General features: G+C 68.9%; 24 protein-coding genes. 5 read left to right on the plus strand and 19 right to left on the minus strand.

From position 1 onward, the window contains the following. Window positions 1–107: 107 nt before the first annotated feature. The 4 genes from VGC56_RS01630 to VGC56_RS01645 all read right to left on the minus strand — a co-directional run bounded on the left by VGC56_RS01630 (window position 108) and on the right by VGC56_RS01645 (window position 4,862). Entirely contained in the window at window positions 108–2,537 is a 2,430-nt protein-coding gene (locus VGC56_RS01630; protein WP_464122813.1) for an ABC transporter permease, read from the minus strand. A 26-nt stretch (window positions 2,538–2,563) separates the two neighbouring features. Then, window positions 2,564–3,244 (minus strand): ABC transporter ATP-binding protein, encoded by a 681-nt coding sequence (locus VGC56_RS01635; protein WP_464122814.1) that lies wholly within the window; start codon window positions 3,242–3,244, stop codon window positions 2,564–2,566. Window positions 3,245–3,263: 19 nt separating this feature from the next. Beyond that, entirely contained in the window at window positions 3,264–4,574 is a 1,311-nt protein-coding gene (locus VGC56_RS01640; RefSeq protein ID WP_464122815.1) for an efflux RND transporter periplasmic adaptor subunit, read from the minus strand. Between the two features lie 120 nt (window positions 4,575–4,694). Then, window positions 4,695–4,862, minus strand: coding sequence for a hypothetical protein (locus VGC56_RS01645; RefSeq protein ID WP_464122816.1), 168 nt, complete (start codon window positions 4,860–4,862; stop codon window positions 4,695–4,697). Between the two features lie 209 nt (window positions 4,863–5,071). On the opposite strand from VGC56_RS01645, the gene VGC56_RS01650 reads away from it, so the two are divergent. After that, window positions 5,072–6,472: a sigma-54-dependent transcriptional regulator gene (locus VGC56_RS01650; protein WP_464122817.1), complete on the plus strand. Its 1,401-nt coding sequence runs from the start codon at window positions 5,072–5,074 to the stop codon at window positions 6,470–6,472. Window positions 6,473–6,706: 234 nt separating this feature from the next. Then, window positions 6,707–8,044 carry a sensor histidine kinase gene (locus VGC56_RS01655; protein WP_464122819.1) on the plus strand — a complete coding sequence of 446 codons (1,338 nt, stop codon included), beginning with the start codon at window positions 6,707–6,709 and terminating at the stop codon, window positions 8,042–8,044. Window positions 8,045–8,050: 6 nt separating this feature from the next. Here the strand turns inward: VGC56_RS01655 and VGC56_RS01660 are convergent, their stop codons facing one another. Continuing rightward, a complete protein-coding gene (locus VGC56_RS01660) occupies window positions 8,051–8,485 on the minus strand; it encodes an RrF2 family transcriptional regulator (protein WP_464122821.1) in 435 nt (144 codons plus the stop codon). Between the two features lie 95 nt (window positions 8,486–8,580). Here VGC56_RS01660 and VGC56_RS01665 point away from each other — a divergent pair, with 95 nt between their 5' ends. Next, entirely contained in the window at window positions 8,581–10,611 is a 2,031-nt protein-coding gene (locus VGC56_RS01665; RefSeq protein ID WP_464122822.1) for a sulfatase-like hydrolase/transferase, read from the plus strand. Here VGC56_RS01665 and VGC56_RS01670 read toward each other — a convergent pair. From VGC56_RS01670 to VGC56_RS01705, 8 genes are all read right to left on the minus strand, one after another. Then, entirely contained in the window at window positions 10,608–12,530 is a 1,923-nt protein-coding gene (locus VGC56_RS01670; RefSeq protein WP_464122823.1) for an asparagine synthetase B family protein, read from the minus strand. The two genes, VGC56_RS01665 and VGC56_RS01670, sit on opposite strands and share 4 nt — an antisense overlap. Before the next feature lies 1 nt (window position 12,531). Continuing rightward, window positions 12,532–12,825: a PqqD family peptide modification chaperone gene (locus VGC56_RS01675; RefSeq protein ID WP_464122824.1), complete on the minus strand. Its 294-nt coding sequence runs from the start codon at window positions 12,823–12,825 to the stop codon at window positions 12,532–12,534. A 56-nt stretch (window positions 12,826–12,881) separates the two neighbouring features. After that, window positions 12,882–13,040 (minus strand): hypothetical protein, encoded by a 159-nt coding sequence (locus VGC56_RS01680; RefSeq protein WP_464122825.1) that lies wholly within the window; start codon window positions 13,038–13,040, stop codon window positions 12,882–12,884. Between the two features lie 108 nt (window positions 13,041–13,148). Beyond that, window positions 13,149–26,315 (minus strand): tandem-95 repeat protein, encoded by a 13,167-nt coding sequence (locus tag VGC56_RS01685; protein WP_464122826.1) that lies wholly within the window; start codon window positions 26,313–26,315, stop codon window positions 13,149–13,151. Window positions 26,316–26,471: 156 nt separating this feature from the next. Then, window positions 26,472–27,773, minus strand: a complete 1,302-nt coding sequence (locus tag VGC56_RS01690; RefSeq protein ID WP_464122828.1) for an HlyD family type I secretion periplasmic adaptor subunit — start codon at window positions 27,771–27,773, stop codon at window positions 26,472–26,474. A 4-nt stretch (window positions 27,774–27,777) separates the two neighbouring features. Further along, entirely contained in the window at window positions 27,778–29,529 is a 1,752-nt protein-coding gene (locus tag VGC56_RS01695; protein WP_464122829.1) for a type I secretion system permease/ATPase, read from the minus strand. Then, entirely contained in the window at window positions 29,522–30,919 is a 1,398-nt protein-coding gene (locus VGC56_RS01700) for a TolC family protein (RefSeq protein ID WP_464122830.1), read from the minus strand. Before VGC56_RS01700 ends, VGC56_RS01695 begins: the two co-directional genes overlap by 8 nt. A gap of 115 nt (window positions 30,920–31,034) precedes the next feature. Continuing rightward, window positions 31,035–31,529: a lasso peptide biosynthesis B2 protein gene (locus tag VGC56_RS01705; RefSeq protein ID WP_464122831.1), complete on the minus strand. Its 495-nt coding sequence runs from the start codon at window positions 31,527–31,529 to the stop codon at window positions 31,035–31,037. Window positions 31,530–31,629: 100 nt separating this feature from the next. On the opposite strand from VGC56_RS01705, the gene VGC56_RS01710 reads away from it, so the two are divergent. Continuing rightward, window positions 31,630–32,796, plus strand: coding sequence for a nucleotidyltransferase family protein (locus VGC56_RS01710; RefSeq protein ID WP_464122832.1), 1,167 nt, complete (start codon window positions 31,630–31,632; stop codon window positions 32,794–32,796). On the opposite strand, the gene VGC56_RS01715 is transcribed toward VGC56_RS01710, so the two are convergent. Further along, window positions 32,793–36,593: a LamG-like jellyroll fold domain-containing protein gene (locus VGC56_RS01715; RefSeq protein ID WP_464122833.1), complete on the minus strand. Its 3,801-nt coding sequence runs from the start codon at window positions 36,591–36,593 to the stop codon at window positions 32,793–32,795. The two genes, VGC56_RS01710 and VGC56_RS01715, sit on opposite strands and share 4 nt — an antisense overlap. Window positions 36,594–36,708: 115 nt before the next feature. Between VGC56_RS01715 and VGC56_RS01720 the strand changes: the two genes are divergently transcribed. After that, window positions 36,709–38,214, plus strand: coding sequence for a DUF885 domain-containing protein (locus VGC56_RS01720; protein ID WP_464122834.1), 1,506 nt, complete (start codon window positions 36,709–36,711; stop codon window positions 38,212–38,214). Window positions 38,215–38,218: 4 nt separating this feature from the next. Here the strand turns inward: VGC56_RS01720 and VGC56_RS01725 are convergent, their stop codons facing one another. From VGC56_RS01725 to VGC56_RS01745, 5 genes are all read right to left on the minus strand, one after another. Continuing rightward, the gene (locus tag VGC56_RS01725) at window positions 38,219–39,211 is read right to left on the minus strand and encodes an alpha/beta hydrolase (protein ID WP_464122835.1); all 993 of its coding nucleotides are present in this window, start codon (window positions 39,209–39,211) and stop codon (window positions 38,219–38,221) included. A gap of 23 nt (window positions 39,212–39,234) precedes the next feature. Next, the gene (locus tag VGC56_RS01730; protein WP_464122836.1) at window positions 39,235–42,219 is read right to left on the minus strand and encodes a TonB-dependent receptor; all 2,985 of its coding nucleotides are present in this window, start codon (window positions 42,217–42,219) and stop codon (window positions 39,235–39,237) included. Between the two features lie 255 nt (window positions 42,220–42,474). Then, complete coding sequence (locus tag VGC56_RS01735) at window positions 42,475–44,004, minus strand: carboxylesterase/lipase family protein (RefSeq protein ID WP_464122839.1); 1,530 nt, start codon at window positions 44,002–44,004, stop codon at window positions 42,475–42,477. Further along, a complete protein-coding gene (locus VGC56_RS01740; RefSeq protein ID WP_464122837.1) occupies window positions 44,004–45,029 on the minus strand; it encodes a PfkB family carbohydrate kinase in 1,026 nt (341 codons plus the stop codon). The genes VGC56_RS01735 and VGC56_RS01740 overlap by 1 nt, the downstream gene beginning before the upstream one ends. Continuing rightward, the coding region (locus tag VGC56_RS01745) for an SDR family oxidoreductase (RefSeq protein ID WP_464122838.1) at window positions 45,026–45,597 on the minus strand (572 nt) is incomplete at its 5' end. The genes VGC56_RS01740 and VGC56_RS01745, both read right to left, overlap by 4 nt.

Genomic DNA, 45,597 nt, shown 5'->3' on the forward strand with positions numbered 1-45,597 from the left:
CGGCCATTCCGATCGCGAGGCCGAGGATGTTGATGAACGCGAAGGTGCGATTCTTGATCAGCGCCCGGATGCCGACGATCATATAGTTGCGCAGCATGGCCTGGCTCCTATTCGTAACGGAGGGCGTGGATTGGGTTGAGCCTCGCGACCCGGATGGCATGGCCGGCGACGGTGCCGACCGCGACCGCGAGCGCGAGCAGACCGGCGAGCAGGAATGGCCCCGGAGTCAGCGCGATGCGCAGGTCGAACGTGTTCAGCCAGTCCCGCATCGCCCACCAGGCGACGGGCCAGGCGATGAGGTTGGCGATCACCACCGGCTTCGAGAATTGCCAGGCGAGCAGCCGCACGATGTCGCGGACCCGCGCGCCGAACACCTTGCGGATGCCGATCTCCTTGGTGCGGCGCTCGGCGGTGAAGGCGGCGAGGCTGTAGAGGCCGAGGCAGGCGATGAGGATTGCGAGCAGCGAGAAGCCGGCGAAGAGCAAGGTGCGGGCGCGCTCGGCGGCGTAGATCTCGCGGACGATGTCGTCGACGTAGCGTGCTTCGAACGGGATTTCGGGCTCGAAGCGGCGCCAGACCTTGTGCAGGCCCGCCATGATCCCGCCGGGATAGGCGGCGGCGTAGCGGACGAAGACCTGGTTCGTCTTCTCCGGATCGTAGGCGTAGACCGCCGGGTCGATCGCCTCGCGCGCCGTGCCGAAGCGGCTGTCCGCGACCACGCCGGCGATCGTCGCCGGCGCCATCGTCGCGCCATAGACGACTTGGATCGTCTCGCCGACGGCGGCCTGCGGGCTGCGGTAGCCAAGCTTCGCGGCGGCGGCGCGGTTGACCAGGACGTTTACGCCGCGCGCGGCGATCTCCGCGTCGGTGCCGGAGACGCGGTCGGCGGCGAAGCGGTCGCCGAGCAGCCGCCCGGCGAGCAGCTTGACGTCCATCGTCTGGAGGAACTCGGCGTCGACGCCGTAATAGAAGAGCGTGAAATATTGCGAGGGGCCGGCGCCGCGCACGAGGCGCGCCGTCTTCTCGGTCGACGCAAGCTCGATGCCGGTCCGGCCGACGCCGGTGACGCCCGGAATGGCGAGCATGGCCGCCCGCGCCGAATCATATTCGGCCCCCTGCGTGAAGCGCCAGGCGTTGCCGATCCGCACGACGCCGTCGCGCCGGAAGCCGGGGTCGACCCGCTCCACAAAGCGGGTCTGGGACCAGATGATGGCGGTGCTGGCGATGAGCCCGATGGCGATCGCGAACTGGACGACGACCAGTCCCGTCCGCAGTCGCCCGCTGCCCGGAGTCTCGGCCGATCCGCGGTTGCCGTGGAGCGCCGAGGCGGGGCGGAAGCGGCTGAGGTGAAAAGCGGGGTAGAAGCTGCCGGCCAGCGCGGTGCCGCCGAGCAGCGCGAGCGCGGGCAGCAGCATGCCGTCCCGGCCGACATAGGCGAAGCGCAGATCGGCGCCGAGCAGGTGGGCGAGCCACGGCGTCGCGACCTCGACCATGGCCAGCGCGACCAGCATCGCCGCCGCGCAGATCATGACATTCTCGCCGAGGAACTGGAGGATCAGCTGCCCCCGGGTTGCGCCGAGCACCTTCCTCAGAGCCACTTCCCGGGCCCGGTGCGCTGCGCGCGCGGTGGTGAGGTTGACGAAGTTCATCACGGCCATGCCAAGGGTCAGGAACGCGACGATGATGAAGGTCGCGAGCGCGCGCGGATCGCCACCGGGGACCAGCGCGCGGTCCTGCGCCGGGCCGAGATGCACGTCGCCGATCGGCACGAGGCTGAATTGGAAAATGTCCGCCAGCGTCCCCGGCTGGCGCTTCTCCCAGGCCGGAATGGCGGCGTTGATCGCCGCTGCGTTCGCGCCGGGCCTGAGCTTCACATAATGCTGCTGGTCCGCGGTGCCCCAGCCGCGCATGGCGGGTGGGACCTGGTTGAGGTCGCGGCGATAGAGGAGGCTGAGCCTGAGGCTCGTGTCGCGCGGGAGGTCCTTGAGGACCCCGCTCACCCGATAGTCCCGCTTGCCCTCGCCGGCGCCCAGGCTGAGGCTCTTGCCCAGGACCCTGGACGTGCCGAACTGCCGGATCGCCTCGCTCTCGGTCACGACGATGGAATTGGTATCCGGCAGAGCGCCCGCCGCGGAGCCCTGCGCGAACGGCAGGTCGAAGACCTTGAAGAATTCGGGATCGACCGTCTGGGCATCGATGAAGAGCGGCTCTCCGCGCTGCTCCGTCACCGTCTTGCCCGCCGCGATCGAGGTGATCGCTTCCACTTGCGGGAACCCCGCCGGTAAGGCGTCGTACAGCGGGAAGGCGCTGGCCTGCGACCGCACCACCTCCATGGCGGGCGGGCGGATCGTCGTCTGGACCTGGTAGATACGGCCGCTGTCGGCGATCCAGCGGTCGTAGCTCCGCTCATAATGGACGTAGCGGAGGATGAGGAGCGTTCCCGCGAGGCCGAGCGCGAGGCCGCCGACCGTGATCGCCGTGTAGCCGCGATCGGCGGTCAGCCGACGAAGCATCGCGATCAGGGTGTGGCGCCACATGGCCCGCTCCTCGCCCCCCTCCCCGTTCAGGCCGCGCGGCGGCGTTCGATGAGGATCTTGCCGTCGAGCATGTTGACGACGCGGCCGGCATAATCGGCGTGCGCCGGCGAGTGGGTGACCATGACGATGGTCGATGCTTCGCGGTTCAGCTGCTGGATCATCTTCATGACCTCCTCGCCATGCTGGGTGTCGAGGTTGCCGGTGGGCTCGTCGGCGAGGATCAGCTTCGGGCTGCCGACGAGGGCGCGGGCGACGGCGACGCGCTGCTGCTGGCCGCCGGACAACTGGCTCGGCCGGTGCTTGGCGCGGTGGGCGATGCCGACCTTGTCCATCACCTCGTCGACCCGGCGGCGGCGCTCGGCGGCCGGCACGTCATGATAGAGCAAAGCGAGCTCGACATTCTCGCGGACGGAGAGCTCGTCGACCAGGTTGAAGCTCTGGAAGATGAAGCCGATGTTGCGCTTCCTGACGTCGGCGAGCTTGCCTTCGGGCAGCCCCCCAACCTCCTGGCCGTCGAACACGTAGGAGCCGCTCGAGGGCGAATCGAGCATGCCGATGACGTTCAGCAGCGTCGACTTGCCGCAGCCCGACGGGCCCATGATCGCGACGAACTCGCCGTCGGCGATGTCGAGATCGATCCGGTCGAGCGCTGTCGTTTCGACGGCTTCGGTGCGGTAGACCCGCGACAGCTCGCGCATGCTCAGCATAATCAGAAACTCCCTTTCGTCAGCTGCCCAGGTTCAGCCGGTCCTTGTCGGCGAAACCGGTATAGGGTGAGGTGATGACCCGCTCGCCGGGCTCCAGCCCTTCGAGCACTTCGATACTGTCCTGGTTGCGGCGGCCGAGGCGGACCTGGCGCTTGACCGCGCTCTTGCCGTCCGGCGCGACCACGAACACCCAGGCCCCGCCGGTCTCGGTGTAGAAGGCGCCGTTGGGGATCAGCCTCGCCGAGGTCGGGTCGCCGAGCGTCAGCTTGACCTGCAGGGTCTGGCCGCGCTGGATGTCCTGCGGCTCGCCGCCCGTGAACCAGAGGTCGATCTGGAAGGTGCCGTTGCGCACCTGCGGATAGATTTTGGCGACCTTCGCCTTGAAGGTGCGGCCGCCGCTCTCGACCGTCGCGGTCTGGCCCGGCTGCACGCGGCCGAGGTAGAATTCGTCGACGTCGGCCATCAACTTGTTGTGCCCGGCGCTGTCGACCTGGCCGAGCCGCTCGCCGCGCTGCAGCGACTGGCCGACCTGGATCGAGAAGGAGGTGAGCTGGCCGTCGACCGGCGCGCGCAGGTTGAGCGCGTCGAGGGTCAAGCGGGCGATGGAGAGGCTCTGGCTGAGTGACGCGTTGGAGGCGCGCAGCTGGGCGAGCTGGCTGGTCTGGAGCCGCTCGTCCGTGGTCTGGCCGGTCCGCAGCACCTGCAGCCGGCGCAGGCTCGAATCGTAATCGTCCTTGCTGTCGCGCATCGTGCGGCCGGCGATGAAGCCCTTTTCCGCGAGCGGGCGTTGCATGTCGTACTGGCGGCGCGCCTTCTGGGCGGTGAGCTCGGCCTCGATCAGGTTGCGGCGGTCGCTGACCCGCGTCTGGGCGAGCGCCAGCTCCATGTTGCGCATCGAGTTCATCTCGCGCGACACGTCCGCCTGGCGGGCGAGGAGATTGTTCTGGAGGTCCGAATTGGAGAGCTCGGCGAGGAGCTGCCCCTTCTTCACCATCGCCCCGTCCTCGACGTACAGCTTCTCGACCCGGCCGCCCTCGACCGCGTCGAGGAAGACGGTGACGAGCGGCGTCACCCGGCCCCGCAGCGGCACGAAATCGTCGAAGCGCCCCTTGGCGACGGTCGAGATGGTCAGCCGGTCGGCGGCGATGGTCTGGCTGTTCCGCGCCGGCGCGAACCACCAGAAGAGGAGCAAAGCGAGGAGGACGAGCAGGCCCCCCGCGGCATAGGCCGCCCATTTCGGCAAGCCGCGCCTGGCAACCACCCGGTCCATGCCGCTGCCGCTCTGCGGGGCGCGGGGATTATCCACGGATTGCATGCTGACGACGCTCATGTCCCTGTCCATGCTCCTCAAGCAGCAAGGGCCGTGCCAGCGCGCCGGCGAGCGGGTCTGGTCGCGCAGCTGTGCCGGGCTGTCCGGAAACGGACACCATGCTGTGCGGAGCCGGACATTTCAGGCCGCGCTGCGGTCGCAAAGGGTGGCGAGCTTCGAGCCGCACGCGGCGGTCGCTGCCTTGCCGTCCGGCGAATAGCCGGCAACCGGCTCGAGCGCCGCGAGCGGCATAGCAAGGGCGATGGCCACGAACGCGGCGGCGCCGAAATAGGTGTTGGATCTGCGCATCGGTTTTCCTCTCGGCATGCGGTTGGACATGCTCGTCCGGAACCTCAGCATGGGCCGTGCCAGCCGCCGCAAAGCGCCGATTTCCGCCACTTTCGGCCGCAACAGACTCAGCCCTTTTGTCCGCATCCGGACGCCGCGCTGTCCGCTCCCGGACGCTGGTGGCACGATATTTGTTTGTCGCTCCCCGTCACCGGGTTAGGAGAAGAAGCGTGGGTCGGGAGGGAAACAGGTTCGCGCGGGCGATCGTCATCGACGACGATCCCGACATCCTGCTGTCGGCCCGCCTGCTGCTGCGCGACCTGTTCGACGAGGTGGCGACCTTCGAAGCCCCGGACGCGGCCGTCGCGTCGATGGCCGCGGATGCGCCGGACGTCATCCTCCTCGACGCCAATTTCGGCCGCGGCGCGACCAATGCCGCCGAAGGCTTCCACTGGCTCGCCGAGATATTGAAGCGCGACCCGCAGGCGGTGGTGGTGATGATCACCGCCCATGGCGGGGTCAACATCGCGGTCGAGGCGATGAAGCGCGGCGCGACGGACTTCGTTTCCAAGCCGTGGTCGAACGAGCGGCTACTCGCCACGGTACGGACGGCCGCCTCGCTGCGCTCCTCGCGCCAAGCCGCCGCCACGGAGCGCAAGCGCGCCGCCGCCATCTCGGCCCCGGCGGCGGGCGGCGAGACGCCGCTGCTCGGCAGCTCCGCCACGATGCGCCGCGTCTACTCGCTGATCGAACGGGCCGCGCCGACGGAGGCGAACGTCCTCATCCTGGGCGAGAACGGCACCGGCAAGGAGCTGGTCGCGCGCGAGATCCACCGCCGCTCGCGCCGCGCCGACGGCGTCATGGTGTCGGTCGACCTCGGCGCCGTCGCCGAGAATTTGTTCGAAAGCGAGTTGTTCGGTCATGTGAAGGGCGCCTTCACCGACGCGCGCGGCGACCGTATCGGGCGGCTGCAGGCGGCGGACGGCGGCACGCTCTTTCTCGACGAAGTCGGCAACCTGCCGCTCCACCTCCAGCCCAAGCTGCTGGCCGCGCTCGAGCAGCGCCAGGTGGTGCCGGTCGGCGCCAACCGGCCGGTGTCGATCGACGTCCGCGTCATCGCCGCGACCAACCTGGCGCCCGAGCGCCTGTCGGACGAGGGCCTGTTCCGCCAGGACCTCCTGTTCCGCCTCAACACGGTCGAGATCGAGCTCCCGCCGCTGCGCGAGCGGCGCGACGACATCCCGGTCCTCGTCGACCATTATGTCGGCCTCTATGCGAAGAAATATGGCCGCGCCGTCCGGGAGATCCCCGCGTCGGTGATGGCCGCGCTCGAGGCCTATGACTGGCCGGGCAACGTCCGCGCGCTTCGCCACGCCGCCGAGCGCGCCGTCATCCTCGCCGCCGACGACGCCTTCACGGTGGAGGATTTCTCCCTCTCCCGCGCCTCTACGCCGCGCACCGTCGCCGCCCCGCCCGCCGCGGCCCGCGACGACCTCAATCTTGAGCGCGCCGAAAAGCAGATCGTTGAAACGGCGCTCAAGAAGCACGCCTACAATATCTCGCTCGCCGCCGCGGAACTGGGCCTTACCCGGGCCTCCCTCTACCGCCGGATGGACAAGCATGGGCTGTAGAGCAAGACCTGCGCGCTCTCTGCCTCCCTGCCGCGGAGCGGCGGGGAGGGGGACCACCGAAGGTGGTGGAGGGGTAACTGGCGCGGCATCAGAGGTTCCCGCGCGAAACGGCGGCGGCAGGGTGCCAAGACCCCTCCACCACCTTCGGTGGTCCCCCTCCCCATCTGGCGATGGGGAGGCAGGAAGAGGCCGCGCCGGCCAAGCGCGAATGTCGTTGAGTCGTCGGGCCCGGTGATGCGGTTCAGAAGCCGCTTCGTCGCCGGCCTCTTGCTGCGCACGGCGCTGCTGCTCGGCGCCGTCCTCCTCTTCGTCCTCGCGCTGAATGCGCCGGGCCTCGCCGCTGCCCGCATCCTCGCCGCCGCCTTCTTCGCCTGGACGGTGTGGGGCCTGTGGCGCCACATCCAGCGCACCAATTTCGAAATCGCCCGTTTCCTTGAGGCGATCCGGTTGGGCGACCTTTCGCAGAGCTTCTCCCACCGCGCCGACGGCAGCGGCCTCACCGAAATTGGCGACGTGCTCGAGGCCGGAATCCGGGCGCTCCGGGCCGAGCGCCACCGGCTGATGGAGGCGGGACGCTTCCACGAAGCGGTGCTCGACGATGCCCCCACCGCCCTTCTCACCGTCGACAGCGAGGGCCGCGTCGAACTCACCAACAAGGCGGCGCGGCGGCTTTTCACCCGCCACCAAGGCGTGCGGCTGGCCGATTTCGCCGTCTATGGCGACGCCTTCGCCACCGCCCTTGCCGGCCGCACCGCAGGCCGCCCGCGGCTGGTGCCGCTCACCATCGATGCCATTCCGCAAAGCGCCATGGTCAGCGCCGCGATGGTCCACCGCCTCGGCGGCATGGTGCGGGTCTTCGCCGTGCAGCCGATCCAGGGCGAATTGAACGCCGTCGAGATCGCTGCCCAGAGCGACCTCGTCCGCGTCCTCACCCACGAAATCATGAACTCGATGACCCCGGTGACCTCGCTCGCCCAGACCGCGGCGGCGCTGATGGCCGCGGCGGACGACGGCACCAGCCGAGACGTCGGCGACGCCCGCGCCGCGGTCGAGACCCTCGCCCGTCGCGCCGACGGCGTCATGCATTTCGTCGAAAGCTACCGCCAGATCAGCCGTACGCCCGAAGTGCGGCGCAAGCTCATCGACGTCGCCCCGTGGGCGGGGGAGATCGAGGCTCTGTTCCAGGCGAGCGATGCGGCGGCGGGCGTCGCGCTCGCGGTCTCAGCGCCGGAGCACCTCGTCCTCGACGCCGACGCGGACCTCCTCTGCCAGGTGCTGCTCAACCTGCTGCGCAACGCCGCCGAAGCGGCGCGCGGCCATGCCGAGGCGCCCGCCGTCTCCCTCTCCTTCGCGCAGGCGCCGGGCGGGCGGGTGGAGATCGAGATCGCCGACAACGGCCCGGGCGTGCCCGAAAGCCTGCGCCAGGACGTCTTCCTGCCCTTCTTCACCACAAAGGCGAAGGGCACCGGCGTCGGCCTCAGCCTCGCCCGGCAGATCGTCCTCGCCCACCAAGGCTCGATCGCGCTCGCGAAAGCCGACGAGGGCGGCGCCCTGTTCCGGATCCTGATCTGAGCGGGATCAGCCCGCCGCGTCGAGTACGTCCGGCGGGATGGTGTCCGCGAGGCTGAGGCCGTCGAGAATCCGCGCCGTCTCGTCCCGCACCATCAGCATGACGCGATGGAGCCTGCACGCATCTTCGCTGATGCAATTCTCGCAGGTCTGGTGGGCGAAGCGGCTGGCGCAGGGGAGGAGGCCGAGCGACCCTCGGGTCAGCCGCACGATCGCCCCGTAGCTGATCTCCTCGGGCGGCTTGGCGAGCCAATAGCCGCCGTCGCGGCCGCGTCGGCTCGCGACCAGCCCCTCGCGGATCATCTGCGACAGCATGACAGTGAGGAATTTGGGCGGGATGTTCTGCGCCTGGGCGATCTCGGCCAGCTGCACCGGCCCCTCGCCATTGCGGTCGGCGAGGTGGAGGAGCGCCCGAATTGTATACCGGGTGCGTTGAGAAAGCATATCCGCTCCATGGACCGCCCGGTTGCAATTGGCAACGGGGTGGCGCGGCGCCGCTGGACTCGGCAGGGGCCCGTGCTACCCCCTGCGGGACCCGCATGACCGAGCCGGCACCCTCCCCCGCCCGTCGCGGCCGCCTCCGCAAGCGCTGGCATGCCCCGGCGCAGCTGCGTTTCGGTACCCGCCTAGTCGACGCCGCCGCGGCCTGCTTCTGGCTCCTCGTCCTGCTGACGCTGGGTGCGGAGGTGGTCGCCGGTCAATCCTGGTACCATGTGTTCGGCGCGACGATCTACAATCCCCTCGCGCTCGCGGATTTGGGCAGCCTAGCCCTCTTCGCGGTGGCGCTCGCGGTCTCCCACCTCGCCGTCCTCGGCGCCGCCTTTGCGGTGCTCAAGCGGCTCTTCGGCCGCCGCTGGGGCAGTCCTCTCCTCGGTTTCAATTTCCTGATTGCCGGGCTCGCGCTCTGGACGCTCCTCCTCCTCGTCCGGCGCATGGCGATGACCTATGCCGCCGACACCCCCGATCTCGCCACGCTGCGCAGCCTCGCTGGAGGCCATTTGCTCCAAGGGCTCGGCTACGTCCGCGGCGAAGCGCTTGCGCTTGCGCTCGCCGCCAGTCTTGCCACCGCGGCCTACCTCCTGCTGCGCCTGGTCCTGGATTTCGAGAGGGCGCCCCCGCCGCGCACCCGCCCCGCCTCCGCCGTTGTGGTGGGCGGAATTGCCGTGCTCCTGCTCTTCGTCGCGGCCCGCGTCCCGGACGTCTACGACGCGCTCGAGCGCTTCACGGCGCCGCGCTTTGCGTACCGCGTCCTCGACGCAGCAACGGATTTCGACCGCGACGGCTACGGCCTCTTCTCCAGCCTTCCCGACCCCGCGCCCTTCGACGCCCGGCGCCACCCCTATGCCTTGGACATCCCCGACGACGGGATCGACCAGGACGGCCTCGCCGGGGACTTCCACTACGACGCCCCTCCGCCCGCGCCTCCAGCGCCCCCGATCTTCCGGGGCCACCGCCGGCACGTCGTCCTCATCGTCCTAGAATCGACCCGCGCAGACGCGGTCGGCAAGGTGTGGCGCGGCGTGACCGTGGCACCGGCCCTCAACGCGCTCGCCGCCGCCGGCACCGCCTCGGGGGAGGCCTATAGCAACCAGGCCCATACGGCCGGATCGCTGAAGGTGCTGTTCGGCGGCGACGTCGAGCCGCTGCCTGGCGGCGGCTCCATCTTCAGCGACTTCCATGGGGCGGGGTACCGGGTCGGCGTCTTTTCGGGCGAGGCCGAGGACTGGGGCGGGACGGCCGCCGCCGCGGGCATGCGCGGCGCGGCCGACATCTACGTCGACGCGGCGACGCTCCATGCGCCCGGATCGATCCCGATCGCGCCGGGCGAGGACGTGCTCCGCGCCTTCGACCGCAGCTTCGGCAAGGCGGAGGCCTGGGCCCGGCCGAACTTCCTCTATTTCAACTTCCAGGCTCCGCACTTTCCCTATCAGCAGCCCGGCACCCGCCAACTGCTTCCCGGTCGCCCCATCGCCGAGTCCGAGATCCGGCCCGGCAATCGCGAGCTGGTCGAGAGTGCCTATTGGAACGCGGTGGCCAATGCCGACCGTCTCGTCGGCGCGCTGGTGGCGCGGGTGAAGCGATTGGGCGTCTATGACGACACCATCGTCGCCGTGGTCGGCGATCATGGCGAGGAGCTATTCGAAGAGGGGCATCTCGGCCACGGCCTGATGCTGAACGCGCGCACCACCCGCGTTCCGCTGATCCTCAGCCGCCCCGCCATCACGCTCCCCCGTCCGGTGGGCCTCGCGAGCGTCCGCACAATCCTGCTTCGAGCGGCTGGCGCGGATGTCCCCTCCCGCAGTGGTGGTCCGGTCCTCCAGTTCCTCGGTACGCTCGACCGCCCGTCGATGATCGGGATGGCCGAGGCGGGTGGAGCGATGACCACCTTGTCGCTGCGCGACGGCCGCATCGTCTCCACCGCGCCTGCCGCAGCGGGACGTTATGCGTCTCTTTCCGCCAACAGTCCGCTCAAGACGAAAGGGGACCGCTTGGCGACGCTGTGGGCACGCGCGCGGTGGGAGCATGTCCTGGCGCTCCGCGCCCGCTCCGGCGCCGCATCGCCGCCTTAATTGCTGCCCAGCGCCTTGCGCAGGAAATGCCCCGTCGAAATCCCCCGAAGCAGCGCCATTCGGTACTGGCCCTCGACCTCGTGACTGGCCCAGCCGCCCTCCGGCCAGTCCTCGACCAGGCGGCGCAGGCGCTCGGTGTCGAAGATGCCCTGAGCAGCGGCGAGTTCGGCCAGGCGTTCCACCTGCTCGCGTGCCTCTCCCTGCCCGGCGCCCAGACCTTCATACCAGTCGGCGGCCTGGAGCCCCTTGCGAGTCTCGTCGAGAACGACGGTCGGCAGCCGGTCCGAAAAGGCGCCGCGGGCGAGGGCGCGGATGTGCCCGCCGCGCAGATATTGCGCCATCGGGATGGAAAGGCAGAGCTCGATGAGGCCGCGGTCCGCCGTCGGATCGCGCATGTCGATGCCCCAGCCGCCGAGAATGCCCTTGTGATAGGCGCCGCCGTCGGTCCGTCCGAGCGCCCACAGCCGTGTGGCGTAGGCGTCCTTAGAGGGCCGGTAGGCGAAATCGTGCGCCGCCTCCGCCGCCTCCGCCTCCAGCCCCGCGGCCGCCGCCGGATCGAGGGCAGAATAGGCGCCGAGGTCGAGCGAGCGGCCGCGCCAGCGGTGGATCGCCAGCCACAGCCGCGACGGCAGATACGGCCCGAGCGCGTGCGCCGCGCTGCTTTCCAGCCGAATGCCGTTGCGCCGGAGCGCCAGCGCCTCGCGCGCGAGCTTCACGAGCCGCCCCCTCCGCAGCAGCGCCGGCAGGCGCTCGAAGCCGTTATAGCTGAAGCTCAGATTGCCCATCTGGCCGGTGAGCAGCACCGACAGGCCGCGCCCCTTCGCCAGGTCCAGGATCGCGTTGCCCCAGACGTTGTTGCACAGGTTGAGGACGGGGCGATCGTAGAGGAAGGCGTTGCGGTCGAGCGACTCGAGCGGTGAGCGCCCTGCGGTGCGGACGAGGACGTGCTCGATGTTCGGATAAAGAGCGGCGACGGCGGCCGCGTGCGCGCCTTCGTCGGCGAAGCGGCCGGGCCTCGCCTTTGCCTCAAACCCTTCCCGGGGGACCGAGGTGAAGGCATGGACCTGACCCTCTGCGGCGAGGAGGCGCGCCGCCGTGGCGGTGACCGCGCTGCTGTCGAGCCCGCCGGACAGGTGGCTCGCGACGGCGGTGCCCGCGCCGCGCAGGCGGACGGAGACGGCGCGGTCGAACTCCGCGCGGACCGCCTCCTGATACTCTCCGGGGTTCTTCAGACGCAGCGTTCGGCGCGGCGGGTTCCACCAGCGACGCACCTCGACGCCGCTGCGTGTGGCGATGCACAGGTGGCCGGGGGGAACGCGCGCGATCCCCTCGAACAACGTATCCCCCCCGCTCTCCGGAAGCAGAGCAAGCAGCCGCGCGAACGCATGCGTGTCCGGCGCGCGCGGCACTTCGGGCAAAGCGTGCAGTCCCTTCGGCATCGAGGCGAAGGCGAGGAAGCCGGCGCCGACATGGTAATGAAGCGGCCGATGGCCGATGGGGTCGCGCGCCAGCAGCAGCCGCTCACGCTGGGCATCCCACGCAGCGAAGGCGAAGTCACCGGAGAGCCGGTCGATCGCCGCCTCCTCCCACCGCTCGAGGGCGCGGCTCAAAAGCGTGGCGTCGGCGAGCCTTGCCGCTTCGGCGCGATCGACGCCGAGGGCTTCCGCGAGCCCGTTGCGATTGTCGAGCCGCACGTCGGCGACCAGAGTCCAACGGCTCCCGCCTGCGGTGGCCGGCCCGCGATCGAAAACGTCCTCGGGAAGCAGGCGGAACAGCCGGCGGCCGAGCGCAACGTCGCCGCTGCGGGCAATGACCGGCGCGGCAGGCGCGTAGATCGCTTGGGCCTTCAGCATGCGTTCGGCGGCGCCGGCCGGATCCACACCCGATCCGTACGCCCAGAAGCCGGCGAGGGCGGTCACGTCAGGCGGGCTGCGGGGCCGGCCGCAGTTCGACGAGGCCGTCCGCCTCGAGCTCGCGCAGAAGCGCCAGCAGCTCCGTCTCGCACGTCTCCGGATCGACGTCGAACTCGGCGGTCAGCGCGTCCCGAAGGGCGCCGATGCGGGCCGGCGTTTCGATCAAGGACCAGATGCGGGTGGCGGTGGCGTTGAAGCCGTAGCAGGTGCCGTTGTCGACATGGAGGCCGACCAACTCGCCGTCCACCTCCGTTTCCAGCAGGCCGGGGCGGCGCAGGACCAGAAAGTCTTCACCGAGCATGAGATGTGTCCGCTAGAGGGTCGCGCCGCGGACCGCGGCCCCCGGCGCGTCGCAGATCAGGAAAGGCTCGACAGGGGTCCGTCGACGGTCGAGCGGGTGCCGACCTCGGCTGCCCCGGCGCTGAGGCGAATCACCGACGGCGCCGTCCAGAGGCGGGGCGCAACGCGGCTTTCAAGAGAATCGCTGGTGCGAAGCATGTCTTTGTTACGATTCATCAAACTGGCTCCCTTTGCGCGGCCCTGTAAAGCCGAGCCGCGCGCGCGATGCAAGCCCCGGTTTCTTCGGCGGGGATGGCGCCGCTGTTGTGGCTCAAGCTCCCCTCATCACAGAACGAAGTCCGTGGTGACGATCGGATGGGCGGCAATGGTGTGTACGACGATGGTGATGTCGGTGATGCCGTCGCCGTTCACGTCGCCCTGCACCGTCCAGACGTCATGGGCGGCATCATATTCGGCCCTCAGCTCCCCGGCATGGTTCGTGAAGGTGCCGGAGCCGATGAAGGTGAAGGCCTGATCGCCCGCCTGGCTCGTGTCGGCGTCGATCTGCGAGAGATCGATCTTGTCGCCGAGCGTGAAGTCGGTGATCCGGTCGACATTGGCACCGATCGACTGGCTGACGTCCGTAAAGGTGAAGACGTCGTTGCCGCCGCCGCCGGTCAGCGTGTCGGAGCCGAGACCGCCGAAGATCAGGTCGTTGCCAGCTCCGCCGATCAGCGTGTCGTTGCCGCTGCCGGCGAAGATCTTGAAGGCGCCGTCAGTCTCGGCCGAACCGTTGAAGTAGAAATCGCCGATCGTCTGGACGCCGTAGATGTTGAGCGTCTTGCCGGCGGCGACCGCGGCGTCGTTGGTCTCGATATGGTAGACGTTCGGATAGGGGTTCGCCACATCGCGCGGATCGCCGCCGTAGAGGACGATCGTCTGGATGTTGACGAAATTGCCCCCCAGCGTCCCCAGCGCCGACGCGGCGGAGAAATTGTAGCTGCCGTCGAGCCCGAGCTGGTTCTGGGCCCCGCCGCCGCCGTCGACGAAATCGGCCTGGCTGAATTTGCCGGGTCCGAAATAGAAGCCGTCGCTGCCCGAGCCGCCGACGAAATGGTCGTTGCCGAGGCCGCCGTACATGACGAAATACCCATGGGCTTCGGCCGATCCGTCGAAGGTGGCATTCTCACCGACCTGCAAATTGCCGGCGTAGATCGCCATCTTCTGGTTGGTGGCGAGATTGCCGTCCTTCCAGGTGATGTCGTAGCCGGTCGGGGTGGCGGTGAGGCTGGTCATCAGGCTCAGCGTCTCGACGTTGACCATATTGCCGCCGAGGATGGTGACGGCGCCGCCGGCGCCCGTATAATTGCCGCGCAGGCCGACAGTGTCGATGCCGGCGCCGCCGTCGACCTTGTCGTTCTGGTCGTAGGCAGTGCCGAAGTAGAAGGCATCGTTCCCGCCGAGGCCGAAGCCCGAGTCGGAGCCGCCTTGCGTGAAGTCGAAATAATCGGCGTTCGGCGTGCCGGTGACGGTGTCGTTGCCGTTGCTGCCCTCGAGGTGATCGGCGGCATTCGCAACGCCGCCGATGTCGACGGTGACGGTGGCCCCGTTCCCGCCGACGAGGGTGTAGGTGAAGTGGTCGGTCGCCGAGGTGTTCGAGGCGCCGCTCTCCCCGCCGGCCGGCGACGTCAGCGTGTCGAACTGGTGGTTCGGGTTGTAGGTGAACGTGCCGTCGGCGTTGAGCTTCAGCGTTGCTCCCGACGCCAGCACGATGGTCTGCCCGACATTCGCCGCCGACCCGTTGACCGTCGCAACCTGGAGCGGCGGACCGTCCGTGTCGAAGTCGTTGGCGAAGACCGTGCCGCTGGCGATAGTCGCTTCGTCCGTGCTGACGAGGTCGTCCTGCGCGACCGCCGGGTTGTCGATCCCGGTGACGTTGATCGTCACCGTCGCCGGGACGCTGGTCGCCCCGTCACTTTCCGCCAGCGTGACCGTGACCGTGCGCGTCAGCTCCGACGGCGCGTCCGAAATGTTCTCGTAGCCGATGTCGGCGAGCACCTTCTCGGCTATCGTCGGCGTGGCATCGGCGGTCAGCGTGATGACGAGGTCGGAGCCGCCGGTGCCGCCGAAAAACGTGCCGACCAGGCGGATGTCGCTGTTGCTGTAATCGTACGGGTGGGCGGCGCTGCCGTCCCCGGTCACGAAGCCGAACTGATAATAGATGCTGCCTTCGTCGACGTTGATGTCGCCGGTGTGAAGTATGCCGTGATCGATGACGATCAATTGGTCGTCGCTCGTGCCGTTGGAGGTGAAGGAGAGGGTCAGGACCCCGTTCGCATAATTGGGCGAATCGACGTCGGTGACGGTCGTCGACGGGGCGATGAGCTTGACTGGATCGCCTTCCGTATAGCTGATTGAGTTCGACGTGCCCGCCGCGGCGCCATTGAGGTCGACGAGGGGGGGATCATTGACCGCATTGACCGTTTCATTGAGATCGACGGTGCCTGCGGACCAGGCTGTGGTGCCGCCGGTGGCGCCGGCGACGGAAAGGTCGATGTGCGCCCCGTCGGTGATCGACACCGTATCGTCGGCCAGATGGACGGTGAGCTGCGGCGCGGCGCCGTTATAGTCGGGCGCCGGATTGAAGCGGATGGCGGTGCCGGCACTGAGCGTCAGCGCGGAGGAGTCGCTGACGGCGCCGATGTCGGTCCACGACGCGCCGTTCCAATATTGCCACTGGCCGATCGACGGAGTGGAGGTGTTGCCCGTGACGGCGATGCCGCCCATCGCTCCGGCCGAGGAGCCGCCCGGCACCTGGTCGGCGGCGTCCGAATAATGACCGCCGAACAGGAAGCCGACACTGTTGCCGGTCGCGCTCGGCGTGTCCTCGTCGATCGCCGGCGCCATCTCGGTGGTGCCGTTGACCACCACCGGTGCGTCGTTGATGGCGGAGACGACGATCGTGCGGGTCGCGACCGTCTCTTCGCTGGTGCCGTCGCCGGTGAGTCCCGGATCGCTGCCGTTGTAACCCGCGTCGTTCGCCGTGACGGTGAGCGTATCCTGACCGTTGTAATCCGGGGTCGGCGAATAGGTGAGGCCGTTGACGGCGGTGAGGGTGGCGTTGATCTCGTTCTGCGTCGCCTGAACGGTGATCGTATCGGCGGACTGCGCGATGACTTCGCTCCCGTCGATGCCGCCCGCGACGTCGGTGCGGATATCGAGCACGCCGTGGGCAACCTGGAAGGTGACGTAGATCTTGTCGTTCGCCGGATCCGCGTCGGGGTCCGAGACGGACATGCCGCTCAGCCACGCCTGGTTGGCGTCCTCGCCGGTGCCGATCGTGCCGCCGAGGTCGACGACCGGGGCGTCGTTCAGGCCGGTGACGTCGATGCCCTGCGTCTGGGTCGCGGTCAGCGCGCCGTCGCCGAAATAGCCGGTGTGGTGGCCGTCATTGAAGGTCAAGGTGACCGTGCCGGTGGCGTTGGGGACGTCGTCTCCGGCGATGGAGAAGGTGAAATCGTCGACCAGGTCGTTGAGTGTCGCCGGCGTCGCGGCGCTGGTCAGGTTGGTGATCTGGAGATGGGTGGTGCCGAAGCCGGTGATGTCGCCGATGGCGACGTTGCCCGGGCCCATCAGGGTGTAGGTGCTGTTGCCGTTGTCGTGGATCGTGAAGTTCGAGCCGGGCTTGAGGTCGATCTGGCCCGCCGTGCCGGTGACGGCGATGTCGATGCTGCCGGTCGAGAAGTTGGTGGGGTTGTCAGGATCGCTCAGCACCACGCCCTGCAGGATCGCCACGGCCGGGCCGTTCTCGGTGAACGAGACGGAGGCGTCCGTCGGCGCGCTGAGCTGCGGCGCGTCGTTGGCGGCCGTGACGTTGTAGGTCGCATTGGCGCTGGCCGAGCCGCCGTCGCCGTCGGTCAGCGCATAATGAAGCGTGCGCACCGCCGAGGATGGATCGTCCGCGGTGAAGACGACGTTGACCGCCTTCGTCACCCAGCTCGCTGCGACCGGCGTCGCGTTGGCGTTGAAGGTGACGACCAACGGAGTCGTGCTGTCGCCCGGGGTGAACGTGCCGACGACGACGTTGTCGAACAAAACCTGGTTACCCGACGTGGTGACGGTGTGCACGTTCCCCAGGTCGGTGTAGCCGTCGATGATCTCGATCTGGTCGCCGCCCTGGCCGTTGGCCGTGAGCGAGACGGTGAGCGTGCCGGTGTCGAAATTGGCCGAATCGACGTCGGTGATGACGGCGTTCGGCGCGATGCTGCCGGCGCCGGTCGGATCCTGCTCGAACAGGCCGTTGTTCGTACCCGTCCCCGGCTGCGTCGAATCGAGATCGAGCACGGGATTGTCGTTCACCGCCGTCACGTGAACCGTGCTGTGCGCCGTGGTCGAGCCGCCATCGCCGTCGGTCAGGACGTACTGCATCGTGCGGTCGGCCGTGTTCGGATTGTCGCTGGTGTCGATATAGACCAGCTGGTGGATCAGGGCCGTGACCATCTGCGGCGTGGCGTTGGCATTGAAGCTGTAGGTCTTCGAGGTGAGGGTGCCGCTGCTCGTCGCGAAGAGGACGCTGCCGTAAAAAATGTTGGAGCCGCTGAACGAGATGGCATTCGCCGTCTGGCTGTTGAAGCCCACGAAGCCGACCCGATCCTCGCCAGCGACGGCACCGGAGGAGATGCTGAAGACGAGGCTGCCGCCGGCGAAATCCGTGCTGTCAGGGTCGGTGACGAGCGCATTACCCGGTCCCGGAACCGCGAGCACGTGAACCGTGCCGCCGCCAGCGTTCGTGTCGGTGTACACGACCGGGTCGTTCTCGATGAACGACACCGCGTCGCCGTCGAGGTTGGCGATCGTCGGGCTGTCGTTCACCGGGATCACGTTGATGTGGTCGGTGAAGGAGGCCGTGCCGCCCGCACCGTCGGTGAGGGTGAAGGTGACGGCGTGGTCGCCGCCGATCGGATTGTCCGAATTGTTCACAAAGCTGAGGTCGGCGATCAGCGCCTGGATCGCGGCCGGAGTCGCGTTGGCGTTGAGGTCGAGGGTGTAGCCCTGCGCATTCTGGGTAGCCTGCGCAAACACGTTCCCCTGATAGGAGACGGCGCCGGTGCCCGAATTGTAGGTGATGTCGGGATCGCTGCCCAGCACGATGGCGTCGCCGGTATCGGGGGACGCATCGGCGATGACGAGCTTGCCGCCGTTGAAATTGGCATTGTCGACGTCGCTGACGGCGATGGTCCCCGTGAACGCGTGCGGCGCGTCGTTCTCGGTATAGCTGAACGAGGTGCCGGTTGCGGCGAGCACCGGATTGTCGTTCATCGCGGTGACGGTGTCGCCGAGATCGACGGTGCCGGTCGAGTAAGCGGTAGTGCCCCCCGTCGCCCCGGCGGCCGAAAGGTCGGCCGTGGAGCCGGTCGGGATCGAGCCGGCGCTGGCGTCGACCAAGTGCACCGTCAGGGCCGGGGCGGCGCCGTTAAAATCCTGCGCCGGGTTGAAGCGAAGCGCCGTCGATGCGTCGAGCAGCAGCGCGCTGCCGTCGGAGACGGTGCCGACGTTCACCCAGGCGGCGCCGTCATAATATTGCCATTGGCCGGTGGTGCCGGAGGCGTCGTTGCCGGTGACGGCGACGCCCGCGAAGGCGTCGGCCGAGGAGCCCCCCGTGACCTGGTCGGCCGCATCGGAATAATGGCTGAGGAACAGGCTGGAGACGGTGTCGCCGGTCGCGCTCGGCGTGTCTTCCGCGATCGTCGTCGCGGTGGCCGTGGTGCCGTTCACGACCGTCGGCGCGTCGTTGATCGGCGCGACGGTGAGGGGGATGTCGATGGTGCCGGTGTCGCTGCCGCCGAGGGCGGTGCCGTCGCTGTCCTTGGTCGAAATGTGGAGCGTGTCGGTCCCGTTGAAATTCTCTTCCGCCGCATAGACGAGGCCGTCGAGCGTCGCGTTGACGTCGGCGAGGGTGCCGGTGACGGTGACGGTGTCGGTGCCCGAATTGCTCACCAATGCGGCGCCGCTTGCGGTCAGCGCGATGGTGCCGTGGCCGACGGTGAGCGTCGCGGTGTACGGCGCGCTGCCGTCGACATCGGTGATGACGATGGTGTTGAGGCCCGCGCTCGAGAAGCTGATCGTGCCCTCTTCGAGCCCGCTGCCCGCGGTCGCGCCGCTATAGGCCGGCGCATCGTTCACCGCGTTGATGTCGAAGGTGATCGTGTTGGGCGACTGGTCGGTGTCGACGCCGCCATTCGCGGTGCCGCCATCGTCCTGCACCTGGAAGGTGAAGCTGGCCGCGCTGGTGCCGTTGGCGTCCTGCGCCGGCACGTAGACGAGGTGGCCCGCCGCGATGTCGGCGGCGGAAACGAACTGGCCCGTGGTAATCGCCGTGCCGAGCGAGCCGGTGCCGGCGCCGTCGAGATCGAGGTAGAGCGTGCCCGTGCCGGCGGCCGGCAGGGTGGTGATCTTCACCGCCTGCAGATTGTCGTTCTCGAAGCCGTTCGCGCTCGCGCTGAAGCCGAAGTCCGAGGTCTGGAGCGCGTAGGCATTGTCCTCGTTGATGGTCACGGTCTTGTCCGCGCCGACCGGCTCGTCGTTGACGGAAACGACGGTGAAGGTGGTCGAATAGTCGCTGTGGTCGGTGCCGCCATGGGCGGTGCCGTCGCCGTCGGTCAGGGTGATGTTGACCGTGCGGGCGCCGCCGATCGGCTCGCCGGCCTGGTCGCCTGCGAAGACGTGGCGGACGAGCTCCTGGACGGTGGCGGGGGTCGCGTTGGCGTTGAAGGTGACGGTGAACGTGCCGGTATAGGGGAAATCGAGATAGCCGCCCGAGGCGGTGCCGATGTTCACGCCGTTGACCAGCACGTTGTTCGACGCGTCGATCTCGAGCACGCCGTCCTGGTAGATGCCGATCGAATCCTCGCCATTGTAGTTGACGATCGAGACGACGAGGCTGCCGCCGTCGAAGTCGGTGCTGTCGATGTCGGCGACCACTGCGTCGCCGCCGACGTCGATATGCATGTCGCTGTTCTGGTCTTCGTTCTGGGTGTTGGTGTCGCCGTCGAAGTTGGCGATGGTCGGCGCGTCGTTGGTCGGCTGGACGGTCAGCGTCTCGGTCGCCGTCGAGGTGGCGCCGTGGCTGTCGGTGATCGTGTAGTCGAACGAGGCCGGGCCGCTATAGTCCGCGGTCGACGTGAAGGTGACGGCGTGGGTGGCGGCGTTGTAGCTGACGGTGCCGTGCTGGGCGTTGCTCGCGCCGGTGACGTGGATCGTGTCGCCCGCGTCGGGGTCGCTGTCGCCGGCGAGGAGGGTCGCTTCCGAATAGACGGTCGCCTCGTCCTCATAGGCGTCGGCGAGCGCCTCGCCGACCGCGACCGGCGGCTGGTTCGAGACGTCGACGTTGAGCGTGTAGGTGTGCTGGGTCGGATCGAGGTCGACGCCGCCATTGGCGGTGCCGCCGTTGTCCTGGACCTGGAACTTGAAATTGTAGGCGTTGCCCCCGGTCGCCGGGTCCGTCCAGTAGACGAGCAGGCCGGCGGCGATGTCGGCGGTCGAGACGAACTGGCCGACGGTGACGGCGACGCCGTTGTCCGTCAGCGAGCCCTTCACCGGCAGGCTGTCGATCTTGACGGCCTTGAGGTTGTTGTTCTCCGCGTCGGTATAGCCGTTGGTGAACTCCGCGACGGTGAACGCATGGGTCGCGTTCTCGACGACGTGGAGCGACTCGTCGGCGCCCGACGGCGCGTCGTTGACGGGCGTGAACGTGACGGAGGCGTCGGCCTGGGTCGATCCGCCGTCGCCGTCCGTGACGGTGAAGCTCAACGTCCGCGCACCCGCCGGCGGCGTGTCGGAGATGTTGATGGTGTTGACGCGGTGGATCAGCTCCTGGACCGCAGCCGGTGTCGCGCTGGAATTGAAGTTGATGATCAACGGGTTGCCGAGCCCGGACGAGGCGATCGTCCCGATCACCACGGTATTGTAGTAGATGTTGCTGCCGCTGACGCCGATCTTGCCGCCGCTGGCGAACTGGCCGCCTTCGTCCGATACGAAGACCGAATCGGAGCCCGTCACGGCCCCGCCATAGCCGACGGTCAGCGAACCGCCCGAGAAATCCGGGGAATCGATGTCGATCAGCGTCGCATTGGGTGCGGGGAGGACCAGATTCTGCTCCGCAGTCGTCACCGCGACGCCGGTCCCGGCGGTCGTGCTGTCGAGATCGAGCACGGGCGCGTCGTTCACCGCGGTCACGGTGAGCGAGGCGGTGGCGGTGCCGGTCCCGCCGTGGCTGTCGGTGATCGTGTAGCTGAACGAATCCGGCCCATTGTAATTGGCGTTCGGCGTGTAGGTGACGGTGCCGTTGCCGTTGAGCACGGCGGTGCCGTGGGCGCCGTTGCCGACCGAGGTGATCGCGAACGTGTCGCCGTCGGCGTCGCTGTCGTTGGTGGTGAAATCGCTCGCCGCATAGGTGACCGGCGTATCCTCGTTGGTCGCGGTCAGCGCGTCGTTGACCGCCGTCGGCGGCGTGTTGGTCTGGAAGCCGAAGTCGAGCGTGTTGTTGGTGTCGTTGCCGGCGCCGTTGGTCGTCTCGGTGTCGAACGCGAGCGTGATCGCCTGGCTGGCGACATCGGTGCCGACGAAGCCGCCGTTATTGTCGTTGTCGGTGTTGTTGTCGGGATCGAGCGGGTTCGCATGGGTGACGAGCGTGTTGAGAGGCTGGCCGACGGCGAAATTGGCGGCGGGGATGACGGCGACGTAATCGCCCGGCGCAAGGCCGGTGAACGTGTAGAACCCGCCGCCGGCCGTCGTCGTCGTCGCGACGAGCGCGTCCGTGCCGGCGTCGTAGACGCCGTTCGAATTGCTGTCGACGTAGAGCTTGACGGTCACGCCGTTGATGCCGGTGTCCCCGGCGCCGAAGTTGCCGTCCTTGTCATTGTCCTTGAAGACCAGATTGCCCAGCGTCAGCGTCGCCTCGGTGAGCGCGGCGGTGGTGATGGTGCCGGCGCTGTCGGTGCGCGTGGTGTTGAGCCTGCCGATGGTCTCGCTTGCCGTAATCGGCGTGGCGAGGCCCTGCCAGGTCATGCTCGACTGGCCGCTGAGCGTCGGCGCCAGGCCGGCCGCGAAGCTGTTGACGGTCGCGCGGTAGCTGATGTCGACGTCGGTGTTGGCGGCGAGGCTCGGGAGGGTGACCGGGGCGAGCGCGAAGGCTTCGTGGTCGATCGCGGTGCCGTTGGCCGCATTCACGTCGGCGCTGGTCGGCAGGCGCCGCTCGCTCGGATTGACGTAGCCGTACATGAGATCGGCGGTGGCGAGCGGGCTGTAGAGATCGCTGAGCCCGATCTGGTGGCCGAGCTCGTGCTCGAGGACGGTGAGAAGGTCGATATGGCCGGCGGCGGCCGAGCCGGCGGCGGCGGCGAGATCGCTGCCGGTGCCGGTGAACTCGTTATCGTCGCCCGGCGTGGCGTCGACGAACCAGCCGTAGCCGGCGCCGTTGGTCGAGATCTGGACGTGGCCCGGGGTCGAATCGCCGACTTCGAGGCCGGCGATGTTGCTGATTGTGACGGTGACCGCCTTCATCGCCGTGACCTGCTCCGGCGTCGCGCCGGCGAGCTCCCAGCGGTGGATCGCCGCCGCGACCATCTGGTCGAGCGCGTCCTGGGTGAGGGCGGAGGTGACTTCGGTCGGCGGGGTCGTCGTGGTGGAGCCCGTACCGGCGCCCGTATCGCTGCCGGTGCTCGTACCGATCCCAGTGCCGGTGCCGCCGGACGTGCCGCCGGTGCCGCCGGTGCCGCCGGCGCTGTCGCAGGGATTGGTGGTGACGCCGGGGTCGCCGACCGGCTTGGTCTGGACGAAATCCTGCCAGCCCTGGCCGATGTCCGGCGCCGTCGCCGTCAGCGGGACGGGAAGCACGAACGCCTGGTTCGTCACGCCGATGCCGTTGAAGTTGACGCCGCCGCCGGCGCTCGCCTCCGGGCCGGTGAAGACGTTGCCCTTGCCGGTCAGGTAAGCGGCGATCGAGGAGTTGCTGGTGTTCGGCGAAGGCGAGATGCCCGGCATGTAGAGGACGCCGTTCACCGAGTTCGAATTGTCGAGATAGATCGCGTCGCCGGCGGTGGTGCCGGTGTTGTCGATATGGTTGTTGAAGATGTTGAGGCCGACATTCCCGTAATTGCCGGTGCCGGCGACCTGGGTGCCGATCGAGCCGCTCATCACGGGGCCGGGCGCGATTTCCTTGAAAATATTGTTGCTGACGGTCGCCTCGACCCGCGCGATGCCGGTCGAATCCTGCGCCGCCGAGCGGACGTTGAAGCCGAGCGCGCCGCCCCAGTCCGCCACCGTGTTGGTGTCGAACTTGATGGCGTAGGTCATGTTCCCGCTGTTCAGGAACTTGGAATCGATGCCGCCGAAGAAGGCGCCGCCGTTGAGAGAGGAGCGCTGCGCGATCGCGCTCTCGTAGGTGCCGTCGGGCGTGCCGAACGTGTTGTTGGTGATGACGCCGGTGATGGTGCCGGCCGACCCGTTGAACATCGCGTAGATGTTCGCGCCCTCCGAGCCTTTGAACGTGTTGTTGTCGATCGTGTAGTGGACGATGCCGTTGGCCGCCGTGTTGGTCGACTGGAGGCTTCCCGACACGCGCACATTCGCTGCCCCCGACGTCTGCGTCTGGGTGTTGGCGAACGTGTTGCCGGTGATGCTGATGTTCTGGACGGTCTGGTCGCCCGAGACGATGTCGAGGTTGGTATCGTGCGACCCGTTGTACGTCACGCCCGTGGACGCGAAGGTGAGGTTGGTGGTGCCGCCGGTTTCGACCAGCACATCGTTGGCGCCTTGGACGCCCGCGTCGGTGTTGTTGAACACCGCCTGGTGGGCGGCGCTGTCGTTGATCGTCATCGTGAGCGCGGCCGAGCCGTAGTGGAACACCGCGAGGTTGTGGACCCAGCCGCCCTGGATGGTGTCGCCCGAGAAGAGAACCGTGCCGGACAGGCCGGAATTCGTCGTGCTCTGGGTGCCGAAGCGGATCGCACCTTCGATGAAGCCGGTATTGCTGCCGAAGGTGCCGGTAAGGTTGCTGTCCTTCAGCGTGAAGTTGTTCACGCCCTCGCCGCGGATGCCGAAATTGGTGAAGGCCCCGGTGAAGTTCAGGTTCGATAGGGAAACGTTCGAGACATTCTCCATGTAGATGCCGGTGCCGGTCGTCGCCGCGGCGCCGGCCGATGCCGCGTCGCCGCCGCCGATGGCATTGAAGACGCCGCCCGAGGCCGCTGTCGTGCCGGTGCCGGTGACGACGAACTGGCCGCCCGCGCCGGTATTCTTGAGGAACACGCCGGTGCTCGTTCCGCCGTTCGCCGAAACGTCGTGCAGCGTCACGTTCGCGGTCACGCCGTCGATGTTGATCGCGCGGCCGCCGACCGAGGCGATGCTGTTGTTCGTGCCGGTGATGTTGAGTGCCGCCGCACCGGTGGTGGTCGAGGTGGCGTTGAGGCCGGTGCCGGTGGTCGTGTCGATGTTGAGGTTGCCGCCCGACAGGTTCAGCGTCGGGCCGGTGCCGGCCGTCGTCGTGAAGTCGATCGCGTTGTTGGCGCCGGTGGTCAGCGTGACGGTCGCGTTCGAGACGTTGATGACGCCGCTGGTGTTGCCGGTGATGCTGATGCCGTTGGCGACGCCGCCGGTCGCCGAGACGGCGCCCGAGACGTCGATCTGGCCGGAGGAATGGCCGCTGATGTCGAGGATGTGGCCGCTGGTGGTCTTGGTGAGGCTGGCGGCGACGTTGACGGCGCCGCTGCCGTTGACGACGTGCAGGTCGATACCCGTCGGATCGTTGGTGTTGCCGATCGTGCCGCCGCCGATCGTGACCCCGTTGGTGGCGCCGGTGATGACGACGCCGTCGCCGCCGACATTGTTGATGTTGACCGTGGTGAAGGTCACCGCCCCGTTCGCGCCGCTGAGGTCGATCGCGTCGCCCGCGATGCTGTGGGTCGCATCGCCCAGCGTGGCGCTGGCGAAAGTGAAGTTGGCGGTCGATCCGTTGGCGATATGGATGCCGTCGGCATTCTGCGCGGCGACCGTGCCGCTGGTGCCCGCGACGGTGACGGCGCCGCCGTTGAAGGTGCCGCCGTCGACATTGTCCAGATTGATGCCGTGCGCGTTGGCGACGGTGCCGCTCGCGTTGATGGTCGAGAAGGTGACGCCGCCGGCGGCGATGGCCGTCGCCGACATATTGACGGCCGCGCCTGTGGTGGTGGCGATGGTGCCGGCCGTCACGGCGAGCGTTCCGCCGGTGGTGGTGAGGGCCGCGCCGCCGGCGCTGGTGACGGCAAGGCTGGCGAAGCTGGTGTTGGCGGTACCGCCGAGCGTCACGCCGGCCGTTCCAGTTGCGCTCGTGTCGACCGAGGTGGCGCCCTGCAACGAGGAGACGAGACTGCCGGTGACCTGGATGCCGCCGCTCGCCTGCGTGCCGCTGATGGAGGTCGCGCCGGCGATGGTGAGGTTGCCGCTCACGCTTTCGAGATCGATCGCACCGCCGGTGGCGGCGCCGCTGAAGCCGGTCGAGGTCGCGCTCTTCAGCGCGACGTTGAGGTTGCCGCCCTGGTCGATGTCGAGGATCTGGCCCTGGCCGCCGATCGCCATGTGGTTGATGGTGAGGTTGCCGACCGTGGCGCCGCCGTCGGTGAGGCCGGTCGCGGCCGCGGCAGTGCCGGTGAGGTCGACGCCGTCGATCGTGTTGCCGCTCGCCAGGGTGATCGCGCCGGCGCTGTGATTGATGGTCGAATCGGTGCCGGCGTTGGTGATCTGGTGGCTGTTGACCGAGAAGGTGCTGCCGTCGCCGTAGAGGATCTCGCCCGCCTTCATCACGAAGGCGGCGGCGGTGGTGACGGTGCCGTGCAGGACGACCGTGTCGTTGGCATGGTCGACCGTGGTGACCGAGGCCAGGGTGTTGAACGGGTTGGCGAACGTGCCGTTGCCGCCGCCGGCCGCACTGCTGTCGACATACCAGACGAGGCCGGTGACGCCGAGATGGACGGTGGCGCTGCCGACGAGGCCGGTGCCGTCGCTGATGGCGTAGCTGAAGGCCGCGGTGCCGGTGTAGCCGGCGGCCGGCGTGAAGGTGAAGCTGCCGTCGGCGCCGACGGTGACCGAGCCGGCGGTGAGCGCGTTGTTGGCCGCGTCATGGACGGTGATGGCGCCGCCGATGCCCGTGCCGTTCACCAGCGCTACCGAGAGGCCGGTGCTGGTGTTCACGTTGGCGCCGTCGCCATGATAATCGTTGGCGAGCAGGCCCTGCGCGGTGCCGAAGGTGATGGGGGTGTTGCCGGTCAGCGCATAAGTGTCGCCGGTGGTGACGATGATCGTCCCCGGGACGTAGGTCGTGTTGGCGGTCAGCGTGTCGTTGACCACCACCGTCGTAAGCGGCGTCGCCGTCGCGTTGGTGATGACGATCTGGGTGAGCAGGACGTCGCCGGGGCTGACTTTGGCGTCCCCGTTCGAATCGTTGAACAGCGACGAGAAGCGCGAACCGATGACAGCCATGTCGAAAAACCCCTCTGGGGACTCGGCCACGCTCCATCAGCGCGCAAGTCACCCCCGAAAGAGGTTACATCGCAGAAACGTCCATTCCGGTCCAGCCGAATCCTTAACTTTCGTTGGTTTTGCGTACTTTCCGCCGGGTTTACCCCACAAAGGCGGTCATTCGCGGAAGGCGTTTTCCGTCAGCCGGGTGATCGGTGTTAGAATATACTGCATTATCGTGCGTTTATCGCCGAGTAAGGCCACGTCCGCGACCATGCCGGTGCCGATCGGCAGCAGCCTCCCATTCCTGTCTTTCAGCGCATTGGAGGTGGTCCGCACCTGGATTGTGTAGAAGCTCTCGCCGGTCTTCTCGTTAACCACCACGTCGGGCGCGATCGCCGTCACGGTGCCGAACAGCGAGCCGTAGATCGAGCTGTCGTAGGCGCTGACGTTGACCCGGGCGCGCTGGCCGATGTGGACGGAGGCGATGTCGGCGGGCTTGACCTGCGCCTCGATGAGGAGGCTGTCCTGCGACGGGACGATTTCGAGCAGGGGCGCGCCCGGTGCGACGGCGCTGCCCAACGTCGTCACCAGCACGCGGTTGACCTTGCCGGCGAGCGGCGCGCGGACGCTGGTCCTCGCGACCTTCTTCTCGAGCGCCGGGAGGGCGCTCGAGCGGGCCGAGCGCTCGCCTTGCGCGGTGGCGAGCTCGTTGGCGGCGACGCTCTTCCAATCCTGCTGCTGCTGCGCGCTTTGCGACAGCGCCTCCGCGAGCGAGCCGTGGGCGCGCTGGATGGTGGCCGCGGAGGCGGCGACTTCGCTCTGCGCGATCGAATAGGCGCTTTCCGCCTCCGACAGCGACAGCCGCGGCTCGATGCCCTTCGCGACGAGCGGCCCGATGATGGCGAGTTCGCGCTTCTTGGCGTCGCGGTTGGCGGTCTTGGCCTGGTAATTGGCGTCCGCCTCCTCGATGGCGCGGCGCGCCTGGGTGACGCGGGCGGCGCCGGCGGCGCGCAGGCTCGCCAGCTCCTGGCTGCGCGAGGCGTGGAGCGACTGCTCGATCCGCACCTGCTCCTGGACCTGCGGGTCGCTCGTCGCCGGATAGACCGGCTCGCGCCCCTGAACCTCGGCGCTGAGCCGCGCGACCTTGGCAGAGAGCGTGTTCACGGACGACTGGCCGCTGCCGAGCTCGCTGCCGGCGCCGGTCCGGTCGAGGCGGATCAGCTCGTCCCCCGCATTGACCTGCTGGCCGGTGCGCACGTTGATCGCCTCGACGACCCCGCCCTCCAGATTGGAGACGATCTGCATGTGCGAGGTGGCGATCACCCGCCCCTGACCGCGGACCGTCCGGTCGAGCTTGGTGAACGACGCCCACAGGATGAAAGCGACGAAGAAGGCGACGACCACCCACAGCAGCACGTTCGACGCCGTGCGCGGCTTGATCTCGGCATAATCCTCGATGTGGGTGTGCTGGTTCATGGCGTCAGGCCGCCCGCGGCGCGGCGGCGGCTTGCGGCCGGGTGATCTGCTTCATCACCTCGTCGCGCGGGCCGTTCATGACGATCTTGCCGGCATCGACCACCATTACCCGGTCGACCAGAGCGAGCAGCGGCGGCCGGTGGGTGATCATCACCGCCGTACGCCCCTCGATCTCGGCGCCGAGGCGCTGGAGGAGCGCGGTCTCGGTCTGCGCGTCCATGGCGCTGGTCGGCTCGTCGAACACCAGAACCGGCGGCTTGCCGGCGAGCGCGCGGGCCAGCGCGATCGACTGGCGCTGCCCGCCCGACAGCCCCTCGCCGCGGTCGGCGAGCTTCAGGTCGTAGCCGTTGGCGATGCGGCCCATGAAGGCGTGGGTGCCGGACAATTCGGTCACCCGCAGCATCTCCTCGTCGTCCACCTCGGGGCGGGCGAGGACGATATTCTCGCGCACCGAGCCGGTCAGCAGCACGCTCTCCTGCAGCGCCGCGCCGATATTGCTCCTCAGCTCCACCGGGTCGAGCTGGCGGATGTCGGTGCCGTCGATGAGGACGAGGCCCTCCTCCGGCGGATAGAGGCCGAGGATGAGGCGGGCGATGGTCGACTTTCCGGAGCCGACGCGGCCGAGGAGGGCGACATGCTCGCCCGGCTCGATGACGAAGCTGACTTCGTCGAGGGTCTTCTCGGCGCCGCCGGGATAGCGGAAACTGACGTTGCGAAACTCGATCTTGCCCTTCAGCGTCGAGATCTTGATGCCCTCGCCGCTAGGGCCCTCGGGCGGCTGCTTCATCAAGTCGTTGAGCTGACGATACGCCGTCCGCGTCGTCGTCATCCGCGACAGCAATTGCGAGATTTGGGCGAGCGGCGCGATGGCGCGGCCGGCGAGGATCGAGCAGGCGATCAGCCCGCCCATGGTCAGCTCCTGGTCGGCGATCATGCCGACGCCGAGCACGACGACGCCGGCGTAGGAGACTGTCCCCGCCGAGGTCGCGACGGTGATGCCGATGCTGGCGACGAGCCGCTGGCGGAGTGAGCTGTGGCTGTGCTGGACGAGCGCGCGGCGCCAGCGCCACGACAGGAGCTTGCCGGCGCCGGTCGCCTTCACCGTCTCGAGCCCGCCGACCGTCTCGACCAGCACCGACTGCTTCTGCAGTCCCTCGCCCATCGAGCGGGCCGACAGGCGGTCGAGCGCGGGCTGGGTCAGCCAGCCGGCGAGGATGACGATCGGGATGGTCGCCGCCGGCACGAACACCACCTTGCCGCCGATGATCGCGACCACGGCGAGGGTGAGGAAGATGAAGGGCAGATCGACGATCGCCGTCATCGTCGCCGAGGTGAAGAAGTCCCTGAGCGCTTCCAGTTCGCGCATGATGCCCGTCAACGAACCGGTCGAGCCCTTCTTGAGGTCCAGCCGCAGGCTGAGCAGCCGCTGGAACAGGGTCTCGCCGACCTCGCGGTCGATCGACGCGCCGGCCATGTCGACGAAATAGGCGCGCAGCAGCTTCAGGATGAAATCGAACGCGACGATGACGAGGAGGCCGATCGACAGCGCCACCAGCGACGACGTGGCGTTGTTCGGGACGACGCGGTCATAGACGGTCATCGTGAACAGCGAGGTCATCATGCCGAAGATGTTGATCATCACCGCGGCGAGCGCGACCTTCAGGTAGACGCTGCGATTCTTCCGCATCGGCTCGAGCAGCCAGGGCGCGAAGCGGCGTTCGGGGATCTTGATCTGATGCTGATGCTCGCTACTCACGCCGTCCCCCGACCTTTACCGGATCGATGCGAAGCTCTTTCAAAAGAACGCCGGTCCGCGAGAGCAGGACATAGCGGGCGGCATCGAGCTCGCTCAGCGCCCTGATATAGGAAGTCGCCGTCTCGAAATAGGAATCTTCGGAGGCGACCACGTCGAACAAATTGCCGCGCGCGTTGATGAAGCGCTCGACCAGCACGTCGCGCGAGCGGCGGCTGGCGATGTAGCTCGCCTCCATCGCCCGCAACTGCTCCTCCAGCGCCTGCACGTCGGACCAGGCGATCGACGCGTCGCGCGCCGCCTCGTCGCGGACCCGGGTGGCGCGCGCATCGGCGGAGCGCGAGCGCGCCTCCGCCTGGGCGAGCCGCGATTCGGTGCCGCCGAACAGATGCTGGCGGTAGGTGACGCGGCCGCGCACGTCGTAATCCTGGGTGTTCTCGAAGACGCCGTAGCGGCCGGCGTCGAGGCCCACGCTGATCTGCGGCATCCGGTCGGCCCGCGTCGCCCGCGCCTCCTGCCGCGCCGAATCCGCGGCGGCCTGGGCGGCGCGCGGCTGCGGCGCGCTCATCGCCGCGAGCGAGGCCGCGTCGCGGCTCATCGCCGGCAGCTCGGCGACCGGTGCGCGGTCGAGATTGGCGGGCGGCGGCGCGCCGGTCAGCTGCGTGAAGCGCGCCTCGGCATTGGAGAGCAGGCGCCGGAAGCTCGCCAGCCGGGTCTGCGCCGAGGCGAGGTAGCTCTCGACACGCGCCGTGTCGCCCGGCGCCGAGACGCCCTGGCGGATCCGCTCCTCGACCGCGGCGCGCAGCTCCTGCTGGTTCGCGACAAAATTTTCGGTGAGCCCGACCAGCGCCCGGTAGGCAAAGACATCGTACCAGGCCGCAATGGTGGTCAGCGCGATATTGTCGGCGCTGGCCTCCGCGTCCGCCGCCGCCGAACGCAGCCGCGCCCCGGCCGCCGACACGCGATTCGCGCTGGCGCCGAAATCGAAGATGTTCTGGGTGATGCTGAGCTGCGCGTCGGTCCGCGCGTGGGCCCGCGTCCGCTCGATGATGTTGTTGGGGTCGTTTGAGAATTGCCGCGCCAGAACCTGGTAATTCTGAACGGTGAGGTCGACCGACGGCAGGCGGCGCTCATAGGCCTCGCTGACCACCGCCCGCGCCTCGGAGGTCGTCGCCTCGGCCTCGAGCGTGCCGGGATGCCGCTCGACGGCCCCGTCGACGAGCGCGCGGAACTCGTCGGACGGCGTCTGGCGGCGCGACAGGCGCAGCACTGGATCGGCGCTGAAATCGATGTGGAGCGGGTCCGCCGACGGGGCGGGAAGGCGCGGCGAAGCGGGACCGGCGGTCGGCGCGGCGACGGTCGTGGCGGGCTGGGCCGCGCGCGGCTGGCACAAAGCCGCACCGCCCGCAAAGCATGCGAGCGCAGCAACCGCAGTGCGCGAAAAGCCTGGTCTCAACGTATCGAATTCCCGTCCCCGCGCGGCCCTTACGAAAGTTACAGTCGCAACACTAGGAAAAATCGTCTGCGCTCAGTGTATTGGCCGCCCGCTGAGACGAGGCGCCGCGCTCCTGCGGTGGAAAGGTTGCGAGGCAAGCGAAGCCGTCCGCGCCCTCGCCGCCGATGACCGGGCGCCCGGCGACGCTCACCCAGACATGCGCCTTGAGCCCGGCCCCTTCATCCTTCGCCACGCCGTAGTGGAGCGCCGAGGCAACGCCCCGGCGGCGCAGCATCCAGTGCAGCGCCAGCCCTTTCTGGAAGCAGACGGCGCGCCACGGCACCCGCCGCGCCCACGCCTCGACCGCCCAGCGCGCCTTGCGCATCGTCGCCTCGTCCATCAGGGCGCCGCCGTCTCCGCCCCGCCCACCGGCCCAGGCGGCGACGCGGCGGAACGGCGCCAGCTTGACCGCCAGGGAGGCGAGGACGAGCGCCGGCAGCGCCTCGGCGAGGAGGCGGCGATTGGCCGCCCCCAACGGGCGGCGGCGGGGGCGCGTGGCGGCCGTCACGGCGCTGGCGCTACGCCCGGCGGGGGGAGGTGGCAAGACGCGGCCCTTGCCGGTCGGCGCCAGCGGGTGGCAAAAGCGGCGCCTTCCAAGGGAGCGAAGCGTGCGGCTTTCCAGCGAATTCCAGCTTGTCGCCGCGTGCTGCCGGCGCCCCGCCGACGGCGCGGCGGCCGCGCGGATCCGCGCCCTTGCCGACGGCGCCGACTGGCCGCGCGTGGTGCAGATCGCCGAGCGGCACCGGGTCGAGGGTCTGGTCCGCGACGGCCTCCGCCGCGCCGGCGTGGAGCCGCCCGAGCCGGAAGCGGAGCGGCTCCGCGCGGCGGCGAGCCGGATCGCGCGCCAGAGCCTCGTCCTCACCGCCGAATCGCTGCGCCTCAAGGCGCAGTTCGCGTCCGCGGGCATCGACCTCCTGTTCGTGAAGGGCGTGACTTTGGGCCAGCTCGCCTGGGGCTCGATCGGCCTCAAGATGGGCTGGGACATCGACGTCCTCGTCGCCGCTGAGGACGTCGAGGCCGCCGCCGCCTTGCTCGAAGGCGCCGGCTACACGCTCGCCATTCCGGAAGGTCCGGAGGCGCGGAGTAAGCTCGCTTTCTGGCACCGCCACTGGAAGGAGTCCGTCTGGAGCGACCCCGCGCGCGGCCTCACCGTCGAGCTCCACACCGCGCTTGCCGACAATCCACGCCTGCTCGGCGGCGTCGGCCTCGCCTCGCCGCGGCAGGAGGTCGCCGTCGGCGGCGGCAGCGGCACCCTGACGACGCTCGCGACGGAGCCACTCTTCGCCTATCTCGCAATCCACGGCGCCTCGAGCGCCTGGTTCCGCTTGAAATGGATCGCCGACATCGCCGCGCTGCTGGCGCCGATGCCGCCCGAGGCAATGGAACCCCTCTACCGGGCCGCCGTCACGCTCGGTGCCGGCCGCGCCGCAGCCCTGGCACTGCTTCTCAGCCATCGCCTGTTCGAGACGCCGGTGCCGGCGCCGCTGCTGGCGGAGCTGCGCCGCGACCGGACGACCCGCTGGCTGCTGGCACTGTCGCTGCGCAAGCTCGCCGGGCGGGCCGAAGCGCAGGAGCTCGAAGCGACGCGGCTCGGCACCGCCACCATCCACCTCCTCCAGTTCGGGCTCGGCAAGGGCGTGGGCTTCAAGCTCGGCGAACTCCGCCGCCAGCTGGTCAGCCCCTACGACCGCATCGCCGTCCCGCTCCCCCGCGCCCTCACCTTCCTCTACCCGGCCGTGTTCGTCCTGCGCCGGCTTCGCAGAGCGAAGTCCTAGGGCAGCACGATTGTGTTGTTGCTCTGGGTGATCTCCGGGACGCCCGCGCCGACCGATACCTTGAGCCCGCGCGTCGCCTGACCCTTGAACAGCGAGAGCGTGACCCTCGCCGTCTTTGGCTGCAGGTCCAGCGGTGCGGCGAGCGGAGGGACAGTCCCGCGAGCAAGGATGCGGCCGGAGCTATCCTCGACCGTCACCGTCCCACCGGGCGCGGCGACGGCGCCGAGGCTGTGGACGACGACCTCGATGCGTCCGCCCCGGACGGCGACATCATCGGGGCCGATGCCGAGATCAGGCCGCTGCTCGACCGGCACGGTCGGCCGCTGAAGGGCGAACTCCAGCACGGTGGTCTGGTGCGGCGCGAAGACGACCTCCACCGAGGCGCTGCGTTCCAGCGGCACCGTCCGCGCGTCGACGGGCGCGTCGGCCTTGTCGTCGCCGTTCGAGTCCACCCCCGAAGTCATCCGCCAGCTGCCCGCCGTCACGTTCCAGCCCGTCATCACCGCCCGCTGCGGCCGGTCGCTCACATTGTAGGCGATCACCTTGAACCGATCGGGGGTGGCGCCGGGAAGCAGGATCGCGACCTGCTCGGCGCCTTCCGGATCGGCGAAGCGCCAGCTTACCGTGTGTCCGGGGACCGTCTGGTTGCGCCGCAGGGCGATGCCGCCGAGCCGCTCGCGCTGCAGGATTTCGTTGGGCTGGTCGACGCGGTCCGACCACCAATGGCCTTCGGTGAGCATGTACATGTTCTGCGATTTGCTGCGGATCGCGTCGGCGTGGAGCCGCTCGAGCGAGGCCTTGTCGCCGGTCTGCTGCCACGCCTCATATTGTTCGAAGGCGCCGGACGGCTTGGCGGCGAGCGCCGCGCCCCAGTCCTTGCGCCGCCCAAGCACATCGAGAGCGTCATCGTTGATCTCGGCGAGGATGATTGCAGACTCCGCCACCCGGCCTTCGAGCGGGCGGAGGTATTTCGCATCGCCGGTCCAGCGGTAGCTCGCCCAGGCCGCCTGGAGCGACGTGCTGATGCCGCCGCGATCCCCGACCCGCTCGGCGTCGGTCCGCCAGTTGATCTCGTTGGGATAGCTCCAGCGGCCGCCGGCGCCCTGCTTGCCGTGCGCCATCCAGCCGTCGATCGTACCGGTGACGAGGGCCCGCGCCACCGGGTTTCCATTGTAGAGGCCGATCAGGATCGGCGCGTGGAGGACGGTGAAGGAATAAGGCTTCTGCCACTCCCACGGCCCCTCGCGGTACACCTTGCGGCCGCCATACCAGTTGGAGGCGAAATGCATGTGTCCGGCGGGATTGGTGAGGATGATCCCCTGCAGCGCCCGCACCGTGTCCATCAGCCGCTCGACCGACTTGGGCTCTCCCCAGTTGAGGTAGAGCCGCTCGGCGTCCGAATTCAGCCCTTCCTCATAGGCGTGGAGCTCGTCGGTGGTGATGGTGCCGAGGCCGTTGGTGCGCATGCCGTTCGTGTAGACGGCGTCCGACAGCGCCCGGAGCGACGCGTTGATCTTGTCCGGATCGACCCCCATCAGCGCGAGCCCCGGCCATTGCTCGGTCAGATCGACGTCGTCCGAGATGCCGCCGCCGAAATCGCCGTACGGCACCTGGCGGTTGTCGATCCACCAATTGGCGAAGTGGCGCACCAGCTTCAGATCCTCGAGCTGCCGGAACGCCCAGAGCGGCACGCCCGGCGGCGGCGCCGGCTGGACGAACGGCAGGGGGCCCTGCGCATTGTAGCTGATGTCGGCCCAATATTGGCGGGCGAGGACATTGTCCGGGTCGACCCGCAGCAGGTCTGAAATGTCGGTGTAGAGCCGCCGGTAGAGGCCGAGGCGTTTCGAGGCGGTATGCTCCTCGACGAGGAAGCCCCAATTGTCCTTCACCTGGTTGAAGCGGTCGGCGACATGCTCCGCCTTCGCCGCCTCACGGTCCTTGAACACCAGGCGGATGTTCATGCCTTTCAAGGAGGAGGGGCCAAAGTCCGGGGCGGCGGAGGCGACGGTGAGATAGAGGCTGTCGTCGGTGAGGATGCGGTCGCGGAGGTCAAGCCAAAGGGTCCGCGCCTCGCCGGGACGGACGGAGACCGACACGTCGATCATATCGCGCTGCGGCCAGATCGGGTCCTTCACCCGGATGTTGAGCGGGATGAGGCCGTCGGCGCCGGGCGTCGCCTTGAGCGGCGGGATGTCGATGGCGATGCCGTCCAGACCGTCATGGACGTTCTCCCAGCCGTAATTCCACGCCCGCGACGGCGCCCGCGCCGGGAGCGCATCGCCGAAGCCGGCGGGGATGAGGATGTGGACGATGGGCGCGGCGCCGGCGGCGCGCTGCACCGCGCCGGTGGCGGTGGGGTCGCCCGCGGCGGCGGCGGCGCGGCCGGACGACGCGCCGGCGGGGAGCGCGACCACCGTCTCGCGCTCGTCGGCGGGGTAGCGGCCGCGGATGAAGTCAACGAGGCCCTGGAGGTTTCCGTAGGCCGGCGCGGCGTCGGGATTGACGCTGTAGCTCAATTTGAATGTGCCGGCGGGCTCCTTGCCCTCGCCGACATCATAAGCCCAGATTTCCTGGATCGGCGTCTCCTGCGCCACGTTGGTGAAGCGCAGCCTCCCGCCCTGCCGGGCGGCGAAGCTCTCGACGCTGCGCACCACCCCCTCGGGCCGGCGGCCGACGCTTCGCCAGCTCGCGCCATCTGACGACCAGGCGAGATCGCCGTACGCCGCGCCCCGTATCTCGACGCGGTTCACCGTCTCGCCCGCGGGGACTTTCAGGTCGTAGGCCTTGCCGCCTTCGACATAGGTGTTCCAGTCGGGCAGCTCGAAATAATCGTCGCGGCCGGGGAGGCGCGAGCGGTTGTAGACGCCGGGCCACGTCGTCTCCTCGATCCCGTCGACGCCCTTCCACATCCACTGCTTCAAATCCTTCGCGTCCGCGAATTCGACCTTGCGGATGCGGGTGACCGGCGCCGTCAGGGCCGGCGGGCTAGCCCGGTCCCAGCCGAAGCGGTGCAGCCAGGCGGCGCGGCGCCCCGCTGGGGCGGGCTGCGGCGCCTCTACAGGCTCCTGCTTCCCGGCAAGGGCCATCACCGCGGCGGGGGCGAGCATGCGGTCGTAGACGCGGATCTCGTCGACGTCGCTGCCGCGCATGAAATGGTAGCGGCTCTGCACCTGGTGCGGCGACACGACGCGCCCGGCGAGGCCGAGTTGGTCAAGCCCGGCGTCGTAATCGGCCTTGGCGTCCTTGCGCGCGGCCTCCCGTCCGTCGACGTAGAGGCGCACGCCCACCGTCTCGTCCCACGAGAAGGCGATATGGTGCCACTCGTCCGGCTTCGGCGCAGCCGGGATCCGGAACGAGACGCGGGTGCGGGCGAGGTTCGCGTCGGTGACGAAAGCGTCGAAGCCGTGGCCGTTCCAGTCGATCCGCAGCCAGGCCATGTCCCAGCTCGAATGGTCGGCATAGCCGACGCGGAAGAGGGCGAATGGCGCCTCCCCCACCGGCGTGCGGGACCGCCAGAAGAAGGCGAGCGTGCCCCGCTGGGCGTAGATGTTGCCGGGGGCGTTCCAGGTGAGGACGCCGTCATCGTCCCATTGGATCGCGCCGCCCATCGCCCCCGTAGGCACGATGCGGACCTTGTCCTGGAAATTGGGCACCGCATCCCCGCCGGCGCGGTCCGCGACGACGCCCTGGTCGGCGGAGACGTGGAAGAGGAGCTGCGGCGCCTGGGCCGAAGCGGCCGCCGGAAACGCGGCCGCCGCCGCAGAAAGCAGGAGACACACGCGCAGGCTAAGGCCCATTTCCAATCCTCTCATCGGGGCCGGCGGACGGGCGATTGAAGCCTCTTCCCGCCGACTTTCGCCCCCTCATAAGCTGCTTTTGACACCGGTATCAATGGGGACTTAGAAGGGAGAAATGAGGAGCGGAAAAGGCTTTGCGGAAACTGATCGGCGCGCGCTGATCGCGGGCCTCGGCGCGAGTGCGGTTCTGCTACTGCCGCACCAGGCCAGGGCGGCGACGCCCGCTGCTCCGCCGCTCAAGACGCTGCTCGACCATGCCCTGCAGGCCTATCCGACCCATTCGGAGATGCTGCGCCGGCTTCGCGCCGGCCCTGCCGCGGCGCTGGGGCGCGAAGACGCGGCAATCCTCAAGATGGTGGTGCGCGGCATCGAGTGCGACGAGGCGATGGCGCGCGACTTTCCCTTGGCGAAGCCGGGCGGCGGCTCGCCTTATGTGGTGAGCCAGCGCCACGGTGCCTGGCGCGACGTCGAGGACGGTCCGATCGGCCCCGTCAACCGTTTCCACTCGCTCGAAGTGGAGGCCGACTTGCTGCGCGCCGCAGCGGCGCGCGGCATCGTCCCGCCGGCCTTCATGCTCGGTGCCGTGGAGGCGGGGTTGAAGGCGCGGTTTGCAAAGAACCCGCCAGCCGCGGTGGTGCGGGAGATCGAGACGGTCCGGTCGCTGGGCGCAACGGCGCCGCGCGAGCCGGGCGTCTGGCAGTTTCCCGGCGGGCCCGATTATTACGCGCTGCGGCTCCGCTCCGCGACCGGGACCGACATGACGCCCGCGGATCTGGACCGCCTCGTCACCGAAAGGATCGCCGTCCTGACCCGCCGGCTCGACGGGCTGCTGAAGCGTCTTGGCCTCTCGCGCGGCAGCGTCGGCGCGCGCTTGCGGGCGCTCAAGCAGCGGCCGGACTATCTCTATCCCAATAACGATGCCGGCCGCGAACACGCCGTCGCCGACATGAATGCGGCGCTGGACCGGCTACGGCCTCGCCTCGCGGCGTGGTTCAACCCGCCGTTCGAGGCGAACGCGCGCGTCCGGCGGATGAGCGCGGCCGACGAGGCGGCCGGCAAGCGCGGGTATCGCGATCCGTCGAGCGAAACCTATTATCCCGACCTGGCCAATGTCCACGACCGGCCGGCGTGGACGCTGACGACCGTCGCCTGTCACGAGACCCTCCCCGGACATATGATCGAGCTCCGCCGCGAGGAGAGGGCCGCGCCGCATCCGCTGCAGCTCCGCTACGCTGCCGGCGCTGCGGAAGGCTGGGCGATCTATGCCGAGAGCCTTGCCGACCGGATCGGCCTGCTGAGCCCGATCGAGCAGGCCGGCTTCCTTCAATCCTGCCTCTTCCGCCTCGCCCGCGTCGTCGCCGACCTCGGCATCCATGTCCATCGCTGGACCCGCGCGCGGGCGATCGCTTACCTCGAGGACACAGTCGGCTTCGAGCTGTTCTTCCCGTTCGCGCAGGAGGTGGACCGCTACGCCGCCGAGCCGGCCGGCTTCGCCGGCGACGCGGCCCATGCGCTGACGCTGATCGACCTCGCCCGCCGGCGCGGCGATCCCCGCGCGTTCCACGATCGGGTTCTGAACCGCGGTCCGCTCTCCCTCGAGGCGCTGCTGGAGATCGCCTGACGGGTCAGGCGAACAGCCGCCGCTTCACGCCCCACGCCCAGAAGATGTCCTGCCAGCCCTCGACGCTCTTGCCGCGCGAGAGGCGGAGGCCGAAGCCATGGCCGCCGTCGGGGAAGAGGTGGGTCTCGACCGGCACCTTTGCCGCCAGCAGGGCGGCGCGGAGCAGCAGGCTGTTTTCCACCGGCACCGAGCCGTCGTCTTCGGCGTGGAGCAGGAAGGTCGGCGGTACATCGGCCCCGATATGGAGGTGGGGGGAATGGGCGCGCTCCAGCGCGGGAGTCGCATGCTCCCCGACCAGGTTCTTGCGCGAACCAGCATGGGCCGTGGGGGCCGTCATCGACACCACTGGATAGATGGGCGCGGCAAGGCCCGGCCGCGCGCTGAGGCGGTCGGCGGCGTCGACCGGCGTGTAGACCGGAGCGGCGAAGCGGGCGACAAGGTCGGCGCAGACATGGCCGCCCGCGGAAAAGCCCATCGCGCCGACCCGCTTCGGGTCGATGCGGAAGCGGCCGGCATGGTGGCGGATGAGCCGCATCGCCCGCTGCGAATCCTGGAGCGGCGTGTCGGCCCCCGCCGCCCAGCCTTCGCCGGGAAGCCGGTAGAAGAGGACGAAGGCCGTGAGGCCGCGCGTGGCGAGCCACCGCGCCATCTCATAGCCTTCCTTGTCGACGACCACCCAGGAATAGCCGCCGCCGGGCGCGATCAGCATTGCCGCACCGTTCGGCCGGGCCGGCCGGAACACCGCCATTCGCGGCCGGACGATGCCGGCGACGAAGCGGTCGTTATAGGCGGGATCGGTGCTGCGTTCCTTCACGGCCTCGACCGGAAGCCGCGCCGGTGCGCCGGGCGCGCCGTTCGGCCACAGGTCGATCGTCTCCGTCGGATCCGGCGTCACCAGCCGGTGGGGCTCCCGCGTCGCCGGGGCCGGCGTCTGCGCCCGCGCGGCCAGCGGCAAGGCGAGGCCGGCGAGGAGCGCCGTGCGCCGGTCGATGCGCATCGGACGCTCCCCGCCCGCCCTCCTCAGAAGGTGTAGCGGACGCCGAACAGCAGCTCGCGGCCGGTATGGTGGTAGACCGACAGCATGTCCCGGCTGTCCACATACTGGTCCTGATATTCGTCGGTGAGGTTGATGCCCTCGATCGTCACCTTCAAATGCTTGTTGATCGTATACTGAACGGAGGCATCGACGTTCAAAGTGCTGTTCGTCCCCTGCACGTCGTTACCGGCCTCCGCAGCGGGGATCTGGGTTAGATAGCCGCTGCGATAGGCGGCGGAGACGCGTGCGCTGAACTTGCTGTCCTCGTAATAGAGCGTGGCGTTGGCCGACTTGCGGGACAGCTGGGTGAGGTCGTTGATCGCGACGACGGCGCCGGCGGCGTTCAGATACTTAATCTTCGATTTGACGCCCGTGTAGTTGAGCAGCACGCCGGTGTGGCTGAGGAAGCCGGGCAGGAATTTGAACGGCTGCTGGTAGTTGACCTCGAAGCCCTGGACCGGCCCGCCAGGCGTGTTGGCCGGCGAGCTGAAGGTGAAGATCGTCGTGGCGTCGCAGCCCGCGAGATTGCCGCAGGCGGCGGTCATCAAGGTGGTCGGCAGTCCGAACGGATTGGTGGAGAAGACGCCCCGGCTCTGCAGCGTGGTGATGAAGCTGCCGACGTCCTTTTCGAACAGAGCGAGGGACAGCAGGCCGCCCGGCTGGAAATACCATTCGAAGGCGATGTCGTAGCTGTTGGCCCGGTACGGCAGCAGGAATGGATTGCCGCCCGACACGGTGCGATTCGCGCCGGAGACGTTGATCGTCGCGCCCGGGTTGAGGCTGCCGAGGCTCGGCCGCGACATGACTTTCGCAGCGGCGAAGCGAATGTCGAAGTTGCGCACCGGCTCGAAGACGATGTTCGCCGACGGCAGCCAGTCGTGGTAGCTGCTGTTGACGGTGATCTGGTTGATCGCGTTGGCGACGATCGCATAGCCGGTCGAGGCGGTGCGGGTTTCGACATAGCGGACGCCGACATTGCCGCGCAGCACCATGGAGCCGAAATCGTGGTGGAAGCTCGCCTGGAGGAAGGCGCCCTGGTCGCGCTCCCGCACCGTCGCGTTGTTGCCGAGCGCCGGCCCCGGCCCGAGCGCGAAGGCGCCGCCGAAGGCGGTCGGGTCGCCGAAGTGGAGCTGGCCGTCCGCGGTGGCGTAATCGGGGGCGAAGAAGGTGTAGCCGCCGACCGTCACGAGATGTCCCAGGCCGCTGAGCGGCATGCCTGCGATAGCCGCCGGGATCGTCGGCTCCTGGTTCGTGCTGGGGCTCGCCGCGTTCTGGCGGCGCAGCTCGGTGGTCGTGAATTTGTACTTCTTCCACTCGCCGCCGAAATCGATCTGGAAGTCGTCGCTCGGCTTCCAGTTGAACGCCGCCTGGGCGCTGTCGAAGACGTTGTCGGCGGTCGCCGCGCGCAGACGGATCTGCGAGAGCACCCACGAATTAGGATCGGTCAAGTTGGCGGTGCCGAAGTTGAACACTGGCGCACGGCCGCTCGGCGAGCCGTAATCGTAGCTGTAATTGTCGATGTTGAACTGGTCGAACGTCAGCGTGTTCTGCACCGGGTTGCGGTGCTGCGAGATCGAATGGCCGCCGGCGAAGGTGAGGGTGAACTGGTCGCCGAACTTCTGCATGCCGTCCAGCGTCACCTGCTTGAACTTGGTGTCGAGCTGGTCGAAACGGTCCTCGACGCGCAGATCGACGTCGTTGAAGGTGCCGGCATACATGACGCCGTTGGTGATCTTCGAACTCGTCACGTCGGTGTCGGCGATGCCGCAGGTCGAATTGCGGCTCGCGGCGGTGCAGGCGCCGCCGACGCTGAACGACGGCGCTTCCAAGTAGCGCTCCTCGCGCGTGCCCTTGAAGTCGGCATAGAGGCCGTCGAGGCTTATGAGAGTGTTGTCGGACGGCTTCCACTGAAACGAGGCGGTGACGCCGATCCGCCTCTGGTCGTCATAATACCAGTCCTGGCGCGGGAAGCGCGGATGCTGGGCGGCATCGACCGCGGCGCAATCGCCGGGCGCCGGGCTCAGCGCGGCGCTGCCCGCGGCATTGAGGCAGCTGACTCCGCCGACGCTCTGGAAGCCCGGCGCGAAGCTGGTGGCGGGCGCCCAGCGGACCGTGCTCGGCCCTTCCTCGATCAGCTGGCGCTTAGTGTAGGCGACCGAGAGAAGGGCGCCGAGCGTGCCGTTGGCGAAGGTGTTGGAGATGAGGAAGGCGCCGCGCGGCGTCACCTTCTTCGAAAGGTCGTTATAATCGCCCTGCAGCGACGCGGTGAGGGTGAAGCCCTTGTAATCGAACGGACGCGCGGTGCGCAGGTCGACCGTCGCGCCGAGCGATCCTTCCTCGACGGAAGCCTCGGCCGTCTTGCGCAGCGTGATCGCGTTGAAGAGGTCGGACGCGAAGACGTTGAAGTCGAACGAGCGGCTGCGGTTGGTGCCGCCGGAGGCGTCGGCGCCGCCCGCCGTCGTCAGGGCTTCCATGCCGTTGATGCGGACGCGGGTGAACTGCGGCCCGAGACCGCGGACGGTGATCTGGCGGCCCTCGCCGCCGTCGCGCTGCAGCGCGACGCCGGGAATGCGCTGGATCGATTCGGAGAGGTTGAGGTCCGGGAACTTGCCGATGTCCTCGGCGAGGATCGAATCGGTGGAGGCGTTCTCCTGCTTCTTCATGTTGAGCGCGCGGGCCAGGCTGCTGCGGAAGCCGGTGACGACGATGCCGCCTTCGGACGGCTGGTCGGCGCTCTCGCCGGCGACAGGGACGCCCGGCTGGTCGATCATGGTGACGGCGCGGTCGGCCGGCGCCGCGGCACTGGGGACGCCCGGCGCGGGCGCGGGGGCCGGCGGCGGAATCTGCGGCGCCTGCGCGCTCTGGGCGGCGGCCGGCGCGGCGAGGGCCAGCGCAACGGCGCCCAGCGAAGCAGCGGCGAGATAGCGGCCGGTGCGGGGCCGGCGAAGCGCAGCGAGACTGGAACCCATTTTTCTACCCCTCCTGTTGCCGCAAGCGGCAGGTCCGAACGTCTACTCAACGTCTATGACACCGGTGTCTAACCGGGCCAAAAAAACACGGACGAACATGCGGTAAGGGGAGTGGGCCGGCGATACCGGCGGCCTGATCCTCTCCTGCACGCGCCCGGCTATTTTGCCGAGTCGCCATTCATCCGGCTCACTGAGAAACCGGTGTCATAACCTTTGGCCTCCACCACCGGCCAAGTCAAGCGGCGGCCGCAACGATCAGCTTCCCGGCTGGATGTACGGCGCACGCGCGAACAGCTCGCGCTCCCAGCGGCGCGGGTCGTCGGCCGCACGGGATGCTGCATCGACCAGCAGGGTCGCCCGCTGCGGCAGGCGGTACTGGTCCCAGTGTGGGACGCCGGCGCCGTTCGGATCTGCGCGCCTGGCAAAGCCCGCGAAGGCGGACATCAGCGTACGGCTCGCGATACGCGCGCCCTCCCCCGTCCCGGTGAAGGAGCCCGGCGCGTCGAGTGTGCCGAAGGCGAGCGCGATGTCCATGGTGTGGGGCGCGCCGCGGCGGGGCTGCGTCGGCGACTGGAAATCGACTTGGTAGACCCAGGTCGGCGCCCCGGCCCGCGCCCGCGCATCCGCCTCGATCACCTGCCCCGGCCAGCTCCGGCCGGCGGTCGTCGCCGCGTAGAAGATTCGCTCGGGCGACCAGTCGGGAAAGCGCCGCCGGTACTGGGCGACCAGCCAATCGGGCGGGAGGTCGACGCGAAGCTCCGGCGCCATCCGCTCGGCCAGGTTGTCCCAGTCGAGGGTGCGCACCTTCTCGCTGTCCGGGTCGATGAAGCCGCGGGTCTCGTCGCGGGTGTTGCCGAGGATCATCGGCACCGCTTTCGACTGCGGATTGGCGTCCGGCCAGAAGGGGTGGCGGGTGAGCCACTTCATGTCGAGCACCGGGCCCATGTAGACGCCGCCGCCGAGGACCGGGTCGGTGGCGGCCAGGCCTTCGACCAGCCGCTCCTGCGGCATGGAGAGAAGGTCGATCGGCCGCGCCTTGAGGTAGGCGAGATACGCCCTGGCGCGCGCGGCCGCGTTGATCGGCCCCGACGCGGTGACCTGCTGGCCGCTCATCGTCACGGCGCGGTGGAACAGGCCGGCCGCGGCAGGCATGCCCATCATCGTCGCGATCTTGGCGCCGCCGCCCGACTGACCGAACACCAGCACCCGCGACGGATCGCCACCGAACGCCGCAATGTTGTCGCGCACCCATTTCAGCGCGAGGATGAGATCCAGCTGGCCTGCATTGCCGCTGTCCGGGAACCTGGGATCAAGGGCGGCCAAGTAGAGGTAGCCGAAGACGTTGAGGCGGTGGTTGACCGTCACCACCACCACGTCCTCGGCCGCCGCAAGGTGACGGCCGTCGTTGAGCGGATCGGCGACGGAGCCGGTCGAATAGGCGCCGCCATGGATATAGACCATCACCGGCCGCCGCCCGCCCGCCCGCGGGTCCGGCGTCCAGACGTTCAGGTAGAGGCAGTCCTCGCTCGTCCCAGCATAGCGCCCGCCGCGCTGCGGTGACGAGGGTCCGAAGCGGACCGCGTCGACCACCTCCTTGCTGGGCCAGGGCGCGCGCGGCGCCTGGAAGCGATCGGCGCCGCCATATTGGATGCCGCGAAACACCGCGAGGCCGCCCTCGCGCGTGCCGCGCACCCGCCCGAGCGTCGTCGGCACCACCGGATCGCCGGCGGTTGCGGCGACCAGAGGCAGCGCCGCCGCCGCGGCCAGGAAGCGACGGCGGTCCATCACCGGCGGACGTCCAGGCCCCCGGCCATGAACGCCTCGATGTCGGCGGGCCCGAACAGGCTGAAATCGCCGGGCAGCGAGTGCTTCAGGCAGGTCAGCGCCAGGCCGGAACGCACCGTCCATTCGAGGTCCCGGCCGGAGCGAAGCCCGTGCAGTATCCCGGCCGCGAAGGCATCGCCCGCGCCGATGCGGTCGACGATGCCGGCCACCAGCACGTCCTCGGTCTGCGCGGCGCCGCCCTGCGTGTCGATGCGGGCGGAGATGAGGTGGCGATCGGCATCCTCCACGTGGCGGGCGGTCGAGGCGATCGTTGTCAGGTTCGGGAAAGCTTCGAAGGCGGCTTCGGCGGCGATGCGGCGGCGGTCAGAACCCTCGCCGCTGAACTCGGTGCCGAGCAGGAGCGAGATGTCGCGGTGGTTGCCGAACAGGATCTGCGCCTTGGAGACGAGCTTCGTCAGGATCGACCGCGGGTCGCTGTCCCAGGCCTCCCACAATTGGGAGCGGTAATTGCCGTCGAAGGAGATCGGCACGCCGCGCCGATGCGCGGCCTCGGCCGCCGCAACCGCCGCTTCCGCCGAGCGGGGACCGAGCGCCGGGGTGATGCCGGACATGTGGAGCAGGCCTGCGCCGTCCAGCAACGCGTCCCAGTCGAAGTCGGCGGCGGCGGCGCGGGCGAAGCTGCTGTCCTGGCGGTCGTAGAAGATTTCGGAGGCCCTGAGGCCCGCGCCCTGCGTCAGGAAATAGAGGCCCATCCGCCCCGCCGTCCGCCCCACGCCGGCCGTGTCCACCCCATGGCGGCGCAGCGCGTCGAGCGCCGCCTGGCCCAGCGCATTGTCCGGGAGCCGGCTGATCATCCGCACCGGATGGCCGAGATTGGCGAGGCCCACCCCGACATTGGCCTCGGCGCCCGCGACATAGACGTCGAAATGCGGCTTCTGCAGCATCAGCTCGCGGCCCGGCGCGGTCATGCGCAGGAGGATCTCGCCGAAGCAGGCGACATGTCCGGTCTTGGGGGCGCCGGTCATCGCGCCAGCCAGCCGCCGTCGACCGCCAAGATATGGCCGTTGACGTAATTGGACGCGTCCGAGGCGAGGAACACCGCGGCGCCGGCGAGATCCGACGGTGCGCCCCAGCGGCCGGCGGGGATGCGCTCCAGGATTTGGCGGTTGCGGGTCTCGTCGGCCTGCAAAGCGGCGGTGTTGCTGGTGGCGATATAGCCCGGCGCGATCGCGTTGACGGTGACGCCATTCGCCGCCCACTCGTTGGCGAGGAGCTTGGTTAGCCCCGCAACGCCCGATTTCGACGCGGTGTAGCTCGGCACGCGGATTCCGCCCTGGAAGCTCAGCAGGGAGGCGATGTTGACGATCTTGCCGCCCCGGCCGTCCTTCACCCATTGGCGGGCCGCGGCCTGCGACAGGAAGAACAGGGTCTTCAGGTTGGTGTCGATCACCGCGTCCCAGTCTTCCTCGGTGAAGTCCAGCGCGTCGGCGCGGCGGATGATGCCGGCGTTGTTGACCAGGATGTCGATGGGGCCGGCCTCGGCGATGAGGCGGGCGATCGGCTCGGTGGAGCCGAGGTCGGCGGAGACGGCGC

The sequence above is a fragment of the Allosphingosinicella sp. genome (assembly GCF_036403745.1).
In the GTDB taxonomy this organism is placed as follows: domain Bacteria; phylum Pseudomonadota; class Alphaproteobacteria; order Sphingomonadales; family Sphingomonadaceae; genus Allosphingosinicella.

What these genes read in the sequence shown, in the direction of transcription:
- VGC56_RS01630 (WP_464122813.1), bottom strand. Translation starts at nt 2,537, where the DNA reads ATGTGGCGCCACACCCTGATCGCGATGCTTCGTCGGCTGACCGCCGAT.
- VGC56_RS01635 (WP_464122814.1), bottom strand. Translation starts at nt 3,244, where the DNA reads ATGCTGAGCATGCGCGAGCTGTCGCGGGTCTACCGCACCGAAGCCGTC.
- VGC56_RS01640 (WP_464122815.1), bottom strand. Translation starts at nt 4,574, where the DNA reads ATGAGCGTCGTCAGCATGCAATCCGTGGATAATCCCCGCGCCCCGCAG.
- VGC56_RS01645 (WP_464122816.1), bottom strand. Translation starts at nt 4,862, where the DNA reads ATGCGCAGATCCAACACCTATTTCGGCGCCGCCGCGTTCGTGGCCATC.
- VGC56_RS01655 (WP_464122819.1), top strand. Translation starts at nt 6,707, where the DNA reads ATGCGGTTCAGAAGCCGCTTCGTCGCCGGCCTCTTGCTGCGCACGGCG.
- VGC56_RS01660 (WP_464122821.1), bottom strand. Translation starts at nt 8,485, where the DNA reads ATGCTTTCTCAACGCACCCGGTATACAATTCGGGCGCTCCTCCACCTC.
- VGC56_RS01665 (WP_464122822.1), top strand. Translation starts at nt 8,581, where the DNA reads ATGACCGAGCCGGCACCCTCCCCCGCCCGTCGCGGCCGCCTCCGCAAG.
- VGC56_RS01675 (WP_464122824.1), bottom strand. Translation starts at nt 12,825, where the DNA reads ATGCTCGGTGAAGACTTTCTGGTCCTGCGCCGCCCCGGCCTGCTGGAA.
- VGC56_RS01680 (WP_464122825.1), bottom strand. Translation starts at nt 13,040, where the DNA reads ATGAATCGTAACAAAGACATGCTTCGCACCAGCGATTCTCTTGAAAGC.
- VGC56_RS01685 (WP_464122826.1), bottom strand. Translation starts at nt 26,315, where the DNA reads ATGGCTGTCATCGGTTCGCGCTTCTCGTCGCTGTTCAACGATTCGAAC.
- VGC56_RS01690 (WP_464122828.1), bottom strand. Translation starts at nt 27,773, where the DNA reads ATGAACCAGCACACCCACATCGAGGATTATGCCGAGATCAAGCCGCGC.
- VGC56_RS01715 (WP_464122833.1), bottom strand. Translation starts at nt 36,593, where the DNA reads ATGGGCCTTAGCCTGCGCGTGTGTCTCCTGCTTTCTGCGGCGGCGGCC.
- VGC56_RS01720 (WP_464122834.1), top strand. Translation starts at nt 36,709, where the DNA reads ATGAGGAGCGGAAAAGGCTTTGCGGAAACTGATCGGCGCGCGCTGATC.
- VGC56_RS01725 (WP_464122835.1), bottom strand. Translation starts at nt 39,211, where the DNA reads ATGCGCATCGACCGGCGCACGGCGCTCCTCGCCGGCCTCGCCTTGCCG.
- VGC56_RS01730 (WP_464122836.1), bottom strand. Translation starts at nt 42,219, where the DNA reads ATGGGTTCCAGTCTCGCTGCGCTTCGCCGGCCCCGCACCGGCCGCTAT.
- VGC56_RS01735 (WP_464122839.1), bottom strand. Translation starts at nt 44,004, where the DNA reads ATGGACCGCCGTCGCTTCCTGGCCGCGGCGGCGGCGCTGCCTCTGGTC.
- VGC56_RS01740 (WP_464122837.1), bottom strand. Translation starts at nt 45,029, where the DNA reads ATGACCGGCGCCCCCAAGACCGGACATGTCGCCTGCTTCGGCGAGATC.